At 47.2% G+C, this 57,671-nt stretch carries 43 protein-coding genes and 5 tRNA genes (2 of these 48 cut by a window edge); 30 read left to right on the top strand and 18 right to left on the bottom strand.

Annotated features, from left to right (window positions below; all coding sequences use genetic code 11):
• A tRNA-Phe gene (locus tag ACN5NT_RS16510) sits at window positions 1–8 on the top strand (it extends 68 nt beyond the left edge of the window).
• 633 nt (window positions 9–641) lie between these two features.
• On the opposite strand, the gene ACN5NT_RS16505 is transcribed toward ACN5NT_RS16510, so the two are convergent.
• From ACN5NT_RS16505 to ACN5NT_RS16495, 3 genes are all read right to left on the bottom strand, one after another.
• Window positions 642–1,199, bottom strand: a complete 558-nt coding sequence (locus ACN5NT_RS16505; protein ID WP_136799471.1) for a hypothetical protein — start codon at window positions 1,197–1,199, stop codon at window positions 642–644.
• A gap of 236 nt (window positions 1,200–1,435) precedes the next feature.
• Window positions 1,436–2,131, bottom strand: a complete 696-nt coding sequence (locus ACN5NT_RS16500) for a hypothetical protein (RefSeq protein WP_136799472.1) — start codon at window positions 2,129–2,131, stop codon at window positions 1,436–1,438.
• A 137-nt stretch (window positions 2,132–2,268) separates the two neighbouring features.
• Window positions 2,269–3,066 (bottom strand): IS30 family transposase, encoded by a 798-nt coding sequence (locus ACN5NT_RS16495; protein ID WP_419176149.1) that lies wholly within the window; start codon window positions 3,064–3,066, stop codon window positions 2,269–2,271.
• 1,392 nt (window positions 3,067–4,458) lie between these two features.
• On the opposite strand from ACN5NT_RS16495, the gene ACN5NT_RS16490 reads away from it, so the two are divergent.
• The 4 genes from ACN5NT_RS16490 (at window position 4,459) to ACN5NT_RS16475 (ending at window position 10,463) form a co-directional block, all read left to right on the top strand.
• Window positions 4,459–4,534 (top strand) — tRNA-Phe (locus tag ACN5NT_RS16490).
• A gap of 1,454 nt (window positions 4,535–5,988) precedes the next feature.
• Entirely contained in the window at window positions 5,989–9,378 is a 3,390-nt protein-coding gene (locus tag ACN5NT_RS16485) for a PAS domain S-box protein (protein WP_419176148.1), read from the top strand.
• A gap of 629 nt (window positions 9,379–10,007) precedes the next feature.
• Window positions 10,008–10,088, top strand: a tRNA-Ser gene (locus ACN5NT_RS16480).
• A gap of 299 nt (window positions 10,089–10,387) precedes the next feature.
• Window positions 10,388–10,463: transfer RNA gene (locus ACN5NT_RS16475), tRNA-Phe, on the top strand.
• 208 nt (window positions 10,464–10,671) lie between these two features.
• Here the strand turns inward: ACN5NT_RS16475 and ACN5NT_RS16470 are convergent.
• A complete protein-coding gene (locus ACN5NT_RS16470) occupies window positions 10,672–11,712 on the bottom strand; it encodes a M20/M25/M40 family metallo-hydrolase (protein ID WP_419176147.1) in 1,041 nt (346 codons plus the stop codon).
• A gap of 742 nt (window positions 11,713–12,454) precedes the next feature.
• Window positions 12,455–13,282, bottom strand: a complete 828-nt coding sequence (locus tag ACN5NT_RS16465; RefSeq protein WP_419176222.1) for a glycerophosphodiester phosphodiesterase — start codon at window positions 13,280–13,282, stop codon at window positions 12,455–12,457.
• 473 nt (window positions 13,283–13,755) lie between these two features.
• Between ACN5NT_RS16465 and ACN5NT_RS16460 the strand changes: the two genes are divergently transcribed.
• The 4 genes from ACN5NT_RS16460 to ACN5NT_RS16445 all read left to right on the top strand — a co-directional run bounded on the left by ACN5NT_RS16460 (window position 13,756) and on the right by ACN5NT_RS16445 (window position 16,858).
• Window positions 13,756–14,781 (top strand): fatty acid desaturase, encoded by a 1,026-nt coding sequence (locus ACN5NT_RS16460; RefSeq protein ID WP_419176146.1) that lies wholly within the window; start codon window positions 13,756–13,758, stop codon window positions 14,779–14,781.
• Window positions 14,782–15,114: 333 nt separating this feature from the next.
• Entirely contained in the window at window positions 15,115–15,555 is a 441-nt protein-coding gene (locus ACN5NT_RS16455; RefSeq protein WP_419176145.1) for an SRPBCC family protein, read from the top strand.
• Window positions 15,556–15,702: 147 nt separating this feature from the next.
• Window positions 15,703–16,722, top strand: coding sequence for an IS30 family transposase (locus ACN5NT_RS16450; protein WP_419176144.1), 1,020 nt, complete (start codon window positions 15,703–15,705; stop codon window positions 16,720–16,722).
• Complete coding sequence (locus ACN5NT_RS16445; RefSeq protein WP_419176143.1) at window positions 16,703–16,858, top strand: rubredoxin; 156 nt, start codon at window positions 16,703–16,705, stop codon at window positions 16,856–16,858. Before ACN5NT_RS16450 ends, ACN5NT_RS16445 begins: the two co-directional genes overlap by 20 nt.
• Before the next feature lie 17 nt (window positions 16,859–16,875).
• Here ACN5NT_RS16445 and ACN5NT_RS16440 read toward each other — a convergent pair whose 3' ends face one another.
• The gene (locus ACN5NT_RS16440) at window positions 16,876–17,919 is read right to left on the bottom strand and encodes a sulfite oxidase (RefSeq protein ID WP_419176142.1); all 1,044 of its coding nucleotides are present in this window, start codon (window positions 17,917–17,919) and stop codon (window positions 16,876–16,878) included.
• Window positions 17,920–18,391: 472 nt separating this feature from the next.
• On the opposite strand from ACN5NT_RS16440, the gene ACN5NT_RS16435 reads away from it, so the two are divergent.
• From ACN5NT_RS16435 to ACN5NT_RS16405, 7 genes are all read left to right on the top strand, one after another.
• The gene (locus ACN5NT_RS16435) at window positions 18,392–18,610 is read left to right on the top strand and encodes a hypothetical protein (protein ID WP_419176141.1); all 219 of its coding nucleotides are present in this window, start codon (window positions 18,392–18,394) and stop codon (window positions 18,608–18,610) included.
• 762 nt (window positions 18,611–19,372) lie between these two features.
• Window positions 19,373–21,463, top strand: coding sequence for a sigma 54-interacting transcriptional regulator (locus ACN5NT_RS16430; protein ID WP_419176140.1), 2,091 nt, complete (start codon window positions 19,373–19,375; stop codon window positions 21,461–21,463).
• A 544-nt stretch (window positions 21,464–22,007) separates the two neighbouring features.
• A complete protein-coding gene (locus ACN5NT_RS16425) occupies window positions 22,008–23,444 on the top strand; it encodes a hypothetical protein (protein WP_136799753.1) in 1,437 nt (478 codons plus the stop codon).
• A 4-nt stretch (window positions 23,445–23,448) separates the two neighbouring features.
• A complete protein-coding gene (locus ACN5NT_RS16420) occupies window positions 23,449–24,159 on the top strand; it encodes a hypothetical protein (protein ID WP_419176139.1) in 711 nt (236 codons plus the stop codon).
• Window positions 24,160–24,284: 125 nt separating this feature from the next.
• A complete protein-coding gene (locus tag ACN5NT_RS16415) occupies window positions 24,285–25,442 on the top strand; it encodes an iron-containing alcohol dehydrogenase (protein WP_136799751.1) in 1,158 nt (385 codons plus the stop codon).
• 15 nt (window positions 25,443–25,457) lie between these two features.
• Window positions 25,458–27,233: an aldehyde ferredoxin oxidoreductase family protein gene (locus ACN5NT_RS16410; protein WP_419176138.1), complete on the top strand. Its 1,776-nt coding sequence runs from the start codon at window positions 25,458–25,460 to the stop codon at window positions 27,231–27,233.
• A 497-nt stretch (window positions 27,234–27,730) separates the two neighbouring features.
• A tRNA-Phe gene (locus ACN5NT_RS16405) sits at window positions 27,731–27,806 on the top strand.
• 520 nt (window positions 27,807–28,326) lie between these two features.
• On the opposite strand, the gene ACN5NT_RS16400 is transcribed toward ACN5NT_RS16405, so the two are convergent.
• On the bottom strand, window positions 28,327–30,549 hold the full coding sequence (locus ACN5NT_RS16400; RefSeq protein WP_419176137.1) for a cation:dicarboxylate symporter family transporter: 2,223 nt from the start codon (window positions 30,547–30,549) through the stop codon (window positions 28,327–28,329).
• Between the two features lie 214 nt (window positions 30,550–30,763).
• On the bottom strand, window positions 30,764–31,879 hold the full coding sequence (locus ACN5NT_RS16395; RefSeq protein ID WP_419176136.1) for a calcium:proton antiporter: 1,116 nt from the start codon (window positions 31,877–31,879) through the stop codon (window positions 30,764–30,766).
• A 509-nt stretch (window positions 31,880–32,388) separates the two neighbouring features.
• Here ACN5NT_RS16395 and ACN5NT_RS16390 point away from each other — a divergent pair.
• Window positions 32,389–32,652: a hypothetical protein gene (locus ACN5NT_RS16390; protein ID WP_419176135.1), complete on the top strand. Its 264-nt coding sequence runs from the start codon at window positions 32,389–32,391 to the stop codon at window positions 32,650–32,652.
• Here the strand turns inward: ACN5NT_RS16390 and ACN5NT_RS16385 are convergent.
• Window positions 32,649–33,875: a SpoIIE family protein phosphatase gene (locus ACN5NT_RS16385; protein WP_419176134.1), complete on the bottom strand. Its 1,227-nt coding sequence runs from the start codon at window positions 33,873–33,875 to the stop codon at window positions 32,649–32,651. The genes ACN5NT_RS16390 and ACN5NT_RS16385 overlap by 4 nt on opposite strands.
• A 1,223-nt stretch (window positions 33,876–35,098) precedes the next feature.
• Here ACN5NT_RS16385 and ACN5NT_RS16380 point away from each other — a divergent pair.
• Window positions 35,099–35,686 (top strand): carbonate dehydratase, encoded by a 588-nt coding sequence (locus ACN5NT_RS16380; protein WP_419176133.1) that lies wholly within the window; start codon window positions 35,099–35,101, stop codon window positions 35,684–35,686.
• Between the two features lie 900 nt (window positions 35,687–36,586).
• On the top strand, window positions 36,587–36,937 hold the full coding sequence (locus ACN5NT_RS16375; protein ID WP_136799757.1) for a RidA family protein: 351 nt from the start codon (window positions 36,587–36,589) through the stop codon (window positions 36,935–36,937).
• Window positions 36,938–37,021: 84 nt separating this feature from the next.
• Here the strand turns inward: ACN5NT_RS16375 and ACN5NT_RS16370 are convergent, their stop codons facing one another.
• The gene (locus ACN5NT_RS16370; protein ID WP_217907704.1) at window positions 37,022–38,212 is read right to left on the bottom strand and encodes a patatin-like phospholipase family protein; all 1,191 of its coding nucleotides are present in this window, start codon (window positions 38,210–38,212) and stop codon (window positions 37,022–37,024) included.
• A gap of 436 nt (window positions 38,213–38,648) precedes the next feature.
• On the opposite strand from ACN5NT_RS16370, the gene ACN5NT_RS16365 reads away from it, so the two are divergent.
• A complete protein-coding gene (locus tag ACN5NT_RS16365) occupies window positions 38,649–38,870 on the top strand; it encodes a DUF2817 domain-containing protein (RefSeq protein WP_419176132.1) in 222 nt (73 codons plus the stop codon).
• On the opposite strand, the gene ACN5NT_RS16360 is transcribed toward ACN5NT_RS16365, so the two are convergent.
• Complete coding sequence (locus ACN5NT_RS16360) at window positions 38,854–39,207, bottom strand: hypothetical protein (protein ID WP_419176131.1); 354 nt, start codon at window positions 39,205–39,207, stop codon at window positions 38,854–38,856. The genes ACN5NT_RS16365 and ACN5NT_RS16360 overlap by 17 nt on opposite strands.
• A gap of 169 nt (window positions 39,208–39,376) precedes the next feature.
• On the opposite strand from ACN5NT_RS16360, the gene ACN5NT_RS16355 reads away from it, so the two are divergent.
• Window positions 39,377–40,447: a response regulator gene (locus tag ACN5NT_RS16355; protein ID WP_136799743.1), complete on the top strand. Its 1,071-nt coding sequence runs from the start codon at window positions 39,377–39,379 to the stop codon at window positions 40,445–40,447.
• Between the two features lie 186 nt (window positions 40,448–40,633).
• Here the strand turns inward: ACN5NT_RS16355 and ACN5NT_RS16350 are convergent, their stop codons facing one another.
• The 5 genes from ACN5NT_RS16350 to ACN5NT_RS16330 form a co-directional block, all read right to left on the bottom strand.
• Window positions 40,634–40,996 (bottom strand): DUF5329 family protein, encoded by a 363-nt coding sequence (locus ACN5NT_RS16350; RefSeq protein ID WP_136799742.1) that lies wholly within the window; start codon window positions 40,994–40,996, stop codon window positions 40,634–40,636.
• The gene (locus tag ACN5NT_RS16345; RefSeq protein ID WP_136799741.1) at window positions 40,993–42,039 is read right to left on the bottom strand and encodes an endonuclease/exonuclease/phosphatase family protein; all 1,047 of its coding nucleotides are present in this window, start codon (window positions 42,037–42,039) and stop codon (window positions 40,993–40,995) included. The genes ACN5NT_RS16350 and ACN5NT_RS16345 overlap by 4 nt, the downstream gene beginning before the upstream one ends.
• Window positions 42,040–42,382: 343 nt before the next feature.
• Window positions 42,383–43,075: a DUF554 domain-containing protein gene (locus ACN5NT_RS16340; RefSeq protein ID WP_136799740.1), complete on the bottom strand. Its 693-nt coding sequence runs from the start codon at window positions 43,073–43,075 to the stop codon at window positions 42,383–42,385.
• 775 nt (window positions 43,076–43,850) lie between these two features.
• Window positions 43,851–43,994, bottom strand: a complete 144-nt coding sequence (locus ACN5NT_RS16335) for a hypothetical protein (protein WP_419176130.1) — start codon at window positions 43,992–43,994, stop codon at window positions 43,851–43,853.
• Window positions 43,995–44,180: 186 nt separating this feature from the next.
• Window positions 44,181–46,253, bottom strand: coding sequence for a multicopper oxidase family protein (locus ACN5NT_RS16330; protein WP_419176129.1), 2,073 nt, complete (start codon window positions 46,251–46,253; stop codon window positions 44,181–44,183).
• Window positions 46,254–47,001: 748 nt separating this feature from the next.
• On the opposite strand from ACN5NT_RS16330, the gene ACN5NT_RS16325 reads away from it, so the two are divergent.
• The 3 genes from ACN5NT_RS16325 to ACN5NT_RS16315 all read left to right on the top strand — a co-directional run bounded on the left by ACN5NT_RS16325 (window position 47,002) and on the right by ACN5NT_RS16315 (window position 50,132).
• Window positions 47,002–47,652: an MBL fold metallo-hydrolase gene (locus ACN5NT_RS16325; protein WP_136799738.1), complete on the top strand. Its 651-nt coding sequence runs from the start codon at window positions 47,002–47,004 to the stop codon at window positions 47,650–47,652.
• 63 nt (window positions 47,653–47,715) lie between these two features.
• Window positions 47,716–48,003: a hypothetical protein gene (locus ACN5NT_RS16320; RefSeq protein ID WP_419176128.1), complete on the top strand. Its 288-nt coding sequence runs from the start codon at window positions 47,716–47,718 to the stop codon at window positions 48,001–48,003.
• Between the two features lie 185 nt (window positions 48,004–48,188).
• On the top strand, window positions 48,189–50,132 hold the full coding sequence (locus ACN5NT_RS16315; RefSeq protein WP_136799736.1) for a DUF3604 domain-containing protein: 1,944 nt from the start codon (window positions 48,189–48,191) through the stop codon (window positions 50,130–50,132).
• Window positions 50,133–50,293: 161 nt separating this feature from the next.
• Here the strand turns inward: ACN5NT_RS16315 and ACN5NT_RS16310 are convergent, their stop codons facing one another.
• A complete protein-coding gene (locus tag ACN5NT_RS16310) occupies window positions 50,294–50,461 on the bottom strand; it encodes a hypothetical protein (protein ID WP_419176127.1) in 168 nt (55 codons plus the stop codon).
• A 130-nt stretch (window positions 50,462–50,591) separates the two neighbouring features.
• On the opposite strand from ACN5NT_RS16310, the gene ACN5NT_RS16305 reads away from it, so the two are divergent.
• From ACN5NT_RS16305 to ACN5NT_RS16290, 4 genes are all read left to right on the top strand, one after another.
• Window positions 50,592–51,173 (top strand): transposase, encoded by a 582-nt coding sequence (locus ACN5NT_RS16305; protein ID WP_419176126.1) that lies wholly within the window; start codon window positions 50,592–50,594, stop codon window positions 51,171–51,173.
• Window positions 51,174–51,926: 753 nt separating this feature from the next.
• A complete protein-coding gene (locus ACN5NT_RS16300; RefSeq protein WP_136798895.1) occupies window positions 51,927–52,214 on the top strand; it encodes a DUF1540 domain-containing protein in 288 nt (95 codons plus the stop codon).
• A 179-nt stretch (window positions 52,215–52,393) separates the two neighbouring features.
• The gene (locus tag ACN5NT_RS16295) at window positions 52,394–53,455 is read left to right on the top strand and encodes a M28 family peptidase (RefSeq protein WP_419176125.1); all 1,062 of its coding nucleotides are present in this window, start codon (window positions 52,394–52,396) and stop codon (window positions 53,453–53,455) included.
• 130 nt (window positions 53,456–53,585) lie between these two features.
• Window positions 53,586–53,861 carry a hypothetical protein gene (locus tag ACN5NT_RS16290; protein ID WP_136798894.1) on the top strand — a complete coding sequence of 92 codons (276 nt, stop codon included), beginning with the start codon at window positions 53,586–53,588 and terminating at the stop codon, window positions 53,859–53,861.
• 186 nt (window positions 53,862–54,047) lie between these two features.
• On the opposite strand, the gene ACN5NT_RS16285 is transcribed toward ACN5NT_RS16290, so the two are convergent.
• Window positions 54,048–55,649, bottom strand: coding sequence for an acyl-CoA dehydrogenase family protein (locus ACN5NT_RS16285; protein WP_419176124.1), 1,602 nt, complete (start codon window positions 55,647–55,649; stop codon window positions 54,048–54,050).
• 530 nt (window positions 55,650–56,179) lie between these two features.
• Here ACN5NT_RS16285 and ACN5NT_RS16280 point away from each other — a divergent pair.
• Window positions 56,180–56,812: a tetratricopeptide repeat protein gene (locus ACN5NT_RS16280; RefSeq protein ID WP_419176123.1), complete on the top strand. Its 633-nt coding sequence runs from the start codon at window positions 56,180–56,182 to the stop codon at window positions 56,810–56,812.
• 760 nt (window positions 56,813–57,572) lie between these two features.
• Window positions 57,573–57,671, top strand: partial view of a phosphoglycerate mutase family protein gene (locus ACN5NT_RS16275; RefSeq protein WP_136798891.1) — the start only. Its footprint extends 588 nt past the window's final position; 99 of the gene's 687 nt are visible here — the first part of the coding sequence; its start codon is at window positions 57,573–57,575; its stop codon lies off the right edge, out of view.

The raw sequence follows: 57,671 nt of genomic DNA, 5'->3' as shown, positions 1-57,671 counted from the left end.
CGGCACCATTTAGATAGAAAGCCCTTTCAGCAACATGCTGGAAGGGCTTTTTTCGTTCCTGTCTCTGTCTGGTCGTGTTTGAGACGTTTTTAAATTGCCTGCAGTTATCGTGTGTCGTTCATTAAGTAGGATAATCCTCTGTTCCAATGTTGGTGGAGATTCGTTCACGTGTTGGCGCATCTGCTTTTATTGCGTAAGAGTATATCTCTACTCAGTCCGAGCTTTGAAGATCCTATAACCTACCCCAGTTGAAATGATTTAATATCGGAGGAATGAACGACACTGTCGTGGTATGTTGCAAGCTACCTAACAACCTCGTGGCAAGTTGCAAGCTTTCCCCGGCAAAGGTTTTTAGGAGTAGGGTCAACCTGCCGAAATCCCGGGCAGTACCAACTTTATCAGGAAGAAGGTTCATATTTGTAACGTGAGTTCTGAATGAGGTTAAAAAAAACGGTGGCTATATCCAATTCCACACATTTTGTTGAAGAGCTGGATTTAGTCCAATGCGCTTGTTGAAAACAAAATGGCCAGTTAGTCCTAAGATCAGCCTACTCATTTGAAAGATGTTCAATCTTGTTGAAAAAATTAACGTAATCTAAATTGTGTTAAAGAAAAGGGAGTAGGTCATGATGAGGGAAATTTTATTTAATATAGGTTCTAAACCCAATATCCCAATCGGACTGGGCACCAAACCCTCCCAACCAACTATTATCACTTGTCCCTTCCATGTATCTGGTAAAGGTTCTGCCTCCTGCGTATTGGTTTCCAGTGTTTCCATTAAATTTAGCTCTTGCGTAATGGTCACAGCGTAACACCAAGGCTAAGACATCGCCTTTGGCTACAGGTATTCCATGTTTTCCCAAATCAATCCAAATATAGCCAGATTCGACTGAGGTTAATAAGTTATCCCACGGTATTTTTTTGTGGAACAATACTTTGTCCCAGTCGTTGGTCTCTAGCGGTACACCATTCTCATTAGTTGGCCTTATATCGAATAAGAAAGTACCTGTTCGGTCAAGTAATTGCACATCTATATGCACTTCTTTCAATGATCCATTCATGTTGACTGAAAATGTTTGCGCAAGGTCAATTTTGGGATTTATATCTTCAACCGTCCCACTGGCTAAAGACCCATCATGCTTAGTATTATGAAACTGGTCGAGCTTCAAAGTGTAGTTTTTATCTTTTTCATGTTCCATCGTTTTCCCTCATAGTATTTTGTTAACTTTGCAAATTGATTACTTGTTGATTTATTAGCTGCCAAGGGTGCTGCCTTGACGGCCAAGAGTGCGACAAATTATAAGCAATCTGCGGTGGGAGACCTTTTTTGCCCTGTAAAAATATTTATTTTAGAAGCCGAACACTCCTCGCCTTTAGCCTGAGTTGTTTGCGATGCAGTTCCAACCTTTCTACTTGATTAAAATAAAATTATTTCTCATTTAGAAATTTCGTTCAGTCGAGTAAGGATACGGCACGGATCGTTTAATATCGACCATTTGGATTTCGCTTCTTCCACACTTAGTCCTTTAGCGTCAGGAGAAAAAACTATTGGACAAATCACTGCGTTTATGCCGGGGGCATTTGCTTCTCCAATCCAATAACCTATATAATCCCCTGCCTCGCTTTCTAAAAAAGCAACTCCATCATCATGTAGAATCTTTAAAAAATATTTGTTTTTATTTCCAAATGCTAGATATTCAAAGTCATCTGATTTTTTATCAATTATTAATTCACCAATAATTTTTCCTTCTATACTCATGTTTTCTGTATCAATTGGTTTTTCTGAATATAAAAATCTGCTGGTGTTACACAATTGATGGTTCTGTGCATCAACCGAATACACAAAGTAATTGTATAAGATGCTATCCCTCTTTGAATTGAAAGAAGAGAATGCCGAAGGAGATGATTGTCTTCCTATGTCTACACCAATTGTTTGAGATATAATCCCTATGACACAAAGCACGACCGAAAAGGACATAAAGAAATATATAGATTTTAGAATATCAGGTCTAGGAGTTTCGTGCTTTTGCTCCTTGGTAAGCAAGTGGTATGCAAGGGCAGCAAGAAGGAATCCAAGACCAATAACCCCAATCTGCAAAATCTTCAACACGTCCATATTCGTCCATTCCATTATGGAATCTCCAAGTCTAGTGTTCCATTATATAACATCCCAAAACCTAAGCTGGAGTCACGTAATAAGTGCAACACGTTGACCAGTAAAAGCTTCCTAAGGTGTTAAGCCATCCAATACTTTTCTTGGCGGGAGGTTCAGAAGGAAAACCCTTCCTGAATATCCCCATTAGACAGTGTAGTGAGATCAATTTTCTTTGGCCGCAAACGGCGGAGACGACCGTTTGTGTTTTCATTGGTTCCACGCTGCCAACTTGCATATGGTTTGGCAAAGTACGTAGCCGCTCCAGTCTCCTTTGAAACTCGATCATGGTCGGTAAATTCACCGCCATTATACAGTGTTACTGTCAGTGCTGAGTGCACTTTGCCGAGCATGCTAATTAGTGCATCAGCCACAGCTTCTTTGCTTTTACGAATCACACGTTGAGCTAAGGTAAAGCGACTTATCCGGTCAACCAATGTAACCAGGCTTGCATTGACGGCATGAACAAAATCACCTTCCCAATCCCCAAGGCGCGATCTTTGTTCGACAACATCTGGCCTTGAACTGATGTCTACTCGATTGGGAATAGCTGCTAAATCAGCCTTTCTGTAACGTTTGCCACCCTGCCAGCGCTTTTTCCCATACCGTGGCAAGCGGGTATGGAGCAGGCCACCTTGCAGGCGATCCTCACTGATACGCCTGTAGATTGTCGTGTAACTGGGTCTGTTTGCCCCTGAGCATTCAACATCCATACGGGCACTGATAGCAGCTGGTGACCAGCCAAGGGCCAGGGTCTCTCGTATGATTGTATCTGTTTCAGGATCACGTTTATCTGCTTTGACTGCATACCGTTTACGGTCATCGCTGAATACTTGGGCAACTTGGGGATCATAACCCTCTTCGATACTGTTTCTTTTCAGTTCACGACTGATGGTGCTGCTGCTGACTCCCACTTCTTTGGCTCATGGCAGCTTTACGCAGGCCGTAAATCTGGTATCTTTGCTGTTGGGTGAGTTGGTGATAGTGCTTGTTGTGATTGTTCATGACAGACCGTGGTTAAGTGTGAGAGCTGAAACCATATCGTCAACTCATTCACTTTTCAAACTTCAGTCTGTTGCACTTATTGTATTACTCCAGCGCTCCTCGACGTTTCAAGTGGATTTCAAAATTGAACCTGCCGGGCTGGCAATCAATGGAGCATGTGGTTCTGAAATCATTGGACTAAGAGGAGTATCATCGACCGAAGAATGATCATCATTTCTACGACATTAGGATTCGCAATTCCGGAAATTACCGTGAAACTAGGCAGTTAGAGTTCTACGTACATCTTTCTGTTTTTGCTAAAAGTAAGAAGGGACAATGAAAAAAGAGAAAACAAATAGTATACGATAAGTGTTTCGTAAGGAGAATAATCTGTCAATGCCACAGAGTGGTGTAAAGAGAGGGCATGGCTTTTTGGGGCTCTTTCGAGGCAACTTCGAAAACGAAGTTAGGAACATTGTAATGCGGAATTGCTGGCTACTCTAATTGTCAAAAAAGACAGGATCCTCGACGTTTTGAGTGGAAAGGCGCTAAAACAGTGACATGGCGTCGCCTCATAGCCCAAACATCTCGAATACAGCCAGTTACCAGCACAAAGCACGAATCTTCTTCCAGGCTGGCTAGAACCTTTTAGCGTAAGTTAGTAAATTCGCAACACCCCGTGCCCTCACATGTTTTACTCTCTCAATCAACCCTTTTGCCAGATTGAGAAAGGATTGATTGAGAGAGTAAAACATGCCTTAATCCACAGGAAATGTCGAAGAACCCAAAAACAATATGTTCTAAGTTCAGCAAATGTTTCATTCAGAAAGTTGAATAAGAAAACATTTTGGAATTTTACAGGATAGGTCTAAGTGGCCCCGCTTTTAGGGTCACTTAGATCAGAATAGATAAGGTGGATCATCTACACCACGAATACCATTGACGTGGTGTATTGCCAGTTTCGTATGCTGACCAACCAAGGGCGAGTTCTCGAACTAGGACATCCTGTTCAGGCTCCTGTATCTAGGCATCCAGAACACCCAAAAGAAGTTGACCATGCACATTCGTAACTGGTCGCTGGCCCGTTTTCAATAGGGTATATTCTTTAAGGGGCGATTCGATAAGGAACTAGGGATATAAGAATATGGAGACTTTAAGTATCAGTATTAAGGTGTTGATCCGTTCCACCGCAAAACTGCCTCTCGGAGGAGCATTAGTGAGGGGCCCATTCTCAACCATGGCTTTCACCTCCATGCACTGATGGGGTGGCAATAGGGCCGTTGTGGAAGATGATACAAAATTTTGAATATTACCAACGTGGTGCCGAGATAGCTCAGTCGGTAGAGCAACGGACTGAAAATCCGTGTGTCCCTGGTTCGATTCCTGGTCTCGGCACCATTTAGATAGAAAGCCCCCACAACAAGTTAGTTGTGGGGGCTTTTTTTTTTGCTGTCTTTGTCTGGTCGGCCTTAAAGGTGAAAAGCTAGCCCGGATATTTCACGACTTGAGACGGTCTGCTAGCCGAGGAGACTTGAGATTCACAATAGTTATGCATGTGATTTTCAAAAGCGATGCTGGATAGCGGCCTGTATCGACTTGCCCCGAAAGTGTGAAAATCTCAGTACCTATTCTCGATTGACTGGTTGCAAATTGTATCCTTCAGAACTGCCTACAAAATGCCCTCAACGTATTCATTCTTATAGTTAATTTTCTATCTATCCGCAATTTTCATGAAATATTCGGGCTAGGAGGCGTGGGGGATACAGATGAGATCTTCTGGCTGGCCGGAATACAAGGAGCCGGCGGTTGACGGCAAATCGCTGCAAAGCCGGTTTTGGGGGAGGTTCGTTCGGAAAATGTCAAAAAAACCAGTAATTAGTTGGTAAGTCCACTCCCGCTGCACCTCTACATGGCAACCACGGAGTGGGAAAGAAAAAAGTTGTCTACAGCGATACTGATGGGGAAGGAGAGTAGCTATTGCCTGGGTGCCATGAGTAGGATAGGCTCATTTTTCAGGTTTGCTTGAAAAAGCGATTACGTATCACCTCACCTTCGAAACGCTGTTTTGTCCGGATCGTTGTCATTGCATGAATGGACAATCCCGATTAGCGCCGTTCCAGTTTCCGGTTTGTGCAGAAATACAGATAGAGCTGTCCCCTCTAATATGGCAGGAGAGGTGTTTGATTTCTATTCGGGAAAATCGTGCAGAGTGTCATTTTTTTCGGCAATCAGCCAGGAGGTGTTAGAGAATAATCATTTTTTCTCAGATCAAGGCGTCTTACAAATATAAGCACAGTTGTGAAACAGATATTGCGAGCATTATTTTTCTAAAACAACGAAGAGCTGGAAAAAGGGTATTCTCGGATAGCATGCTCATGATTTTTTCCTATCCATTATGCAAATATGTACCGTGAATTGCAGAAAATTTACATCTCGCGGAAAACTACCTCCAACCGGCAGGTTAGAATATGTTAGGAATAAAGAAGTTCATCAGTTACATTTTATGCTAACAAACGTACTGCGTTCATATGATGATGAAGGTGGAATCACACTGTATGAGGTACGTTGTTTTGCCTATTTCATAAGTTGTTGAATACATGAATGTATTTAATTTTGTTGAGTAATAAATATTAATAACCATCACATTGAACACAGAATATATTCAAATGATATCCCGTCATCGGTTGCACCGCAACAAGAGAAGCCTGCAGGTTGTTTGGTCGGTTTTGTTGCTTTTGTTGTTAGTTGTTTTTGCGTTGCCAGTGCAGGCTCGGACTCAACCTGAGAAGAAGGTGCTTCTCCTGAACTCATACAGCTACAGTCATAAGTGGACACGAAATATTACTGAAGCTGTGAGTAAATCTTGTACCAATGACTCAGGTGTGGATCTGGTGATTGAGTTCATGGATACGAAGCGGTATCAATTCCCTCAACATTTTGAAAGCCTATTTAAGCTATATAAAAGCAAATATAAAGATACTGTATTTGATGTAATCATCACTTCAGACGATAACGCTGTCAATTTTGCTCTGGAATACCGGCAGGCGCTATTTCCTGAGGTTCCGATCATATTTTGCGGCGTCAATAATATCGCACTGCCGGAGAGGCCTGATTTTGTAAATATTACCGGAATGTTGGAAGTAGTAGGTATAGGCGAGACTTTAGAGCTGATCTCCAGGCTTCATCCTGATTTGACAGGATTATACATAGTGAATGAGCCCAATACTGTCTCTGGTAAGGAAGCACATGGAAGTTTTGACCCTCATCTTGCTCGGTTCAGCAACCAATTTACATCGTTCTGGCTTGAAAATTTATCAGATGAGGAACTGAAGCAAACTCTGGTCGATTTAGACCCTAACAGTGCTGTCCTGCTGCTATCATTTTTCCCTGACGAAGAAAATAAGACGTTCACCATCGAAGAGGGCGCTCGCTTCATTTCCGCAGCATCACCAAGGCCCATTTATTCGATGTGGGAGTATTTTCTCGGCGAAGGTATTGTCGGGGGAATGCTTACCTCTGGTACCTATCAAGGCTTTGCGGCCGCAGAAATGGCTATGGATTTGCTTTCCGGCAAGAAAGCGGACACTATCCCTGTTGTTTCATCCTCTGTAAATCAATTCATGTTTGATTATACTCAACTCAAACGTTTCGGCATCAACATCGATGAATTGCCCCAAGAGAGCATAATCATAAACAAACCTTCAACGACCTTGATGAAATATCGATACCAGTTGCTGATTGCAACTGTCATCATCGCGATGCTGGTTTGTATCTGTTTTGTGCTGGTGATGACTATCAAGGCCAGACAAGTGGCGGATGCAAAGCTGAAGAACGTCAATTTACAGCTTCAAAACCTGCTGACTACACGGGAAGAAGAGCTCGATCAGATCAAGCGTACAGAGCAGGCTCTTAAGGATTCCCAGCAGGCGACGGAAGAGGCAAATAAGGCGATGCGGTTGAATATGGCCCATCTGCGCACCCTGGTTGAAACAATACCGGATCTTGTCTGGCTCAAGGACAAGGATGGGGTATTCCTTCTGTGTAATCAGCGATTTGGGCGTTTTTTTGGTGCTTCGGAAGCGGAGATCGTAGGAAAAACAGACTTCGATTTCGTTGACAAGGACCTGGCCCAGTTTTTCAGAGAAAATGACAATGCAGCGATAGCGGCGGGTAGATCTGTCGTCAATGAAGAGACTGTAACGTATAAAGATGACGGTCATATTGAGGAACTTGAGACTATTAAAACACCTATGTACGATGATCAGGGAAACCTTATTGGTGTTTTAGGAGTAGCGCGTGATATTACGAAAAGAAATCGCATTGCTGAAGAGCTGAAGGAAAGTGAAATGAGGTTCAAGGCTCTTCATAATGCATCGTTTAGCGGAATACTTATTCATGACCAAGGAGAGATTATTGACTGCAATCAGGGGTTTGCAGATATTTCAGGATACACGATGCAGGAACTTGTCGGTATGAATCCATTGCGGCTCATTGATATCCCATTCCGGGATACAGTCATCAGTCACATGCAAACAAGTCACGAAAAACCCTATGAAGCTATGGGTATTCGAAAGAATGGCGAAAAATTTCCTATACGGCTGGAAGCGAGAAATATACCCTACCGTGGAAAGACTGCAAGGGTGGTTGAGATACGTGATATTTCACTTCGTAAAAAGGCTGAAGAGCAGCTTCGTGACAGTGAGCTCAGACATAGGGTGATATTTGAAAATTCTCCATTAGCAATGGTTCGTTTCAGTGCTGAAGGAAAGATCCTGGACTGCAATGACCATTTCGTTGAGTTGATGGGGAGTTCCAGAGCGAAGTTGATTGATTTTGATATGGTTGGCAGAACCAACAAAATCATGCGTGATTCCCTGGTAACAGCTCTTCAAGGAACACCGTCTTCCTATGAAGACTACTATACTTCGATCACAGGCAATAAAAAGACCTACCTGCATGTGCAGTTCAATCCAGTGAATATTGGCCAGTCGCCGACAGAGGTCATTGCAACGTTGGAGGATTTCAGTGATCGTAAAGAAGCACAGGACAAGCTGCGCCAGGCCAAAGAACAGGCCGAAGTGGCAAGCCATGCAAAATCCGAGTTTCTGGCGAATATGAGTCATGAAATTCGTACACCACTTAATGGTATCGTCGGCATGTTAAAGCTGCTCCACACCACCGATGTCGATGAGGAACAGCGTGAATATCTCGACAAGGCTGAAAAGTCGTCCAGGCGCTTGACGCAATTACTGTCGAATATTCTCGATCTCTCCCGTATAGAAGCGGAGAAACTTCAAATAGAGGAAAATGAGTTCAGAATTCAGGATCAAAGGGAGGCGGTACTGGAGACTTTCGGGGGGCTGGCCGGCGAGAAGGGACTGAGTTTGAAATTTGAAATTGACGATAATATGCCATCTGTTCTGGTGGGGGATGGCATTCGGTTAGGGCAGATTTTCTTTAATTTAGTGGGAAATGCCTTGAAGTTTACAGAAAGTGGGGGAGTAACGGTTAACGCGTATCAACTGCCTGGTGGAACCGAAGATTCAATTCGTGCCCTGTTTACGATATCTGATACGGGAATAGGGCTTTCCGATGAGAATATCAAGACGATATTTGAGTCATTCGAACAAGTCGAAGGGCAGTATGCGCGGCAGTACCAAGGCGCAGGATTAGGCCTTGCCATCGTCAAGAAGCTGGTAGCTTTGATGCAGGGCACCATTGCGATTAGTGATGTTGAGGGTGGCGGCACTTGTTTTTACGTTTCCTTACCATTTCGCTTGTCTTCAGCCAAAGGGCATGAAATTTCTGAGTCATCATATGATTGGTCATGGGACGTTGACGGAAATCGGAAAATTCTGGTGGCCGAGGATGATGAGATAAGTCTGTTGGTGATGAAGAGCATCCTGGAAAAGATTGGCTATCAGGTGGCAACTGCAAGCAATGGTGAACAAGCCCTCAAGCATCTTAAAGAACATGTAATTGATCTGGTAATCATGGATGTGCAGATGCCGGTCCTGGATGGCATAGAGGCAACCCGGGCTATACGATCCGGCAAGGTGGGGGAGAAAAACAAGAATGTGCCAATAGTCACATTAACCGCCTATGCGATGAACGGAGATGGGCAAAAATTTATGGACGCTGGCATAGACGGATATCTAACCAAACCAGTTGAGGTCGATCAACTCAGTGTGATGCTCAAAAGGCTTATAGACAAAGAAGAGGCGATGGGGATAGGGGGGTAACCCAGATAAACGGGACTCTTTTTAGTCCCCCCTCAAGGGGGTAAGTACCTTGGGTGTATCCCTTAATGTATTGGTTTGAAAAACAATTTCAGTATTTTTTTTGGTTGTGAACATAGATTGCTATCGGAGTTAGAACGCCAATCGAGGATTGGCAGCATCAACCAGAACATGGTGGTGTCGTGGCTGACGCGGAACAAGGATAAGGGGGCCTGCGCGAGCAGTTCATCCACGTGATCGACATTATGCCCACGATTCTTGAGGCAGGCGCCATCGAGGGCACCAGCTTCGCCTACACCTTCACCATGCCGAACATTTGCTCCGGCGCCGTCTCCTTGAAGCGTGACCAGCGCGGATGATCTTGTTTTGGGCCGAAGGTAGGCTCCTCAATCTGGTTCCCGGTTCGGGCGACCTTGGGACCGTGTAGCGTATGCCAGTCAAGGTCCTCTTCCTTCACTTTGCCGTCTAATCTGTAGCGGATGGAAAAGTAACCATCGAAGCCGACACCATGCTCGCAGTGCTATGCAAACGATATCTCGTCCCACATTCTCTGTGTTAAATGAGATGAATTTCAGTGAAGATATATACAGATAGTTATCTATTACTGCTGTGGGATAATGGAGGGTTGATGAGGCGGGATGAAGTATTATGAGAGTAGAAAAAACGGACTGAAAATCCGTGTGTTCCTGTTTCGATTCCTGGTCTCGGCACCAACTATATATAAAGAGGTTAGATCAATTTTGATCTAACCTCTTTATTTGTCCGGGGTATGCTCTTATCCAGGGCACGTGAGGGAGGAGGTCTGCTTTAGAGAGTTTCCGGATTGGCTCAGTATGCTCTGCTGAGATATACATAGGGAGCTTTTTTTGGTAGTAGTGGGAGCACTCAAAAGAACCTCGTTATGCAGATTTATCAAGAACAGCGATTTTATCAGGCTTTTATAGAGGCAAAAGGTGTTGACACCCCTGAAGATTCTTTGTAAATAGTCTCCCACACAACGCGCTAACGCGGTGCCGAGATAGCTCAGTCGGTAGAGCAACGGACTGAAAATCCGTGTGTCCCTGGTTCGATTCCTGGTCTCGGCACCATTTAGATAGAAAGCCCTTTCAGCAACATGCTGGAAGGGCTTTTTTCGTTTCCTGTCCTGTTCTTGTATTGTAGCAAAGCAGAGCTGCAAAATTCAGATCACCAGCGCAGTGGTTTCAGGGTAGATCTCCACTTTCAGGGGACCTATAAGTGTCTTTGTGGTTACCCAACAAGTGTCAAGATCAGGAGACACAATCAATAATCATGCTGCTAGTCCGGTTGATTGTTTCTCTTCTGAATACGAACATATTTTTTACCTTGAGCGACCTTGCCTTTTACAGCCTTAGGCAGTTTTGTTTTGCTGAGCTCAAATACCAGGCTGCCAACAACATCGGCTGTCAATTCAAGCTTTTCGATGCTGGCATAATCAATGTTGTCACGGCAGGTATGCATGATCCACCCAAATTCTTCGGTCTCAACACCACCATCCGGTTCTATATCCCAGTTCATCCATTCAAAATATGCTATGGGGATGCCAAGAAGCCTGAAAGGGACATGATCACTCCAGTCTCCAGTAGTGCCATATTCGAAATAGTCTGAACCTGGACTTGTCCTCAAATCGTAGCCAATTCGATTACCTATGCTGAGGGCCAAATCTCTAACCCAGCCTGGATTATCATCCACCCCTGAGTAAACATAGAAGTAGTCTCCTGAACTCACCGAATCCAGATTGATCATAGCAGCAGTATTCTCGATTTCCTCTTCTGTCATCTGATTTGCATAATATTGTGATCCGTGAAGCCCCATTTCCTCGCCACCAAATGCAATGAATCTGATGGTACCTAGGGTTTGGTACTCCGTAAGGGTCTCGGCAACTTCTAGCATTACACCAACACCTGATGCATTGTCTCCAGCACCGGTAGATATTTCACCGGTATCACAAATCCTCTCAGAAACTGAATCGTAGTGCGCACCAAGAATGACAGCCTGATCGAACTTTCCTTCTCTGGTTGCAACGATATTAGCCGATTCGTAGGTTTCCCCTCCTCGCTCATAAGTGAAAGGTTGAACTTCAACGTCATAGCCCATGCTCTCAAACTCCATAATCACATAGAATCTTGCTTCCAGTTCTGCAGGTGTACCCGTAACCCTGGCTCCAAGCCCTTCAGCGAGGTTCTGGACATGTCTATATGCCGACTCACCTGTAATCTGTACCGGAATTTCAAGGCCGGATTGGTTTGCAGATAATGGTGAGCTAATGCTAAATATTGCTAACGAAACTGCCAGAATTCCCCAAACGGTTTTTCTCATGTTTGCTCTCCTTTCAGATGTAATGGGTTGTAAATTGTGTATTTAGAATGCAATTGGCTGTCTTTTAGAACAAGTGAGTGGCGGCATTCTAAGAGCAAGTGCGAGGTGTTAGGTTGTTAGGATCCAAACATGATTCTTCAATATTGTAAAGAGATACATTGTTACTATCAGATATAACCCATCGGAACTTGATAAAGCAGAGACAGCCGATAGGGTATTGGAGCAAAAATCCGTGTGTCGCTGGTTCGATTCCTGGTCTCGGCACCATTTAGATAGAAAGCCCTTTCAGCAACATGCTGGAAGGGCTTTTTTCGTTTCTGCCTCTGTCTGGTCGTGTTTGCAGACCTTTTTCAATTGCCTGCAGTTATTCTGTGTCGCTCATTAGGTAGGATAATCCTTTGCGCCAATGATGGTGGAGATTCGTTCACATGTTGGCGCATCTGCTTTTATTGGGTAAGAGTATATCTCTACTCAGCCCGAGCTTTGAAGATCCTATAACTCTACCCCTGTTGAGATGATTTACTGTTAGAGGAGGAATGAACAGTAGAAACCTATAATTAGAAAAATGTAAGGAAAACAGAATCTTCGATATAGCAACATTAATAGCTCTACTTGAACTGGATCAAGTTTCTATCAAAAGCATCCTTCAGAAAAACATGGAAGCGAGGTTTTATTATGCTTATTCAATTCTCTTCATAGCTTCTCGGTCCCTCGTCTCCACAACTTCCAAAAACTGCTTACCTCAGCTAGAACAATTTTCTAGCTGTGCTAGCAATTGGGGATAGTCAGTAATGATTTTCCCCACACCTTCTTTTAGAAATCGGACCATGTCTTTTGTATCATTGACTATGTATAGATTTACTCGGCAACCGTGCTGTAGCGCTTTCTCAATCTGTTCTGAATCTATAAAATTTGCATCAGCGTTATAGACCGCAAATTCATAATTTCCCCAATTGTGTATCAGAAGGGGGTATCCGCCAATAAGTGCATTAACCTCTATATCAGGTTGAAGTTCATTGATTTTTTTTAGATAAAGGTGATTGAATGAAGAAATGGAGAACATGCCAGAGGCAATTTGCACCCTATCGAGCAAAGAGAGAACTTTTTCCACAATAGGGAAGTTGGCAATTGCATCGGGCAAGCTCTTTATCTCTATATTGATAAATAACCTTTTTTGTTTAACAAATAATAGTAGTTCTTCAAGTAGCGGTATGGGGGTGTTTATCATAGCTTGCTGCTCCTCCAAAGTAACTTCACCACTTTTGATTGTTGCAAAAGGGTCGATCTCAATGAACCAGGAGCCAGCGTCTAGTGTTTGGACCTCCTTCCAGGTGAAGGTGTGTAGCGGGTCTTCTTTTCTTTTCGGAAAAATCTCACTGATATCTGTAGTTCGCATGAAAGTGTCATCATGGAAGAGAATAAGTTGACCATCTGATGTTACGGAAACATCAGTTTCAACTCCATGAGCGCCCGTTTGCCATGCCTTAACAAAAGCTGGCATGGTGTTTTCTGGAGCGAGGCTGCGAGCCCCACGATGGGCAATATTATAGATATATTTGCAGTTTAGCATAATAATCGATATGGTACTTTTACTGTAACTCATTCATGAATTTAAATACCAGGTTTCTTTACCTCGTAAAGCAGGGAATGATGTCGAAATAGCACTATCGACATTTGCTTCCCAAATCTGCACCCAAGATTGGTGAAGAGGCTGAGTCCACAACTCAGGATGTCGTTCGTCGTCGACTGTGGAAGAGTCGGCGCTTTTATTTTTGAATGGTAGTCCAGATGTAGATGGTGCTGGGTTGCTTGCATAGATCCTGATTCGGTCAAAGCAGTGGCAGTCAAGAAAAAACGATCAGACGAATTTTTTCCGTGTGAACCAGAGCTTCAAACCAGGTTGATGTGAGCTAGTCTAAGGAGCTTCGAACATGGGCTGAGTCCAGTTTATTGATTTGTTCAATTTGTACTAATTTATGTTGTATAATATTTTCTTCAAAAACAGCTAAATGAAAAATATAATCATTGAGGCGAGATTTCAGTATGACCATTGATAACTCGAGCAACGTCAATTTCAGCGAGACAAAGATAAATACGGGTCAGATATGGCCCGATTGGTATCAAAGCTTGAGAAAATTTCGGACCTCTAATAACCTGAAAGCTACCTGGCAAGTAATTAACACGATAATCCCTTATGTCTGTTTATGGTATCTATCGATCCGATCGATACAACTTGACTATCCGTCGATATTGATAATATTTATTATCATGACAACAGCTGCCTTTCTAGTCCGGATATTTATTTTGTTTCATGACTGTGTTCATTATTCGTTATTTAAATCCAAGAACACCAATAGATTTTTCGGCTACTTCTTCAGTGTTTTTTTGTTTATTTCATTTGCAGATTGGCGTTTTACGCACCTCAGACACCATGGGAAATACGCTAATCTCGATTCTAGAGGTTATGGAGACGTATGGACCATGACAAAAAAGGAGTATGAAAACACAACAACGTTGCAACGTTTAAGATACAGACTCTTCCGTAACCCTCTGGTGATGTTCGGACTCGGAGTATTCTTGCTTAGCAAGCGGCCCTCATATTTCATGGTAAAACCCAGAGAGCGTATAGACATTCTTTTTACCTATCTAGTCATCTTTACTATAGCATTTGCTGTCTCAAGGATTACAGGATGGTCTACATACTTTCTCATTCAGCTGCCGGTGCTGTGGCTTGCTGGTGGTTTTGGAATCTGGTTGTTTTATGTCAACCATCAGTTCGAGGGGGGATACTGGGCACGCAAAGGCGAATGGAATCCATTTTTCGCCGCTATGAAGGGTAGCTCTTTTTATAAATTGCCAGCTATATTGAACTGGTTTTCCAGTAACATCGGTTACCACCACGTTCATCATTTAGATCCAAGAATCCCCAACTACCACCTTAGATGGTGTTACGATAGTATTTCGGAATTACAAGATATTACACCAACTACTATTACCAAAAGCTTGGATTGCTTCCGATTGAAATTGTGGGATGAGGATTTACGAAAAATGGTGGCATTCCCTGGATAAGTGAATTTCAAATTGAGACACTAAGAGGCTGTCCGAGGATAGACAGCTCGTCTCAAATCGAGGATATTTGACAATAACAAGCGGAGACATATGTTTGATATTTCGAGCATTGTTATTATCTAAATGACGAAGAGTTGGGGAGAAAGGGAATTTTCGGACAGGCTCCCAGGGGCCAGCCAATTTAAAGCCGAACATACCTTGGGAGAGGCTAAAGTATTTTTTTTCTTATCCAATTGCTTCGCTATTTTAGCCGATGTAGCAATGTAAGCGACACAGAATAGCTCCTTTAACTCACTATTTCTAAATCCTAATAACAACGGAGAGAGAATACCAATGGGAGATTGTTACAATAAAATCGAAATTCATTCTCCAATCTCAGATGTTTGGAACACCATTAGCAATTTCCATGACATGACATGGGCCACTGGTGTAATTATTAATGTCAGCAAGATCGGAGACAAAAAGGGAACTGAAATCGGTGCAAAAAGGGTTATTAATGGTGTGATTCATGAGACATTAACCAACTTTGACCCTAACACATTTACTTTTTCATACAGTATTGATCACGGGTCAGGGCCCATTTCCAATTTTGTGAGAAATTATTTTGTAGTAGTCAAGCTCACTTCTACTGAGAGCGGTACTCTCGTACAATGGCATTCAAGTTTTGAGTCTGATAATGACAATGATGTTAAGGGCTTTCTTTATCCCATGTATTCTACACTGCTTTCAGCTCTCAAAAAAACACTTTCAGATAATCAACGATGCGAAAATTAGGTGAGGCAATGTGGAGGAAAATAGACCACTGCGCTGCGGCAGTAATACAATGAGCGAATAGCTTGAAGTTTCATATCCGGCCAGCAGAGCTGGATTAGTACAATAAGTGCAACAGACTGAAGATGGAAAAGTGAGTGAGTTGACGGTATGGTGTCAGCTCCTATACTTAACCAAGGTCTGCACTGTATGAAACAACACAAACACTGCCGACAACTCACTCAGGAACAAAGATACCAGATTTCAGGGCTACGTAAAGCCAGGATGAGCATGAGAACCATTGCAGAAGAAGTTGGAGTCAGCTTCAGCACGATAAGCCGAGAGCTTAAACGAAACTCCGGTCCTGCCGGATATGATCCTTACATTGCACAAAATCTGAATGAAGCAAGAAGAGCTGAAGCTCAGAAAAATCACAAGAGGTCTACAGAGATAAACCGCATCATCAGTGAATCCCTGCTGTTGGGATGGTCACCTGAAGCGATTAGCCACAGAATGCAAATAGAACTGCCTCCTGAACTGGCCTTATGTCACAGCACAGTATATGCGAGGATCAATGAGGATAAGGCTCGTAGTGGTACTTTATTCAAGCGGCTGCCGAGGTTTGGCAAGAGACGTTGGAAAGGAGGAAAGAGAAGAAACCAGGCAGGAGCCTCGTTGATTCCGAATCGTAGGGATATATCTGAAAGGCCGCCAATAGTGGATGAGCGCAACCGTGTCGGTGACTGGGAAGGTGACACAGTACATGGCCGCAATGGGTATCTGGTAACGCTCGTTGACAGGATGAGTAGGTTTACTCTTGTTAAACGTATTGCCAGAAAAACCAAGGAGCAAGTCGCTTCAGTGATGACAAGGTTGCTCAGTAAAGTGCCATTGGTAAGGACAGTTACCCTGGATAACGGTTTGGAATTCGCTGCTCATGCCGAGGTTGCAGCGGCAACAAATGCTGACATCTGTTTTGCGAAACCACATGCCAGTTGGCAGCGAGGCACCAACGAAAATACAAATGGCAGGATTCGACGTTTCTGGCCGAAAGGGTTTGATATTTCGGTTCTGTCTGAGCAGGAAATAGAGGATAGGATTTTATTGCTAAACCTAATACCGAGAAAAGTACTCGGAGGACTAACTCCTCTGGAAGCCTTTGTAGGTAAGAGTGTTGCACTTATTACTTGAATCTAGCGACCCCGATAAAGGCGTAGATCCCGGCACAGTTTGGGAAGATGTGCCGAATGACTGGATATGCCCGATTTGTGGGCCTCCAAGGGCGATTTTGAAAAATAATAAAGATTGTGACTACGGTAATTATTAGTGTTGCGACATAAAGGGCTATTGAACCCGAAATGTTATGCCGTGCTCTCTTATACCGTTATTACCGTAACCCAACTTATTCCAGGTAGCCTGCATTGGCTGTTTTTCACCATTGCGATCTGTTGCTCGGGACAAAACCGTATAGCTTCCCGGTCGGGAAATGCTATAGACATATTGCCATTGCCTCCATGCGAATGGCTCATCTGGACCTATGAAAGTTGCAAGTTGCCAGGTATTTCCGTTGTCCGTTGAAATCTCCACTTTATCTACGTCTGTTTCACCTGCATAAGCAGCACCCAAAATCGTGACTGTACCAATTGGTAAAATTTCATCTATTTCCGGCTGAGTAATTATGGATTTTATGGTGATTGCGTCTACGGTGCTCCCGGTTTTCTGGTTTTGTCCCTTGTCATGTATGCGGTAGACATCATCCATGTAGAACCCCCTGAAAGGTTCGCTCAGAAGAGTTATTCTTCTCAACCATTTGACGCAGTTGGCACCAGTCCATCCAAGAGCCAACGCGCGAAGAGGAAAGCCATGTTTAAGTGGAAGTGGATCTCCATTCATTTCGTATGCAAGTAATGTGGAGGACATAGCTTTTTTCAGTGGAATGCTGCGGATAAACTTGATCTGAGCTTTGCCCAATGGCTTATCGAATCCTTCGAATGCGACATGATGGGCATTTGACGCGACACCTGCTTTTTCTAAAAGATCTTTCAACCAGACACCACCCCATACAGCGTTCCCTACACCGCCTATTGTCCATGGATTGCCTGAAGCTTTTTGCGTAAGCAGGGATCGGCTGTTGCCCGAACATTCCATCGTATTTGCTGCAATTGCTTTTGGCATACGCAACAGAGTTTCGAAATCGATAGTCAGAGGCGCTTCAACATCCCCATCAATGGTGAGTCTCCATTCAGACAGTTCAATTGCCTTTTCAGGTATTTGGCCCTGATTTCTGTCAAAGAACACATTATTTGCGGTTATCCAAGATTTCAAATAATGTCTAGGTGTCTCAGCATTTAAAGGTCTTTCACTCATTACACGCATTGATTTGTTCATCTTAGAACCTCCGCTGAGTTTGACAAATGAAGACTGTTTCAAATTATCTGTTTTTTAGAGGATATGTTGTTCTCGTATCGCAATCAAGGGGTGTCAACCTAAAGACCACAGGACTGGTTCTCAAAATTTCCGATAAATCACCAGTGAAAAGATAATTCGAGATTATCAATCGAGAGGAATGCTCTATTCTTCCAGCATCGAACTGCTGATAGTACTTTCGTATCAGCCACCCTGATCAAGCCTAAACAGCCCCTTTGTCGGAGAAGCTATACCTGAGAATGTTCCAGCCTGTCAGGAGCATCCTCACCGCATGGATTGCAGTTTTTTCAAATAGCCGAGGGGATAGATTGTTTCTCTGCTTGGAGAATGTTACGGTTATAGAACTGACTCAAGAAAACGGTTGGGCAACCTATGCTATTGCAGATGTGTGGAAGATCTGCAGAAATATAATTGGTGAGAAGAGGGGTGGGCTATGAAAATTCTTGATACTGGCGGAATTAAGGAGCTTATGTTAGGCAGTTTCGTTGCTGCAGTATGTTTTGGCGCTCCCGTATTAATGAAATATACGTTTCCTGAACCTACGGCAATACACGAGGTGGTTAATGAAATGCCGTTTCTCGGTTGTCTGATTGTTGGTTTAACGTTTATCAGACTGTTGCAGCGCAAGAAGAATCTCGAAAAAGATACATAAAACTAATTAGTATGATTACGTTTTTGGCGACCCCACATTGAGTGAGAATAACCAGCACTCTTTAAAGGATAGAAGAGACTACTTTACTGTCAGGCATTACAACAGTGTTGCCTCCCAAGTAAGATACCGGAATGTTTTCCCCAAATTATGTAATGTTCCTGTAAGAACATACATTCATCAAAACAAAATAGCAGTACAGTTATAACAAACAGAAGTGGGTGCGGTAAATTGGACCATTAGCTAAGGTGGAGTCAAAAGATCAAAAAGGACTTCACTCATGACCAAGAGAAGGAAATTTCAGCCGAATTTAAAGCAAAGGTTACCCTCGAAGCCCTGGTGTATCGCTTCTTTTTCATTGAAATCTCCTGTGTCCAAGTATGTTAACTCGTACTCCGGAAATTTCCAATTCACGCTGAGCCTATATATACCCAAGCCGTAAATTCGGCATCTTTGCTCTTGAGTGAGTTGGTGATATTGTTTGTTGTGATTGTTCATGAAATACCGTGGTTAGGTGTGAGAGCTGGAACCATATCGTCAACTCACTCACTTTTCACCCTTCAGTCTGTTGCACTTATTGTATTACCCCAGCAATGAGCATAACAACAGTCGATCTGTTCTATTTGCCTCTCTTTCTCTGTCCGTGTTTCCGAGCGTAGAATCGATATTTGACCTTTTTCTTAAATTGGTGTTACTTAGCCGGAAAGGGCGTGGGGAAACAGTTTGGGAACTGACCTGCCGGTTCGCTTAGTGAAGGAGGGAGGGATGGATGTTCTTGATATTATGCATGACAGGATAGTGTTCCTGTCTGCTGATGCAACACTTCGGGATGCTGCGAAAAAGTGTGACCCAAACCGGGATAGGGAGATTGTTGTCAAAACGAGCGATGGCATCCCGGTAGGAGTTGTCACGCGCGATGATGTTGTCGCGGCGCTGGCGGCTGGGGCCATGCCTGACGCTAATGTCGGCAGCATGACCCGAAGTTCTGTCGGCAGTACTCTCTCGAATGTACCGATCGACTCACTTGTCAATGAACCATTTGATCGCTGGGTGGTGTATGATGAAGACCAAATTGCCGGCCTGCTGAGGCGTTCTGACTTCGATGTATTTCTCCTCAATACTCCCGATCATATTTTTGCTCTGCTCGACCCGCTGCTAGACTGTGTCGATGAGCCAATCGTCATAATCAACAATCAGTGCCGGGTGGTTGTTGTTAACGCTGCGGCCTGCAAAGAGTTCAAGGCCAAAAGAGAAGACATTCTCGGGCAAGCAATAACAAACATGTTTGGGCCGACCTCGCCCAAAACCCTCCTTAAGAACAATGATTTCAAGCTGATTCAGAAGTTCAGGCAAAGCGACACCATCTATGTAGCAAATTGGACCTCCATTCGTCATGACGGGAGAATGATCGGAGGTTTTGCTATATTGCGTGACATAACCGACTACGAGTCGATGTCCACAGAGTTGGATCGAATAACTGATATTTCCAAGGAACTCAAGGCGATCATTGATTCTTCCTTTGATGGCATTTTTGTGACCGACGGGGAGAGTACAACTCTGAAAGTCAATACGGCCTATGAGCGCATAACAGGTGTCACCAGAGAAGAAGTCGTTGGCAGGACCATGAGTAGCCTGGTTGAGGAGGGCATTTATGATGAATCTGTCACCTTAAGGGTTCTTCGGGAAAAAATGCCTGTCACAATCGTACAGCATATCATGAAGACTGGCAAGACGGTCGTGGTGACAGGAAATCCGGTCTTTGACTGTGATGGCAACATCTTTCGGGTGGTGACCAACGTACGAGATGTAACCGAGTTGAATCAGTTGCAGAAAAAGATTAGCAAGATGGAACAGCTGCAGTCGCAATATGAGATAGAAATCCAGCAGCTGCGTATGCACGCTGATGATCAGAAGGATTTTGTCATAAAGTCGAAGAAAATGAAGGAGGTGTATACACTCGCTTTAAAGCTTGCCGAGGTGGACTCCACCGTTTTGATCCAAGGGGATTCCGGTGTTGGCAAAGAGGTCGTTTCCGAGATTATTCACCGCCACGGAGCGCGGCGGAATAGGCCTTTTGTCAAGCTCAGTTGTGCGGCAATCCCAGAAAATCTCTTGGAGTCGGAGCTGTTTGGGTATGCGCCGGGAGCCTTCACCGGAGCGAGCAAGGAGGGCAGGGCTGGTGTTTTTGAACTCGCTCACGGAGGAACCATCTTTCTTGATGAAATAGGGGAGATGCCGATGGGGCTGCAGGTAAAATTGTTACGCGTGCTGCAGGAGAGGGAGGTCGTCCGTATAGGTGGAGCCAAGCCCAAGAAAGTTGATATTCGCATCATGGCAGCAACGAACCGGGATCTGGAGCAGATGGTCCGTGAGAAGCTCTTTAGAAAAGATCTCTTCTACAGGCTCAATGTGGTGCCGGTTGTTATTCCTCCCCTCTGTGAAAGGAAAGAGGCCATTAGTCACTTTGTCTATTTCTTTCTCCGCAAGCACAACAAAAAACAGGGGTTGAGCAAGCAGATCACCACGGAGGCGCTGGAGGTTCTGGTCGGTTACGATTGGCCGGGAAATGTGCGGGAACTTGAAAATATGGTGGAGCAGCTGCTTATTATGGCCCAGGGAGAGGTGATAACGGTCGAAGCCCTGCCAACCCGGCTGAGAACTCTGCTTTCACCAGTTGCCTCCGTGGCCCACGGGGAGAAACCATTCAAGGTGGCGCTTGAGGAGTTTGAGTGCAGGCTGCTTAAAGGTGCCATAGACAAGCACGGCAGTTCCCGTAAGGTAGCGAAAGCGCTGGGTATCAACCAGTCGACGGTGGTCCGCAAGGCCAACCGTTTCGGGATACAGTTTTGCGGGTGATCACCTGATGCTGGTCGGCATCAGGCGATGCGGATAAGCATCGGTGTCTTGGCATTCCTTTCGATAGAAGGGAAAACCAAATTGTTTGATAGCTGTTTAGAGTGAAAAATGAGTGTGGTTGATGCGAAACAGCATCAATTTTGTGGTGAATTGCTATGGTTGTCGAATATTCTTCCTCTGTTGAAATCCATATCCTTTCGATATTTCACTGTTCCCTTTCACCTCCTCCTGACAAAACATGTTTCCCATCGAAAACGGTGGGGTGGAACGTGGATGATGTCACTTTTATCCAGTTATGGCAAATGATTGCCAATCTGCTGGATATTCCCTTTCTGAATGACCATTCAAGGGATCCGTGTATCAGGGTGGTTGGACCAAATCCAGTCTCATTTTCAAGGAATGACTGAAAATGACAAAAATGTACACTCCGGGCGCGCTTCTTGCTTTACTTGTAACCACCGGCACGATAGCCGGGTTCTCTGCGCGGAGAATTGATGAAATTCAAGCAGGACAATTATTCACGTTTAACCAGGAGTGATTGTACATGAAAGCAAAGAGAGAATATGGTGCATGCCAACCGGGCATACGTATGGGGTCGTTAACCTTCCGTTTGCCTTTCATCCACTACCGATTCGAAATAGCCGATTATCTGCAGGGGCTGCTGATGTGCACGGTTTGCCTTGCGATTATACCGGTACTGACGGGTAAACTGGGGATGTCCTTCGAGGTTGCACTGGCAATCGTCATTATCAACGGAACGCTGTATCTGGCTCATGTAACTTTCGGTGATCCCGTGATTCCGGGCTGGATAACCCCCGCAATCCCACTGCTGATTGCCTACGTTGAAACCTTCGCACCCGGGGCTGCGCGGATGCAGGCACTTATTGCCTTTCAGCTCACCTTCGGAGTGTTTTGTGTCTTTCTCGGGGTGACCGGTCTGGCGAAGCGTTTTGTCTCCCTTATTCCCAATGCCGTGCAGTCAGCCATCTTGCTGGGGGCCGGCTTTTCCGCGGTCATGCTGGTCTTTAAGCCGGGCGAGGGCTTGAAGAGTTTTGACTCCAATCCATGGACCATTACCATCTGCATAGGTATCGCCTTTTATCTGTTGTTTTCAGAGCATTTCAAGAAGCTCAGGCGTAAGAACAAGTTCATGTATTACCTTGGTAACCTCGGCATGATGCCTGCGCTTGCCCTGGCAATTTTCGTCGGACCACTGCTTGGCGAGCTACCGTGGCCGACTTACGACGGCAGCATCATCACCCACCCTGATTTTGCAGGCCTGTTCAGGGACTTCACCGTATTTGGCAATATCCCGTTTCCCCCACTGGAGATGTTCATTACCGGTCTGCCCATGGTGATCAGCTGCTATATAGTTGTTTTCGGTGATGTAATTCAGTCACAGGCTCTGCTCGATGACGCCCAGAAATATCGTCCCGATGAGAATGTCGACTACAATCCCAACAGGTCCCACATCATTTTTGGTGTCCGTAACAGCATTATGAGTTTCCTCGGACCGGATATTTCCATGTGTGGCCCTCTCTGGGCGGCAATGCAGGTTGTGGTGTGTGAGCGGTACAAGCATGGTCCGAGAGCGATGGACTCCATCAATGGCGGCGCCGGTTCCTTCCGCATGGGAACCTGGACCGGTTATTTTCTTGCCCCGATCGTCTCCACAGTGAAACCGATCCTCGGAGTCGGTCTGGCCTCCACCATGCTGATTCAAGGCTATGTGAGTGTACGGGTTGGTGTGCTGAAGTCGCGGGGATTCAACGACCTCGGCATTGCCGGCGTCGCTGGCGCAATCCTTGCCACCCGAGGCGCCGCCTGGGGATTGGGCTCAGCAATTCTTCTTACTTTCTTGATTTACCTCAGCAGTTTTCCCAAGGCGTACGAGAAGGAAGATCCGATCTTTCCCTGCGATTCACCTGAGAATATTGAAAAGCAAGTCGCTGAAGCATTGAAAGGAAACATGAGGAACTGATCGAATGGCACAAATTGTCGGGTATCAACAGGGCAAGGAGCAGAAGGTTCCGCTCACCCAGGTAGCCCTGATAGTCATAGTTGGGTTTTCCCTCATCGGTTTCATGCTGGTGTCTGATCAGAAGTGGCAGGAGCATATGGTCTCTTTGGTATGCGCCGTACTGGTGATTCTGGTCCTGGTCTATTTCGCATTCAACAGGAAAAACCCAAACTGGTGGAAGCGGTATTTCAAGAAAGCCGACCACGCGCGTCACTTGCAGGGAGAAAAAAAGATTGTCGAGGCTCTCAGCAAACTGGGTGACGATTACACCATCCTCTGTGGCTTCACCCTGGAGTTGATCCATGTGAGTTTTTTGGTCCTGTCACCGAAAGGGATCTTTGTCATTGGCAAGGCTACGTTACCCGGAGCGATTCGGGTAGAGCAGGAGACTCTTATGGCCGGTGATGAATCCCTTGCCAAGTGTACCGGCAATTTGTGGCGAGTAAGTCATCTGGTGAATCTATTGATAAAGAAAGGTTATAGCACTGAAATCATGCCCAAGCCAATCCTGGTTCCAACCCATAGCGATTCATTGCAAGAGGCGCTGTTTGACGGCATATCCATCGTCAAGCCAGAAGGGTTGGCATTGCTGGTTGAAACACTCGCAACAGAGGAAATTCGACCAGACCTGATACACGGTTTCACGGCTTATCTGTATCAAAGGTATTTCAAATAATTTGGGCATATGTGAGCACTTCTCAATGCGGGCAGCTTATGCTGTCTGCCAGAGGTGCTTGAATATGGCCCCTTACGACATGCACATCGCGCCAATCTCCGGGCGGTGTGTCAGGAGATGCTGTTATGTCAAATATAAAGATGTTTCGTACCACCGAGCGCCTGGTCATGGGAGCCGGTGCAATCAATAATATCGTTCAGGAAATAGCCGCTCTGGGGGGCAGCAAACCGATGATCGTCACTGATCCCGGCCTGGTGGCCACAGGCATCATCGAGCGCCTGGAGGAACTCCTGAGTGAAGGAGGGTTGCAATGTGCCAGATTCGACAAGGTCGAGGCTGATCCCCGTTATGAACTGGTCAATGAAGTCGTGCAGCTGGTACAGGCAGAAGGTGTTGACTGCATTATCGGTATCGGTGGCGGCTCTTCCCTGGATATCGCCAAAATCGTTGCGGTAATGGTCAACAACCCAGGCAGCGTGGCAGAATATTTCGGTATCGATCTGGTGAAAAAGCCTGGTCTGCCCATGGTGCTGATTCCGACCACTGCCGGCACCGGCAGCGAGGTTACCCCGATCGTCATTTTGTCCGATCATCAAGAAAAACTGAAGAAAGGAGTGGTCAGCTCACATCTCTTTCCTGATTGCGCGCTGCTCGATGCGGAGTTGACGGTCGGTCTGCCGCCTGCGGTGACCGCTGCCACCGGCATGGATGCGCTTATTCACGCCATGGAAGCCTATACCTCGATCAACGCCAACTCAACCACGGATATGCTGGCAGTCAAGGCGATGGAGCTGATTTTCGATAATATCAGGACAGCTTACGCCAACGGGCAGGACATCGAGGCGCGAGAGAAGATGCTCGAGGGCAGCATGCTTGCCGGCATGGCCTTTGCCAATGCCGGGGTGACCGCCGTTCATGCCTTTGCCTATCCGATAGGTGCAGAGTTCCATATTCCCCATGGTATCGCCAACACCATCATGCTGACACCGGTGATGGAGTTCAATCTCATAGGAAATATAGAGAAATTTGCTGAAATTGCGAAAATTTTCGGGGAAGGCGAAAAGGGCATGAGCCAGCGAAAGCTGGCAGAACTCGGAGTGGCTGCAGTCAAACAGCTGGCGGATGACCTCAATGTACCCCAAAACCTTACTGCGTATGGGGTGAAGGACGAGGATATACCGGGTTTGGCGGAAGGAGTGATGAAGGTTACACGCCTTTTAGCCAATAATCCGAGGACGCTTCAGCAGGAAGATGCTGAAAACATCTATCGGCGTGTTCTTTAGCGGGGGGGAGGGCTTGTGTACGGATTCTATAATAAACTTTTGAAAATAGATGTTACTGATAACAGCTTTGAGTCAATTGAAATCACAGATGAACTGCTGCGTGAGCACATGGGTGGCAAGGGTTTGGCCAGTCACCTGTTGATGCAGTTCAACCCCCCGGGGGTGGATCCTCTGGGGCCTGATAACCACCTTATTTTCTCTGTCGGGCCTGTGGCGGCGACACGGGTCTGGGGTTCCTGCCGGTACGGGGTGTTCACCAAATCCCCCCAGACCGGTTTCTATGCAGAGTCCTACTCGGGTGGAACCGTGGCCGAATACATCGACGCGACCGGCTACGACGCCATTGTTTTCCATGGGCGCTCAGAAGAGCTGGTGTGGGTGGAAGTATCGGATGACACCGTGCGGTTCCATTCGGCGGAGCAGCTGCGTGGCCTGGACACCTATGCCACCGAGGACCGAATCAAACAGTGGATTTCCGCTAACAGACCGGAGACATCAAAATGCGGGGTGTCGGTGGTGGGTCCGGCCGCCGAGAACGGGGTGACGTTTGCCTTGATCGAAAACGACTACTGGCGATCTGCCGGACGAACCGGCGCCGGCGCCGTGCTGGGTGCCAAAAACATCAAAGCCATCGCTTTTCACGGCAGGCAGAAAGCCGAGGTGGCTGATCCTGAACTGGTGGCCGCATTTGCCCGGGAGTTGTCGGAAAGAAGCAAGACCGACAATGGGGTGAAGGCGTATAAAAAGCTCGGCACCCCAATGATGGTCGACGTGCTCAATGAGGCCCGGGCATTTCCGACCAGGTACTGGTCGAAAGGGCAGAGCGAACATCGGGAAAATATCAACGCCACCGCCTTGCATGAGCGGTGCGAGGTCAGACCCAATGCCTGCAGAAAATGTTTCATGGCCTGCGGGCGCCTGTCGACGGTCAAGAGCGGGAAACATCAAGGCCTGACCGTCGAAGGACCGGAGTACGAGACCATTTACGCCTTTGGTGGACTCTGCGAAGTGGATAACATTGAGGATATCCTCTATCTCAACGACCTCTGCGACCGGTTGGGTATGGACACCATCACCGCAGGTAATTTGGTGGGGTTGGCCATTGAAGCCGTGCTTCAGGGTCGTATCGAGCTGGATCTGAGCTATGGAGATACCGAGGCAATTGCCCGACTCTTGCAGGACATTGCCTATCGGCAGGGCTATGGCGATGTGTTGGCCGATGGCATCAAGGTGGCTGCGGAGCAGTGGGACATGGTGGATCAGGCAATCCACGTCAAGGGACTGGAACCGGCCGGGTACGACCCGAGGGTTCTGAAAGGTATGGGGCTTGCCTACGGCACCTCCGCCCGTGGCGCCTGTCATCTGCGGGCGACCTTCTATAAACCGGAAATTACCGGAATGAGCGACCCCGAGAAAATTCAGGGCAAGTCTGAGATGTTCGTTGAATGGGAAGACCGGCTCACCTTTTTTGATACGCTGATTCTCTGTCGATTCTACCGCGACATGTACCAGTGGCAGGAGTTGGCCACCATGGTAAAAGGAGTAACCGGTCTTGATCTCAGTGAACAAGCCATGGTAGCTATTTCAAGACGTATCACTGATAACACCAGGTTGTTCAATATCCGTGAGGGATTGACCGTTGAGGATGATAGACTGCCCAAGCGGTTTGCCAGAGAGGTCTTGCCTGAATCTGGCCGGGTGATCTCTGAGGAAAATATGACCATTCTTCTGAGGAATTACTACAAAACCAGGGGCTGGGACGAGGAAGGTATACCGGTGCCTAAAGGCTAGACCGAAATCGAGATACAGAGTGACTCGTGGAGTTGTGGTGGTGCCCTGTTTTGGGCGCCACCTGGCTCGGGGGTACATAACCGCTGGAGTGAGAATGTTTGTTGTATCACCGGAAGCACTGGAATACGTAAAAAAGAAAGGAAGCGATATAACTGTTTGGCTTGAATTTACTCATTCGGCAGGTGGCTGATGTGGTGGAAGGCAGGTTATTGCCTGCACCCCGGCGGTTCGCTTGGGGAAACCTTCATGCCCGGAGAAGTATCAAAGTACGGTTCTTGAGGATGTTACTATATGGTTTGGTGACAATATTAAACCCGAGAAGGAATATGCAGTTATATCTCTGAAAAAGTTATGGTTCCTAAAAGAGCTGGTAGTCGATGGCGTACAATCGTTTGTCCGGCATGACTGATACCTGTTGCCGGGGCCAATTTATAACCACCCTCGCAGATGTTTTGTAAATGGCATACCCACCCAACGCGTTACACACTATACGCGGTGCCGGGATAGCTCAGTCGGTAGGGCAACGGCTTGAAAATCCGTGTGTCCCTGGTTCGATTCCTGGTCTCGGCACCATTTAGATAGAAAGCCCTTTCAGCAACATGTTGGAAGGGCTTTTTTCGTTTCCTGAATTTGTCCGGTCGTGTTTGCGGACGTTTTTCAATTGCCTGCAGTTATCGTGTGTCGCTCATTGGGTAGGATAATCCTTGGCGGCAATGATGGGGGAGATTCGTTCACGTGTTTGCGCATCTGCTTTTATTGCGTCAGAGTATATCTCTATTCAGTCCGAGCTTTGAAGATCCTATAACCTACCCCAGCCGAAATTATTTAATATCAGAGGAATGACCTACACTGTCGTGAATCTTATACATTGCCTAACGCCTTGTTGTTCTTGATCGCTAACGGCGCTGCCGAAGATAAGCAGGAAACACGTTAACTTCAAGAGGAAGACAACATGGATAACCTTCGGTTTGGCAATAAAAAATTCAATGCTCACAATCCAGCGTTACGGTTGAGGTTACCAAATAATTCACGTATGTCGTATCTGGCAGAAACATACCTCGACAATAGCCCATAAAAATCATCGTACATCGCGTCACCACTTCAAAACATCCCGAAGAATAGACCACCGGGGTAATTTATCACGCTTCATCGCATCACCCAACATCCAGTGGTTATATAGTGCATCAACCACTCCGTACGATTTCTCGTTGAGCAGCCAGGCGTTTATTGCCAGAAGCAACTGTTTATTGTCACGGGCAACAGCATAAACAACGGGTTCTCTGATTACAGGTTTAGGTACTACAAGAGTAAAGGCCGGGTAAAGCAATGTCACAGCAGCACCTTCCTCAGCTAAATCCAGTATTGCATCAACACTATCGAGATTGTTTTCAAGCATCCTCACCTGTTCTTCTCTATTCTGAATGGGCACAATTGTTGCCTTTGGCAGGGCCATTGAAAGCTTGGATAAGTTGCTGATGTTATTTTCAACAGCCACAGTGAAAGACTCTTTTTTAAGTAATATCTCTTGCCAGTTCAGGTAATCATTTCTGTTATGATCTCGTACAATCAGGCCCAAAGATGAGACATAAACTGTCGATGTCAATGAAAATTGATTTGTTTTTTGCCAGGAAACGGACACACTCCGTGTATATACGTCACATGCACTATTATTAAGGAACTGTGCTGCTTCTTGTTCTGATTCGGTTGCTATAAACTCGAGAGGCAAGCCAAATTTCTTTGCAAGCCTGTGCGCCATCTCAATATCAAAACCTACGAGTTGAGAGCGATTCTCATTCGTGAAAAACGATGAAGGATATTCGTCAGGTTGAAAACACACTCTCAACACCCCTCTTTCAACTATCTGCTCAGAATTTGCTGGTTTTGCATCTGTTTCAGTGACACCACCGTCATGGTCGTATCTGATAGTGAACGGTTGAGGAGTACCCCAAAATTGCATACTCTGCAGGGCTTTGTCTTTGGTATAATGAACAACAATAAAGGTAGAATATAACCAGCGAACTCCGAGTAAGATTGCAGTGATGAGCAAGATACTTATGACAGTCACCTGTACAAGCTGGCGCCAGTTGAAATAGGTTCTTCGTAACAACAGCATGGTACCGATCAAACCAATTGTTGCATATTGCATCGCAGATAACAGCGTTCCAAAACGTGAGGTTATTACATCAACAGAGACGAAGACCTGAAAAAGATCTGCGGGGAGATGCATGAGGTCCAGTAAAAACGGTATAGTCTTTATTGTGCCAGCAAACAAAGCGGGTATTCCGGCAGCAAAGAGCAGAGGATAGGAAGATGCAGAAACCTCCGAACCGATATACCACCCACCGAAAAGAAGAAATGATAGTGAGAGTACCCCCATGACACTGGGGAAAGTATAAAAGGTCGGGATTAAGACTTCGACCGATGAATCAGCATCATCCGGCGAAACTGATGGTAATTCGGCCGCATTGATAATTTTTTTACACTGCTCTATGAGCTGAGGTAACACAATTAGAGAACTCCCGGTTGCAAAAGCAGTGATTAAAGGAGTTCGCAGTTCGGAGATGATTCGTCGATAACGAAAGGGTGTAAAAACTGTAATCAGTCCAGGTAAAACAAAGAGGGCCAGAATGAGGCAAATTGCTGAGTAAATAACAACATACACCTGCAGTCGAGCAAAGTCCGCTACATCCGTTGTTCCTGCCATATCTGCCATAAGTGCAAATACGCCTATCGGACTGAGTTTTGAAATAATGGAGGTGATCTTCATGGTAGCCTGTTGAATCAACGTCAGGGGCTCCAGTACCTTTATTTTCTGTGAAAGTCCAATAAGAGCAATACCAAGCAAAATACTAAAGATAACAATGGCAGGAACAGCACCTTCGGCATAGGAGCTAAAAGGGTTTGAGGGAATGAAAAGTCGCTGGAAATCAAATGGAACTGGCTCAGTAATTTGACTTGTACTGAAAAACGACGATGTAATCCAGGAAGGAAATGCTATTGGAATGAGTATCACCAATGAAACCGCTATCGCCCAGATAACGAGCAGGATGCTTCCACCCTTGATAGCCAGAGATTTCACCTCCTCATAGTGGAGAGATCCTATTCCGGTGATCAATGCCAGAGAAATGTAAGGGATTACTGTGATCTGTAATAATTGAATAAAAACTTCACCTACAATTTTCAACCACCCCACTTGTTCACCAAAAAATAGACCAGTGATAATACCCAAAAAGACGCTGAGTAAAACCTGTTCGGGCAGACCAAAGCGAAGGGTGGCAGAGGGGGGGGGAGTTGGCGGCATATTGGAATTACTCATGGGTGTATTTTCCCTTGACTTGTTGAACCGACATTCTGTGATACAGGGTGAGCTAGTAAATTAAATAGTCGTGGGTGATCAGAAGAGATCAGACTTTACTAGCATACGTAATTGACGACTCTAATTTCGATCGAAGAATTTGACACCATGAAATGTTGAACAAAAAACTTTACAGTAAATCGATTTATTTTTTATCATCCTCTCGTTTGCAAACCTAGTCGAAGATCATGACTAAATACGTAACAAAAAGAATCAGATGAACCACTCCATGAATTATATTTGTCTTGTTACTGGAAAAGGTCACGATAGAAACAACCAATGTTGTGATTAGTAAAACCATGTCCACCTGACCAAGACCAAGAACCACTTTGCTGCCGGTCGCAAGACCAATCAGCAAAATTGCCGGTACAGTCAAGCCTATAGTGGCAAGGGCCGAGCCAAGGCAAATATTGACTGAACGCTGGAGTTTATCAGAGGTGGCTGATTTAATGGCCGCAACACCTTCAGGTGCAAGAACCAGCACCGCAATCAAAACACCTCCAAGGGCCATTGGAGCATTGTATGCTACAATCTTGTAATCGATAATCTTTGCCATGTTTTTTGAAAGTAAAACGATAGGCAGCATATTGAGAAGCAGCAGACACGCGTGATATGGCACTGGGCGAATAACCAGGTTGCCATGGTCATGCTCACCTTCCGGGTCACCACCTGGTATCATAAAGAACCCTTGATGACGCATGGTCTGTATTGCCAGGAAGGTACCATAGAGTGAAACAGAGGCAAGAATACCAAAAATCATCTGAGTAGTAGAATATGTCCCCCGTTCAGTGGCAAGGGTAAAATCTGGCAGGATGAGGCTCAGAACCGATAGTGGAATGAGAACAGTGAGGAAGGTATTGGCACCCTGAAGATTATGGACTTGTTCTAAATGGCGTAAACCTCCACAAAGTAATGAAATGCCGATCAACCCATTGAGTACTATCATCAATACAGCAAACATCATGTCGCGACCGAGGGTCGGGTTTTGATCCCCTGTTAGCATAACTGCTGAGATCATCACAACCTCGATACTGATTACTGAAAGTGTAAGAATGAGTGTGCCATAGGGCTCACCAAGCTTAATTGCCAGGCAGTCAGCATGTTTGACCACACCAAAAGACAACCACAGCATGATAAGGAAAAGCCAGAAGAAAAAGGCTGTTGGTAAAACCGCACCTGACATGTTGGTCAGCCAGGCCTTGCCCAAAAGTAGAAAACAGGCAAGAGTTATCAAACCAGCCAGTAGACCAACTTCTTCCTTTACGAACTTACCTAACGTATCTCTGTTCATCCTACTCCTAACTTGCTTTTGAATTATATTTAAATAAGTAAAAGCTTGAAGCACCCGTAGAGATATAGACCTACATGAAGTCTTTGATAGATAACCAACAGCAATACACTTTATCGTAATGATAGAGGTTATTATTTGTAATGTAAACTATTTAAGCAAATCTGAAAATTCACTCGAGTTCCTGTTACGGTTCACTTAATGCGTATTGGAACAGTTGTTCCATCAACGGCAAAGGGCTGTGGACAATTCCGCTTTGGTGTCAACCACCCTGATCAAGCCTAAACAGCCCCTCTGTAGGAGAAGATCTATCTGAGCATATGCCAGCCTGTCAGGAGAATCCTCACCGCCTGGATTGCAGTTTTTTAAAAGAGCCGAGGGGATAGATTGTTTCTCTGCTTATAGAATGTTACGGTTATAGAACCGACTCAAGCAAACGGTTGGGCAACCTGAGCTATTGCAGATGCGTAGAAGATCTACAGAAATATAAATGGTGAGAAGAGGGGTGGGCTATGAGAATTCTTGATACCGGCGGAATTAAGGAACTGATGTTAGGTAGTTTCGTGGCTGCAGTATGTTTTGGTGCTCCCGCATTGAGTGAGAATAACCGGCACTCTTTAAAGGATAGAAGAGACTACTTGCAAATCAGGCATTACAACAGTGTTGCGCCCCAAGTAAGGTACCGGAATGTTTCCCCCAAATTATGTAATGTTCCTGTAAGAACATACATTCATCAAAGCAAAACAGGCAAAACAGGAACATCAATTGATTGCTAAATAATTTTCACGATAACTATGGTAATATCATCCGCTTGAGCGACTCCTGAGGTAAAACTGTTATGCTCCTGAATGATCTGGTCAAGAATGTTCTTCGCTGTTTGAGTTGAATGTTGTCGGACTATATTTTGCATGCGTTCTTTACCAAACATTTCATTATCTTGGTTGCAGGCTTCATAGATACCATCTGTTGTCAACAGAAGAACTTGATGAGGTGCCAGGCTCTCGAATTGCTGCTGATGGTAGTCATAATCCTTATCAATACCGAGTGCGAGACCGGGGCCTTTCAACTCCGTAAAGAGATCGGTAACCGGGTCGTACAGAACTGCGGGGTCGTGCCCGGCGCGAACCCACTCCATGCTCGTATGACACCGATCCAAAGTAAGATAAAACAATGTCATGAACCTGCCGTTTTTTTCCATATCTTCGGTCAAATGTCGATTCATGGCCATCACTATATCCTTCACTGCTCCTTGCTGTGACGCCCGCATCCTAAGAAATGCTCGAGCACTTGCCATCAGAAGAGCGGCATCAACGCCATGTCCGCTAATATCGCCTATGATTATCGATAAAGATCCATTCCCCGTTGTAGATTCGGGTAAATAATCGAAATAATCACCACCCACCTCATCACAGGGGAATGTTTTTCCTGCGATATCGAGGCCGTCAATAATGGGATCATCCTCAGGCAAGAGGCTCTTCTGCACTTCTGCCGCAAGTTGAAGAGCTTTTTTCTTCTCATGAATATCGATCACAATACCCTGGTGGTAACGGGTTCCTGTAGAGGGGTCTTCGAAAATTGAGGTGCGATCCTCGATCCAGCGAATATCACCATCGCCGGTGATAATACGATATGTCTGAGAGTAGCTCTCTATCCCTTGTTCTACAAAATCCTGTATTTCCTTTAGAGTTCTCGCTGAATCTTCATGATAGACAATATCCCTGAACATGATTTTTCCCACCAGAAAGTCTTCTGCATGATAACCAAAGCACGAGATGTTTCGAGATACATAGACCATTTTACGCTTTTTGGGATCATCGGCTGCCAAACGACGAAAGAGGATGGCGTTACTGTTTTCAAGTATAATTTCAGTCAGTGATAACGCGCCCAAGTTTTCGACTTCCTGCTCTTTGGATTTCAGTCGATGAGTCAACTCCGCAATCTCTTCTCGCAGGGAGCGATTTATGGATTCAAGGGTGCTGCATTCTTTATCCGAGGTCATTATCAGTTGCTCCAGAAGACTGTATTGTCAATTTCCGTTTCATTAGAAGGGGGCTAGCCGCCTGCTATAAATAGCTTAGAGTACCTTCTGGCCCAGATCAAGTCCTGTATTTCACTAAGTTTACTGCTAAACCAGGTTCTATTTTTGCGAAAAATGAGACACTCAATCATGTAATTAGTTATTAACCAGGAGCCTGTCGGAGAAAAACCTTTTCCCCAAGTCGGCATTATAAATGGAAAATTAATGCTGGTAATATCAGCCATATGGTTCGGCATGATCTGCCACCCCCCTCGATGTCTCGATCTCTGCAATAATTGCAATTCTCCGACAGGCTTCGAGTAAAGTGAACAGGGAGAGACCAGAGGAATTCACTCAATATCCTCCAGAGGCTTTTTTTTGAACTTGTGGTGTCTGAGCCTGAGAGAGAAATCAAAGATGATGCATCGTTTGAAAATGCTTTTCTTGATAAACGGGAAAGCCGATTTTGCTGTGGTCGATAGCAGTAGTAGTTTTGCAGTATCAATGTAATCAGGAATTTTTGTGCAGGATTAGGATTCTCAGGTCCCACTCCGGTCGTCTGGAGGTTGAAGGACAACTTCTGCAAATAGCATTTGAATTGTCATCGTGCGGAGCAGACACTGCAACTGTGGCGCAAAGAAGCTGTAAAACTGGTGCTGGAGCCGGGTAAAGGCGGCTGACATAATGAATGATTCAGTCAGGCAGGGAGCAAAGAGACGGGAAGGAGGCAAACCTTACCAAGATCTCTGGGGAGAGGCGTTACACCAAGACAAAAATTGTGTTGGGTGAAAATCAGCTTGGCGCGGTGCGGATGCATGAGGAAAAATCAGGACTGTAATGCACTACAAGGCCTACGCAGTCTAACCAATTGCTGGCCTTTTCCCATGTGGTTTATACCGCTCCGGCATGGGAAAAGATATTTCTCCATCTAACTGAAAAATTGGTGTTATTTTTTAAAAGGGGTTGGTTATATATTGATCATAAAGACATGGATGAGACAAAAGTCAAAGGGGTTTAGTATCCTGTATGTTCTCTGGTCCAGCTTCAGCGTATCCATTGAGATTTTGATCCTGCGAGGAATGCGGGGACGTGGGCCCATGTTCTGTGTGTGGCACAGTTTCACGTAACCTTGATTTTGACCTGTTAGTTGTGACGTTGGGGATGTCGAGTATTTTGGAGGAAGCTAACCAAGAGGAGAAGAAAAAATGATCAGTGCGTGCAATAATATCCGGCCAAATCTTGTTGGAGATTATCCAGAAATTGATCCCACGGCTCTCATAGATCCATCAGCACAGATAATAGGGAACGTAAAAGTGGGCAAAAATGTATTTGTTGCTCCTTTAGCTGTAATCCGATCTGATGAACCGGGGCCTGACGGTAAAGTTAGCCCAATCATTCTGGGGGAGGAATGCAATATTCAGGATGGTGTCATTATCCACAGTCACGGTGGCGATATTGTCAGTATAGGGGAACGTTCTACCGTGGCCCATGGCGCGGCTATTCACGGGCCTTGTGAGGTGGGGGCAGGGTGCTTTATTGCCATGCGCAGCACAGTGTACAGCGCAAGCCTGGAAGCAGGTGTGTGGGTGGGGATGAACGCGACCATAATGAAAACGACCCTTGAGGCATACACCTATGTACCTGCCGGTGCGGTAATTCGATCAAACCGTGACGCTCTTGATCTCCGCCTGGTCTCTGAAAAGGAAAAGACGTATATGGACAATGTCTTGCTGGCAACGAATCGGTTGCGGGAGGATTACCGACGGATGCTGGCAGCCAGGTCTGCTGGCTAATTATAACCTGGATGGTCCGGGCCGTTACTCCTGTCTGGAGAGGCCTCCTGAGTGTATAACAGTGAATGAGTATCGGGGGCCCGCTTCATTGTGGCACAACTCTAAGGGGTGGGGATTTGGCACTGTTTCTGGAGGAAAATGTGTCGTACTAGTGACGTACTTTTTAATAATAAGGTTGTACTCGTCCTCGCCCGCGGATTTTGTGTGGAAGAGCCTCTCCAAATTGCTCAATGCGGTACCTACAGAGCGAAATTGGTAGGGTAACGGTGAGAAATGCCGTGTGTTCCCGGTTCTGTTTCTGTCCCGGATCCATTTAGATAGAAAGCCCTAGCAACCGCTCTGCTGCTTGGGCTTTTTTCGTTCCTGTCTTTGTCTGGTGTCTTTCTGGGCGTGTTGCCCGTTTGGAATTCAAATAGGAACGGCAATCCTCGGTGCCAATGTTGGTTGAAGATTCGTTCACGTGTTGGCTCATCTGCTTTTATTGCGTCAGAGCACATCTCTATTCAGTCCGAACTTTGACGACCCTATACTCACTTCTGTTGAGATGATTTACTGTAAGAGAGGGAATGAACGATACTGTGGTGGTATATCTCATCAGACTGATAACTTCACAGCCAGATTGCAGGGTGCGCCCGACAGACGACTACTGTTAATGTTCTTATATCGCAAGACATAAGCTTGAACTTGTGTTCCTCTGGCTAACCTGAGATGTTAGCCAGGTGTACAGAGCAGACAAGATGGCTGCGCGAAGAGAGAACTGAAAGAATTGAACGGGAAAAACTTTATCTTGAACAGGAGTCTCCCTGGATCATATCTGAGTCGATCCTCCCAGTTATTTTGAATATGTACATCTCAACAATAAAAACATTCGACAGCAAACAAATAGAGAACAGGAAAATGATAATTACACGAATGGAAACTAAACAGCGGATGAGTAGGATCGTTATCCATAACGGTACAATCTATCTCTGCGGTCAGGTGGCGGAAGACGCGAGCATGGGTATCAAGGAACAGACTGAAACGATGCTTGCCAAAGTTGATTTTCTCCTTGAACAGGCTGGAAGCGACAGAAAACATATCCTCTCTGCCACCATCTATATAAAATCCATGGAAGATTTTGCCGAGATGAACGAGGTTTGGGATAACTGGGTCCCTGAGGGGCACGCACCGGCACGTGCCTGTGTGGAGGCGTCTATGGCAAGAGACGCGTTGCTGGTTGAAATCTCCGTTGTAGCGGCTGTTGCAAAATAGCAGTTTTAAAGGTTAGGATCTTACCTGGCAGTTAGAGTTGAGCAATAGTGTCCTACCCCGGCCCGAACGATTTTGATCATCATATCAAAGATCCTTGAGGGTTGGCGGTGTTGGAAGCCAGGGCTCACCAGATTCTGCCATCTGGTAGCCGAGATCGAATAATTGACGCATATAGTTGGGGTCAAATATTTCACTTGGTTTCTCATTAAAATCAGCAGGTATGAAAGCCAGATTGTAATTCAGTCCATCCCTCACCGCGCCATAATATAATCTGTACATGTCGCCGATACCTTGGGTGCGGATGAGTGAGGTAATTGCGCTACCTGCAATTGGAATGATTTTGGGATCAATGGGTTGCATTTGGGGGTACAGGCGGGCATTACGTATCAGATATAGATTGGGGGTGCCTTTGATTTCAAGCTTCCCAATCACTGTTGACCACTTAACGCCCACCGGATAGAGGAATATCTGGGTTGTTGTACCACCATCGACATGAATTTCGTCATAGCGCTGCCCGTTTGCTTCGACCTCGATAAAAATGGGTGGGAAGGCCGCTGGTATTGACGCAGATGCCAGCAACACTTTATGGATCAATTCTGATGCCTGTGGATGGCCGCTGGCCGCAATTTCGGTAATGTTCCAGATAACCGGCCTTCCCGCCTCCAGATTGGTTGTTCCGATAAACAGCTTGCGCCCTTTGGTATTCTCTGTCGCAATTGCGTCTACGACTTTTTGATCTATGTATTTCTTGATTTGAGCGTAAATCGGTTCGTTCCCCATCGCGGCGTCCCCCGATATGATCGAGAGGATTGAACGTCTTCTCAAGAGATCTTTCGTTGACAGGGTGGTGTAAATTTCTTCGAGTTGCGCATCGTATTCCGGACCCAGAAATGCAAAAGGTGCGGTGAGAGCTCCTGTACTCACACCGGTCACGATGGTGAATTCTGGGCGTGTACCGGTGGCTGACCAGCCCACGAGCAGTCCTGCTCCAAAAGCTCCCTCGGCTCCTCCACCAGAGATTGCCAGATAATTGTGTTCTCTCCCCATTATGCCGCTGAAGTCATCTGCCAGTTCTTCCTTGGAGAGTGTTTGCCACCTGTCAGCCCAGGGCGGTGGCAAATCGCCCCAGAACCTACCTTTGAGGGGTATTCCTGGGATCTGGGCCAGTCCTTTGAAATCAGATGGCAACGGTTGGTGAGGTGTTACTGAAGCACAACCGGCAACAATACTCATGGTCACTACAATGAGTATCAGGAGGTTTCCTTGTATTTTCATAATCTGATCTTTAAATAATAATTCATCTATCGAATTGTTATGGTTTGATTTTCTAGGGAATGTCTTTCTGCTTCTTGCGTTTGGCTGGGGCGCTGTCAACTCCCAATACAGGACTGTGATTTCGGCGGGTAGTTTCCACGGACAGGGTTGGTATCATGTGATCATTGCCGTTTGCGAGAACATCTATGTGGCGTTTTTTCCTTGATTGTTGTTTATGCACCGGGCCCACGTCGGGGTAAGAGTTGAACTCATACCAACCACGAAACCACGCTTTATGTACTCACGATAGATGCAATGAGCACACAAAGTCTAATAAAAAAATCTGAGGAGACTCTGGCGGAAGTTGAATAAAACGGACATCAGGGGAAAAAATGCCAACGGTAATGGAGGTGTCGCTAAACGCTGACCATCAGACCTTTCTGTTCAACGATTCCAGGTGGTCGTGTTCACAGAGCTACCACCAGGCAAAAAGGGATTTACCCAACCTGCCGCAGTTGCAGGAGCTGAAACCATGAGGCTGCCAGTTACGGCTCACAGCAATAATGACATGTCATTGCGTATTGATATCGCCAGATTCGCTTACAAGCAGTCTCGCAAGGCCCTCGCTCATACATTCGGACTGCATGGTGTGGAGGGCCTCATTAGCCAGGCATTTTAATCACCTGTCTGCCTCGTTTGCTACTGACTTTTGGTATCTCAGACTCGCCTATAACTCTCTTCGTCTGAGATTGGATACCTTTTAACAGGCGGTGGCTACCGGCCAGTATGATTTTCATCGCGGAAAGGGTGATGGTGTTGCCTGCGTATGGAAAATAAGCAGGCCGCAACCCATATTCGAATTGTCTTCTCTCGATGGCATTGACATTGGACACGGAATGGAAATTTATAGAATTCTGTTTAGTTACCGACTTACGTCGAAGAGTTTTACGGGCAACTGTGGAAAACTGGCGCTGAATTGAGCCGGCTTTTAGAGGCAGAAAATGTGGAATATGCATATCATTTAATGCATACTCTCAAGGGAATAACAGGTAATCTGGTTATAAGCCGGGCGGCAACTGTTGCCTCCAGCATCAATACCGCTATCAAGAAACAGCAAGGAGCCTGATTGTGACGGAGCAAAGGGGAAAGCATTTAAACTGGCATTGAAATTACAGATGGATATGGATGAATAGTTTGAACAGCAACCGGTACAAAATACTGCTGGTAGATGATACACCTGTCAATTTGAAGTTGTTGGGGCAGATTCTGGACCCTGAGTATGAGGTGTTTTTTGCCGAGGATGGGGAGACGGCCATTGAACTTGCCGGCACGGTCAGGCCGGATCTGATACTGCTGGATGTCATAATGCCAGGATTGAACGGCTATGACGTATGCCGACACCTGAAGGCACAACATGACACAGCCAATATTCCCGTCCTTTTTGTCACCTCCATGGGGGAGTTGGAAGATGAACGCCGAGGTTTTGAGGCTGGCGGGGTGGATTATATCACGAAACCGATTTCCCCGTCGATTGTTCTGGCAAGAGTGCAAACGCATCTGGCTCTCTACAACCAGTCTCGATTGCTTGAGGATATGGTCGAGCAGCGAACGAAACAGTTGAAGCAAGCCCTCGAGACAATAAAAAATGCCACCTTGGAAACCATTCATAGGCTATCCATGGCAGCCGAGTACAAGGATAAGAATACCGGCGCACATATTCAGCGCATGAGCCATTATTCTGCTGCGTTGGCCCGGCAAATGGGATTAACGGATGGGGAGGTTGAAAATATTTTTCACAGTGCTCCCATGCACGATGTGGGCAAAATTGGTATCCCCGATCGTATCTTGCTTAAGCCGGGAAAGCTTGACGCCGATGAGTGGAAGATTATGAAGCAGCATACGACTCTCGGTGGCAAACTTTTAAAGTCGTCTACCTCCAAATTTTTTAAGACCGCTGAAATCATAGCCTTAACCCATCATGAGAAATGGGAGGGCAGCGGCTATCCCAAGGGATTGAAGGGAAGAGAGATCCCATTGGTGGGGCGCATTGTTGCCATTGCAGACGTATTTGACGCCTTGACCGTGCGTCGGCCATATAAAGATCCTTTTTCTTTGAAAAAATCTTATGCCATTATCCAGGACAAAAAGGGAAAGCATTTTGACCCGGATGTGGTGGATGCCTTTTTTGCGATCAAGGACGAACTGATCAGCATTAAGGGCAAGTTCCAGAATAAGGGAATCAGTTCAATATTTTAGTTAAACTGATCTGGTTGCGTACCCTATGTGTTTCCATCATCAGGACATCGGGGTAATGAAATAAACTTTTCCGCCGGTGGGTGCGGACGCACATGTGCGGTTTACCACTCAGTGAGATGCGTCGGGTGGGTGAGGAGAGTGCCGTCCCGATATTCTTTATATCCAGGGGGGACGCGGCTAGTTGATTTATGAATGGCGGCTTTCCAACCTGAAAGACTCCAGCGCATCCTTGAGCCATTTACCTGAAGGCAACCGCTCATCACCACATTGGACTTCATACTGCTTTCTGGTGATGGAACTGGCTGAAGCGATTTTAGCGATGAAGGTATCGGCGTCGGGGATACGGTTTTTTACCTTGCCGTATTTGTATTGAAGGTGTTCCGCGGCTTTGGTGGAGGGGTACTCCTTGCCGTTGCGAATGAAGGTGCAGCCGCTCTCGCTGATATAGTTCAGCAGGTAGTCAATTTCTTCATTTGCCCGGTTCTCAGAAGCGGCAAGGTTTGTTGTGGTGGTGGCGAAAAATATAAGGGATAGCAGAAATACTTTCATGGGTGGTTGGTTCTGTACTGGCTGAGAAGCGGATTTGCCAAGCGAAAAACAGCGGTTATCGGGTTGTGATCAGAAGAGTCCACCAGATGCACATCATTAGAGACAACTTCAAGTCCGCGGTAGAGAATATGGTCGATAGGGGCATTGAAGACAGTTGTTCTCTCATCATCCTCAAAAGAGAGTGCGGTCAGGCCGAGGCTTCCGGCCAGTTCATCAATCACTGCCGATCGTTTGTCGCTCCAGTTATTGAAATCCCCGGCCAGGATGATCGGGCCGTTATGATCATCCATTAACTGCTTCAGGGTTTGAAATTGCTTTTTGTAGGTGGCGGTGCCCAGAGTGAAATTCACCCCGTGAATATTGGCAACCATCAGCGTCTTCGTTGAACCGGCGACAGGATAGAGGCTGATCAGGGCAGTTTTGGGCAGCCTGAGCAGCGGTTCCATCTCCTGAACTCCGCAACTCTCTTCCGGTGATATCCATGAGGCGATCATGACCCCCGAAGCCACTCCCTTGTAGCTGAAGGCACTGTTGAAGTTCCAATACAGGCCTTTTGCCGAAAGACTATCCAGATTGTTTTGAAACTCGTTGTCGAGATAGGCCTCCTGCAGCAGGATCAGGTCTTTGCCTGCACCGAAAGTGCGCAGATCCTCCCGCCAGCCATTCTTGTTCTTTTTATAGATATTCCAGGTAAGAACAGAGATATGTTCAGGGGTAAGACCGGTGATATTTAAAACCGGATTCAGACGCTGGTTTTTGCCCGCTATCTGATCGCAGGTACCGGGGCTCACGGAAACGGGCGACTCATCTTTGGCTGAAACCATCCGCTCACTTTCAGGCGTGGGCGCGCAACCGTTCAGCAGAGCCAGCGTTGTGGCAATGAGAAGCAGGGCTGATGATTGGGGGATAAATCGTTTTATGAATCGGGCGATATGGGTTGCAGGGTGTCGAGTCATTGTATGACAATTGTGATTCGAAGGTGGAAAAGCAAGGATAACTTTAAGAAGAAAGCATAAGGGTGAATAATTATCACCTTGCTTCATACCATGTTCCAGGTCTGCTTATGAAGAATAATTTGTGCATGGTGCAGGCAAATGAGCAGTGTACTGGCGATTTATTGAAAATAAATTGATCAATAAATATCTGGTAACTATTTAAAATCAGATGGTTGCGGAGATTCGGTTGACTCAGATAACAGCAACAGAGGCCAGGGAATTTTTTTAGCGAGCGGGAGAGCCAAGGTGCTTGAAAAGACGTAGCTGATCAATGGCACCGGTGATTCGGCGCCAACGTATGCGTGGCAAGCATGGAATCTGAAATGGGCATGTCGATGCGGGAATGAGCGTGATTTTCTGGTGAGAAGTTCACGCGACACGTTTCGAAGATTCAGATAATCGACTTCACCATGAAATAGAGCAGTGGCAGAAAAATAGCCGGCAACATATTACCAATCTTGATTGTGGTGATTTTCAGCATATTGAGACCGATAGACACGATAAGCAACCCGCCCACCGAGGTCATCTGGGCGATGGTTTCGGGTATCAGATAGCTTTTGAGGAAACCGGCCGAGATTGTGATCAGCCCCTGGTAGGCAAAGACGGCGATGCTGGAGAAAATGACACCGATGCCCATGGTTGAGGCAAAGATAATGGATGTTACCCCGTCCAGTACAGATTTGGCCATTAAGGTCTGGTGATTGCCGGTAAGGCCGCTCTCCAGTGAGCCAACAATCGCCATGGAGCCGACACAGAAGACCAGGCTGGCGGTGACAAAACCACGGCCGATGGCGCTGGTGTCTCCCGATGCGGAGGCCATTTTCTTTTCCAGAAACTTGCCGAATCCCTCGAGTTTATTTTCAATAGCCAGTGCCTCTCCAAGCAGCGAACCGATGATCATGGAGAAGATGACGACCATGAGGTCATCCGTAACCAGTGCACTTTTCAGGCCGATCAATACCACCGACAGGCCTATGGCACTCATCAGGATCTCTTTGTACCTTTCTGAAATCCCTTTGTTAAAGAGCAGCCCGATAAGACTGCCGCCGATTATGGCCAGACTGTTGACGATGGTTCCGAGCATGATATGAGCCGTTCCTTGCCGCTGTTACGCGATGTAAAAATATAAAACTATCAATTTGTTCCAGCAATACTATCTACATGGTTCAGGTTGTTTTAACCATTGTATATTTTGGTTTTCTTCTATTTTCTGGCTGGCAAAATTGATAAACGGCCTCGCTTTTTCAGACTGCAGATGAGTGGCTTGAGCAGCCAGGGGAACAGGGAAATAGAGAACAGGGCAAGAGTGAAGTCGAGCCCAGGCCAGATAAGGAGGTGCTGATGAGGGCACGGCGAGTGGCAATCCGATATTTCGTTGGGAAACCCTAATGCCCATGGTGTGTGCATTGAGTTTAATGGGGCGGATAAAAATCACTAATTTCCCAAATACCACCAAAAATTAAGGCACTCTATGAGATTCTTTCTAATAGAAAAAAAGTAGGTAACGACTGATATCGTCAATGTTGCCGGCTTTTTTACTTGGTGGAAACGGCGTCCACCGAATTAACATTCTAAATGTCTATTTTATGGCAATTCACAACAGTTTCCATAACAAGGAATTTCACAATACACACGCCGATACACACAAATGAGAAATGCCCTAAATTTATCCCACCACCTAATCTGTCCCAACAATTTGACCTGATGCATGATTGAATGACCTGTGTAGCAGCTACACCGGATAGTCAATATTCAAGACCTGATCCCGATCTTTACTCGTCTTTGCCCTTCTTCGTCATGGCTTTTTGTTTTTATTGTAGCTGATTTTTTGTTTCCAGGCAGGGAATGGAAAGAGACTGTCAGTCCGCTCCTGGCAAGGTGTCGGCATGGGAAAAGTGCAGCATCAGGAAGGTGTCAGTTCGCCAGGTTGGCAGCTGTGGGTGGGTATCGGGAGCCGATATCTGCTCCACCGAGAATACATGCGGAATGACAGCCCGACTCATGACGGCTCTACCGGACCACGCGGCCACAATCAATAGGGTAGAATCGGCAGTATAGAAAACACATCAGGACAATAATCTGATTAGCGGGTCAAGGATCGGCTCAACTCTTTCTCATCCAATAGGGTCGCCGATGGCGACCCTATTCCGATGAAGGTTACCGATGAGGGTTACATATGCTCAGACACCTCAATCTTCTTCTACTACTTGCAGCACGCGCATCATCTCGTGGTCCTCATGCGAGAGGATGTGGCAGTGCCAGACATATCGACCCGGCTTATTGAAGTGCGCTTTAATCCGCACCAATTGGCCGGTTGGGGGGTCTCCATCAGGATCGCCTGGCAAAGAGGTCACCATGTCTTTCGGCGCAGCCTCGAAGTATTCCGAACCCACAGATACGGCTGAAAAATTTCGAATATTGGAAATCTCCGGAGCCTCTCCAGTTTTGCCATTGTGCTGAGCGATTGTCTGGGTACCGGTTATATCGTATTCGAAATCCTCCCGATCCAGGATATCAAAGTTCACCAGATGCAGATGGACGGGGTGCGCATCCGCCGTGAAGTTGTAGATCTCCCAGATCTCCGTGCTGCCTAAGGCCGGGGTTTCAGTGGTCGGCTGGAACCAGGTGTAGGCGGTCGCAACATTAGTACCGGTTAAATCACCATCAGCCACCGTACCCAGCAAGGGCTGCAATCGTCCGAAATCGTCCTTACCCTCGAAAAGCGCCACCCGCCGGGTTGTTGGCTCTGTCCCGCCGGTGGTCACGAGATTATATCCAGGAAGACTGGCAGGGGTGAAGGTATCCTCTACACCGGACAGTGGCATGACCACATCAAACGCCATGATACGGTCGGTTTGTCGATCAGGGAACAGGTCTTCAAGGTCAAGATCGTCACCGAAAGCACCACCGAAAGGCGCATCCCCGCCGAGGTTTTTCATAATAACTCGGCTACCGGACGGGACCTGCGAGAAGTCAACGACTACATCGTAGCGGCCGCCGGGCTCAAACACCAGCGTGTCGGTCTGTTGCGGAGTGCCGAGCCCCTGATCGCTGCCGATAACCCAGAACGGGATGGGATCGCCCGCGGTGTTAAAATTGGTTTCTCCGGCGTTGACAGCCACGAACTGAACAACCATGAAGCGACTGTCACAACCGTTGAGCAAGCGAAGGCGGTAATTTCGCGGCTCGACGTTTTCCTTGGGCCAGATCTTGCCGTTGACCACCATGTGATCGCCAAAGAACTCGGCCAGCGCTGTAGGTCCGCCACCAGGGAACAGGTCTGGCGGCAATTCGGCTCCTTCTCCGGTGATGAAATCATCATAGAACGGATCGCCCGGAAAAGCCGGGTAAAAAAGCGCCCCCCGGTCGGTAAACATGCGATCCTGGACAGCATAGGCCAGCTCGTACGGAAAGGCCGGCAGACCGAGAGGATTGCCCGTCTGACCGGTATCGAACTCATCACGGACAAAGTAGAAACCGGCCATCCCCGCATAGACATTCAAGCGGGTGAGGCCCAGGGCATGATCGTGATACCAGAGGTTGGCGGCCGGCACACCGTTGTTGTAGCGGAAGGTGTTGGTGAATCCACCCTCCACGAAATCCCACTGCGGCCCTTTAACCGTTCCATCGGGGCTGTAGAAGAACTCCGGATTCCCGTCGAACTGAAAGTCGGTATTGCCGCCGTGAAGGTGGGTGATAATCGGCACCCCGTTCTTTTTGATGCTGTACTGTCTGTAATCAACGTCATTTGAAGAGCTTGCACCATGCAGGGAATAGCACCAGTGAAGATTGGTGTCCACGGGAAGCAAATGTTTCTTGCCTTGAAGCTCATTCTCCCAGCGGACCACCGTTTCATCCGCACCACCAGCTGATGTGCTCATTACCTGAAAGGTCTGCCCGGGCCAGGAGACGGTGTCCGCGCCATAACCCCAGATTTTCGTGCTCAGCCTACGGCCATTTCTCGGATTGATGAGCCCGGTCTGCTGTACGGCCTCTTTGACGCGAAGACTGAAGTTCGGACGTTGAGCTGGCCCACCATCCTGATTGAGATCCTTAAACAGGAAACCCGGATCCAGTGCGTTCGGCGCCAGTTCGACAAATTTGGGCTGGCGAGCTGGATCGCTCAACCCAGCCAGTAACTCTATACCGAATGCATTTCGTGGCAGAAACCTCAACGGTAGCATCATTCCCGCACCACTGACCATGCCAGCCTTCAAAACCTGTCGTCGGGTTATCTTAAAGTTCGATGTATGACTTTTCATGGTATTACCTCCTCATCGAAAGGGTAATAAGTGAACGTATGTTTTTTTCAGCAACCGCATTCGTTATCTCCAATTCAGGAGCACCTCCTTTTCCAGTGAATCTCTAGTCGGCTGGTCTGGAAACACTCCTCAACAACTGAATCAATTCAGCTTGTTGGATTTTGGTCAGGGCAACGAAATTCAAGCCGCGAATGCGTCTTTATCCTCCTCTGAAGGAACGACCTTCCACCCGGGTGGGTATGCCATAAACGGTCCTCCCCGGAATATTCTGCAGGGAACCGCAAACCGTCGCTTTCCACCCCAGCCTCACGGCTAGGGTGGCTTTGTCTTGAGCATCCCCACATCGAAAACACACTGTCTCCTAAAGTACGTTTAGGAGTGAGTTAAATTATGACAGAGTGGTACTTTGAGTCAAGGGGCAAATCTGTAAATTCGACGCACATCCAGCCACATAAGCAAAGTCAGGCAATACAGTCATTGGACAACACTCACGTTTTTGTAATTCTCTTTGTAGTACAATTTCTCATCAGTCCTTTTCTGGTCGTATCATCTTCATCCAGGAAATAGCGTTTGGCAATTTGCCGATACTGCCGGGCGGCAAAACCATTCCTGACGCACCCATACCCTTTTCACCTGCAGGAAACGGTCATATAATCATTGAATACGTACCCTATTCATCAGCCAGGCAACCTGCACTTACAGGCTCAACAGCCAACCCGGCAGCTTACTCTCCGCAAAGGGGGCTACCATGAAAAAATCGTCTCTATACTCAACTGTTTTCAGTGCAGTAGCGTTTTTGGTCCTCTGTACCTGCTCCGCCCAGGCAGCAGGTGGCGGTGCGGTTGAGAGTGATTGGTCGCCGACCAGGCCATGCCCCCGGCATGAGGTCTATTTTCCGGGAACAGAAGAGCTTAAGCCAGATGAGATGCGCGTCATTACCATTGGCTCCGGTATGCCCATGCCGCGCCTCAAACAGGCCGCCGCAGGATTTCTGATAGAACTGGGCAACGGCGACAAGTTTATCTTCGATGTGGGGACCGGTTCGTTCACCACCCTCTATTCGCTTGGTATTCCACTGGACTATATGACTAAGATCTTTATCAGCCACCAGCATGCGGACCACATGGGTGACTTGCCCACCTTCTGGATCTACGGCATGCAGAATGGACGGTCCCAGCCCCTGGTGAGCTGGGGGCCGGGTGGCGGCGGCATGCCCGACAGCTGGGGGATGAAGGCTGCTATGGATGGGATTCTGCAGTTCTACAACTGGATGCTGGAGACCAGCAAGGGCGGCCTCGATACAAGATCATTGGCCATGCAGGTGACTTTTTCCGGCGACACCCTCGCCAACCAGTGGTGGGTCGGGCACACCGGGAGGGGTGGATCTGTCGATCCATGAATGCTTTTGCCCAACGAGTACTTTGTCATCAAATACAAATTTCAGCCAGCAGAGGCAATTTACGTGAGCACTCTGGTGCATACTGCAGCACCTGTATTCGGCAAGATCATGGCCATGACAGAACCGAAACGGGCGGTGGCCTATCATTTCCAGAACGACCCGGACACCATTGCCGATGTGGTTACGGCGGTGCGCCAGTATTATGACGGTCCTGTTGATTTTGCGGTGGACGGCATGACCTGGAACATCACCCTGGATGAGATCGTAACCCGGGTGGAGGTGATGAACTCCCAGCCTTTTCCTCCTCCTTCGGTGACTCCCCGGCAGCGTGAAAATGAGCACAAGGAGTGATGGATTAGAGAGGATGTACTTCCACAACCATAGGGGGAGCCCACTCTTGTCTGTTCCAACTTCAGTGAAGAAGCATCAGACCTCTTGAGACTGAAAGGCAAGTAGCAACCTCGGAGAAGACTTCAGAACCATCAAGCACGTCATCGGCAGCGGCTAGTCCCTGACAACATTAGAGAGGATACACAATGAATTTCACAACTGCTTTGCCCAAGACACTTGCGTTAGCTACAGCTGTTTTGACTCTGCCACTAGCTGTCCTGGCATACGACATCGGAAGCACTGACCCCGAGGTTCTTAAGGAACTTTACCCAGGTGCAACCTATTCGCCGTATGCACAGCGTACGTTCCCAAGTACGGTCTACTGGGGAGAGACCCACTTACACACGGGATTATCGCTCGATGCAGGACTGTTCGGCAACATCCTAGGTCATGAGGATGCATACCGATTCGCACGGGGTGAAGAGATTACCTCATCTACCGGCTTACCGGTAAAACTCAGCCGGCCTCTTGACTGGATCGCTATCACTGACCACTCCGACATGATGGGCATTGCCACGGATATTCAAAACGGGGCGCCGAACATCGTCGCGGATCCAAAAGGCAGGGAGTGGGCTGAGGGCTTCCAAAAAGGAGGTGAGGCCGCCGCTAAGGCCGCCTTCGACCTGATTACCAATTTCTCCCAGATGACAATTCCTGAGAAACTTGTTGCCGACTACTCCCCCGGTTCCGGAGTGTATAATAAACTGTGGGACAAAATTATCAGCACTGCCGATGATTTTTACGAACCGGGCCGCTTTACCACCTTAATCGGCTTTGAATGGACTTCAGTTCCCAAAGGTTACAACTTGCATCGCAATGTCATTTTACGTGATGATAGCCGCCGGGCAGGAATGGTCATTCCTCTTACGACGCAACCTCCCTTGGGCACCCAGGACCCTCTTGATCTCTATAAATGGCTGGAGACCTACGAAAACAAGACCGGAGGCCAGGCCTTTGCACTGGCCCATAACGGTAATCTTTCTAACGGCTGGATGTTTCCTCTGGTGGAAACCTATGCAGGAGGCAAGGTTGACGAAAATTACCTCACTCTGCGGGCCAAATGGGAACCACTCTACGAAGTCACCCAGATCAAGGGTGATGGGGAAGCACATCCGTTTCTTTCGCCCGATGATGAGTTCGCAGACTATGAAACCCTGGACAAGGGCAACCTTGACCTCACCGATCTCAAAAAAGATGATATGCTGCAGCGTGAGTATGCCCGAGAGGCTCTGAAAAACGGCCTCCTACTGGAGCAACAACTGGGCATCAATCCGTACAAGTTCGGCATGGTCGGGGCGACAGACAGCCACACAAGCTTATCCACAGCCGAAGAAGAAAACTTCTTCGGGAAATCAACCAGTGCTGAACCTTCAAAAACACGAGTAGCGCACCCATTTGTCAAATCAGAACTGGGGGCTATTGAAGGTTATGAACTATCTGCGTCCGGCTATCAGGCTGTTTGGGCATCAGAGAATACCCGTGAGGCTATTTTTGATGCCATGGAGCGCAAAGAGACCTATGCCACAACTGGTCCCCGTATCATAGTCAGGTTTTTTGGCGGATGGGAATTCGTTGAAGATGATATCAGAAATCGAGCTCCTGCCTTTATTGGATACCAAAAGGGCGTTCCCATGGGCGGAGATCTGACAACTGCGCCTGAAGACAAAGTACCAAGTTTCATGGTGGTCGCACTCCGTGATCCTATAGGTGCGAATCTGGATAGAGTCCAGATCATCAAGGGCTGGCTTGACGAGCAGGGCAAGACCCATGAACGCATCTATGATGTCGCCGTCTCTGACGATCGTTCGATAGATGCAAATGGCCGCTGCCTGGAAGCTATTGGCAACACCGTCGACATTGACAAGGCCACATGGAGCAATAGCATCGGAGAATCAGAACTCACTGCCGTTTGGACCGACCCCGAGTTCGATCCAACCCAAAAAGCTTTTTATTACGCAAGAATACTTGAGATTCCAACACCCAGGTGGGTGCTCTATGATAAACTCCGCTTTGGCGCTGAGATACCTGATGAAGCACAACTCACCCATCAGGAGCGGGCATATACGAGCCCTATCTGGTACACGCCGTAGCAACGGTAAACGAAACAGAGACCATGGCAGAAGTGGCCTCATTGCCCAATGCTCATTGCAGGCAAGTGCATATGTTCCGTATCCGGTTTCTGGCTGGCCTCATCATTCGTGTAATGATGAGTGCTGGCTATGCATAAGCCAAACCAATTTTACCTTGGTATTTAAAGATATTTTCGGTTGGAGTGGCACTTTACCTGAGCACCCTGGTGCATGCTACGGTGCCCGTTTTCGGCAGCAAGATCATGGCCATGACAGAACCACGACTGGCCGTGGCCCATCACTTCCAGAACCACCCGGAATGATCCGTGGTCTGTCCCCAGATTCTTCATGACCAAACTCGGAATCCTCCCACAAGGATACATTTACCCCAAAGAAGTGCGACCTATACGAGATCTCTTAAGAAAACGAGGACATTTGGTCAGTTTGCGGACCTCATTAATCAACAGCCTACAGGGGAGATTGTCAAGAAACTGTGGCCACAGCCTTAATGGCAACAAGATCAAACAGACAACAGAGAATCACCTAGCACCCCTCCTTTGTGACAATGATGACTTGGCGCTCAGCGGCGAAGTTTCCAAACAGAGCATCGATTATCTGAGCAGGCAAATAACCAGGATAGAAAGAACCTGCCATGAAAGGATGAAAATTGAAGATCAATATAGAAATTTACTCACCATCCCAGGTGTAGGCAAAATTCTGGCCTTAACCATTTCCCTGGAAACAGGATCTATCGCTAGGTTTAAAACGGTCGGAGACTATGCGTCCTATTGTCGAAAGGTGCCGAAAAAATGGCTAAGCAACAAAAAACGCAAAGGGAAAGGCAACAGCAAAAACGGTAACAAGTACCTCTCCTGGGCATTCGCCGAGGCTGCGGAATATGCCCGGAGATATAACGATCAGGCAAGGACCATTTACAACCGGAAATCGTCTAAAGCTACAGCATCTGTCGCCTATGCAGCATTAGCACATAAACTGGCACGCGCTGCCTACTATATCATGAGGGATAATGTTGAGTTTGATGGCAACAAACTCTTTGCCTGAAAAATCGGCCGGAACGGGGAACCTGAAGAGGGGATGGAACAACCACCAGATCTGATTGGTATCCGTTTCGCCTGTGCCGAATATCAGTTTCTTTGGCGCCCATGCTGTGAGCCACTAAAGGGTTGGGTTTAAGCCACGAGATCTGTGCAAACAATTGGACACAACATGGCACCGATAATTTTCTGGGTCCGCGAGTATGCGGACAGGGCGTAGGTTGAAGGTTACATTGCTCCACTGCGAGATGTTGTGCGGGTCTCTCCGTTCTGTAATGTAACCTTCAACCTATGCCTCGATCCTGATGGGTGACTGGTGCGGGAAAGTATTTCCCGACACGCTACTCTGAAAAGACGGGCGCGAAAAAGATCGGTATTCTGCACGCCAGGTGTTTTATTGCAAGCACAAAACCTTAAAAAGGAAAGACGTTCGTTTCCTCACAGGGGAGTATTATCCATTGACAAGGGGCCTTTTAATGGGTGCCCCCGATCTTTATCACAGAACCTGATTGACCGGTTGAGCGCTTGAATAAAACACCTGCATACGATAGGCTTTCAGGTAATCAGCTAACGAGTGACAGGTACGGTGAGTTCAAAAGTTAGCAACACCTGCGGCAATATTCAATGACTATAAGGAGACCCATCACCTGAGTTTTCATCTACCTCTGAAAGGCCATGAAGAGACGGAATAGAATGGCTTTCTCCAGATGCAACCAACATGAGGTTTCTGTAAGAGGGGTGCTTCAGGAGGACAACGACCATGAAAATGCCAAAAGTAATGGATTGCACTGTTTCCGGCTGCGCTTACAACACCAGCAAGGCCTGTCATGCCATGGCAATCACTATCGGTGGTAATCCCGATCAACCAATTTGCGATACATTTTTCCAATCTTCAACCCACGGCGGTGTCAAAGATTCAACCGCCGGTGTCGGAGCTTGCAAGACCTCTGATTGCAATTTCAACGAGGAATACGAGTGCGTAGCACCCAATATTAATGTCGGCATGCGCAACGGAGAACCCGACTGTCTGACATTCAGGAATAAATAGCAAACGCATTACACCCCTCAAGACAGAAACCTCTGTAATTTTAAATTGATATCGACGGGTCGAGCAAAAAGAGCTTTGCCCGATAGGCTCCTGGCCACCTTCAAGGAGATGGACAATCCTGGTGGGATGCAGGGCGATTGAGGATGCAGGCCATCTGAAAAAATGGGGAGGAGTCAGAGGTGAGATTGAGGTTTGCGCCTCAGGGGATACTGCAATGGCTGGCAACACTGGGTTGTCTTCTGCTTCTGATGGTAGGAATTATGAGCAGTTTCCTTGCCCTTATACGGATGCCGGGCTCTTCTTATACCGGTCCCCTGCAGAAATTAAGTGCTGCCGAGAGCCACAGCACCGCGAGACTGGCCGGTCATGTCCGGGCTCTGGCCCAGGACATCGGCCCGCGTAATATCTGGACGACCGGCTCCATGGCTGATTCGGTTCGCTATATCCACGATGAACTCGCCGCCCTGGGCTATCAGGTCGAGGCTCAGGAGGTACCAAGCGTCAAGGGGATGGTTGTCAATCTGGAAATCGGGATCCCTGGCCGGAAGCTGGCCTCGGAGATTGTGGTGGTGGGAGCCCATTATGATACCGTGCCCGACTGCCCCGGTGCCAATGATAATGCATCTGGCCTCGCCGTCTTATTGGAACTGGCCCGCCTTTTGGCGGACTGTGAGCCGCAACGCACCATCCGCCTGGTGGCCTTTGCCAACGAGGAGGCCCCTTTCTTTGCCACTAAGTCCATGGGCAGCCGGGTCTATGCCATGCAGGCGCGAATGCGACAGGAGAAGATCACGGCCATGCTGTCCCTGGAGACCATGGGCTACTATAGCGATGAACGGGAGAGCCAATTCTATCCTTTTCCCTTAAGTTATTTCTATCCCGATCAGGCCAACTTCATAGCCTTTGTCAGTAATATCAAGTCGCGCCGACTGGTTCGAAGAGCCATCAGCGCCTTTCGCCGCCATGGCCATTTCCCCTCAGAGGGGCTTGCCGCCCCCGTTTGTATCAGGGGGGCGAGCTGGTCTGATCACCAGTCTTTTTGGGCAGAGGGCTATCCGGCCATCATGGTAACGGATACCGCATTTTATCGTTATGCGGCCTACCACACCCCTTATGACACCCCGGAGAAGCTCGACTATGAACGTCTGGCCCGTGTGGTTAGTGGTCTCGCAGCCACCATTCAGGAACTGGCCTCTACAAACCAGGAAAATATGAAAAGAATCGAGAATGGCGTTAGGTGAGTTTCCATCCGAAAACGGTGCTTTTCCTCTGCTGTATCTCCCCTATCATATCTTGATTCCGATACATGTATGCCTACAGTATAGTAACAAGGCGGTTCCCGCTTTGTAATGTAAAAGGAGCAGGTACGTCATGGCATCAAAAGAAGATATCTGTAGAAAAATAGAGCAGGTTATACCCGAAGCCGGGAAGTGCGGAATCGATTATAAGGTCGAATATGATGACACAAACCACTGCTGGGCTGTAGATATGCAGGAAAGTGGTCATCACTTGAAAACCTTTATTGAGAAGTTCGAGGCTGAGGAGTGTATCGGGAACGAGAAGTGTATCCCGGTCGGAGTGCAGATCGGTCAGCTGAAGGAAAACCTGAAGCTTTACCACAAATGCGCAACCTCGAAGGTTCTGTAACACGCATTTCCCACGAACGGCTCTTACCGGCAGCTCACGAGGCGCCGGGCAAAGTGCGAGGATAATCTATCGCGATTGGCGGGCAAACCAAGCCAATCAATCAGTTGTGGGCATCATTGGATGACAGGCAAGGGGGAGGTCGCATCAGGTGACCTCCCCTTTTATTGTATTGGCTGAGCGTGTATTTCAAAACTCAACCTGATTCACTTCCGCAAGCGCCAGGTCCTGATACGCATGAAACAGGCGATGGCAAAGGTTATCCCACTCCCTGCAGGCCGTACGCATCGCAGGGTTCTCTTCCGTAAGGCTGGGAAGGGTGGCAATTTTCTCAACCTCCGCAGCCAGATCCGTCACAAGCGCAGTGTCCGCTCCGGCAAGGAGGTTGTGGACAAACTCCGCCGGCTCATACCACGGTTTCGCCCTGTGCAGATCGCGGTGAATTTGATCCAGCAGGACATTTCGCGGTCCCTCCCAGAGCTCATTCACCACCCCATCCCGATATAACCTGGGCAGAGAGGAGAAGTCTTCCATTACGCCATGCCCTCCGAAGATCGACATGGCCAACCGCAGCTGATCCACTGCATCCCTGGAGGCCGTTATTTTCTGTAGCATTACCAGTTCGCGGGCATTGAACCGCTGTTGCTGAACCGGGGGGCGTTCCTCCGGATTAATACTCAGCTTGTTTTTGCCGTCGAGCTGCAGGAATTGACTATAGAGCTTGAACGCTCCGGCAGTCGATCTTTTGGCACTGTGCTCCAGGTCGGCAAGTTGGCCGGCCACCATTGGAAACTGGTGTATGGGGCGGCCGAAGGCGCTTCGGAATTCAGCATATCTCAGAGCTTCCCTGGCTGCCCTCGTCATGCTTGCGGCTGCGGACAGACCTACTGTCAGACGGGAATAGGTCAGGACAATGCCGACAACATGGGCCATTCCGCGATCGAGTGGGCCTATCGGATAAGCAACTGCACCCCTGAAGGTCATTTCTCCGGTGGTCAATTCAGTGGTACCCATCTTCCATTTAAGGCGATCGATGGTATGCCCGTTGCGAATCTCCCGTGCTTTGTTGCCCGGCAGCCAGGCAGGTACGACGAACGTGGCGATGCTCTGGGAACCGCGGGGCTTGGCGGTTACCAGGGCATAGTCGGCATGGGTTGCGGAACAAAAGAACTTGGTGCCGTACAGCCTCCAGGTGGTTCCTTCCTGAACGGCCTCCAGCAGGTTGGCGGGGACATCAGATCCGCCCTGTATCTCGGAAAGATACTGGGCCCCGATAGCGAAATCGCCGTCTATCCCTTCCCGACAGTGGGCAAGGATCTGCTTTGTCTCGTCCGTGTCGGCAAATGCCTCCAGAATTGCCACCAGCCCTTCCGTGCAGGTAAGCGGACAAGCAATACAGGCCTCACCGTTCTGATAGATCAGAAACATCTTGACCAACCGCTCCCAAGGCGAGGTCTTCCGGGAAAACAAAGCCTCAGCGAAAACCTCCTCTTCCATGAGAACCGTTTCCAGCGGCCGGACAATCCGGTCGATACGATGATTGTGACCGTCATACTGCAGCAGATAAGGGCTGTTTTCCGGCCTTGCCGCACGATCGGCAAGATCGCGCCAGCGAAAGGAGGCTTGGCGTGAGAGTTTTCGGGCTGCCGTATCAACGTTTGGCCAGTCGTCACCTGCAAAGTGTCGCACCAGTTTTTGCAAAAACGGGTCATCCGCGTAGTAGTCGACGTTATTTCGCCAGCCGATGAATGCATCGAAGTTGTACGGATTGTCTCTGTTGGGAAAGGACATGTCTATCCTCCGTCAGGGTTGCTGTCTTTTTATGGCCACCTGGAAAAATCTCTTTTTCAGGGTGTCCTCATGCTATTCCCGATGCTTCAGGCGACAATAGTCCGGGAGCCATTTGCAACAGTGCTCAAAAGCTAAACCTGGTGTTGCCTCCTGCAGATAAGTATACCATGGTATGCATTGTATTATATGGCCTTCGAAAGAAGAAACGCTCGCTCAGAACCCACATCTGCTGGCCTTAAAGTACTATATTAACGTGGATGTATGGCGAACTGCAGCAATAGGTCCTTGATAAATTTTCTGCCCCAACTTTCAGGGAGAGCATGGGTGCGCAGTTGCTCGGGACGCACGATCGATGCCGGTGCTAAAATTTGAATTCACCTGTACCCAATTCAACTCGAAGATAGTTTTTTATGTAATGACAGTTCATTACTCTCATTGCTATTATGTTTGCTGCTATCGGTGGACAACTCGTGCCGTGCTCAAGGTTACAGCAACTATCTGAAACTTATTAATCAAGCAGTGGGGAGAGCATGAAGAGAGAACAGGAAATCGCTGATGCTTTCAGGGTCGACGAGGCTGTTGAGGCAATCAAAGCCCGGGACTGTACGACGGCAAAGGAGATTTTGCAGGATGTTGCGGCAGGCGCTCCCATGCAATATGAGAATATGATAGAGGTCGAAGGAGCGATCTTTATTAAATGCTGGGATCTTGATGCCTTTCTCCATTATCTGAACTACCAGGCAGAACATGGCGACCCGAGCCTTGATATTCACTGGTCTCCTGGCGCCTACCCCAGAGCGTACTATTATCTTGGTTATCTGGCAGTGCAGGACAGCGACTTTGATAGCGCAATAGAATATTTAAATAAAGGTTTACTGCTGGAGCCCGAACATCCCAAACTCCGGCTTGAAAAAGCACAGGCACTGATAGGTAAGCATGAATTTCAGGCAGCGCTGGCAACGCTTTTGCCAATTACCAGTACCACCTCGCTGGTAACCGAAGCCGATCTTGCTGCGGTGTTGCGTTGCCGTGCCTTTATTCTTATCGAGATGGGCGATCTGAATACCGCCAGGGGATTGTTGCATGCTTCATTACGACTTGCCCCCGATAATGACATGGCTCGCGATGAACTGGCCTATATCGATAACCAGGAAAAAGTCTGAGCCGACATTCGTCATTGCAGAAAGGTATGCCTGAACTGAATCTGATGATCTTTCTATTATTTTTTCTTTGAACTATCAAAATTTTATGGGGCTCTTTTCATTGCAATTCAGATAGCCATCAAATGTAATCAGGTGAACAGGGTGATACGCTGATACCCCCTGATATTCTGCTTACAGATTGGCACGTGCCCACTGCCTGAAATCATAACGCAATCCCTTTGTAGAGAACAGCTCTTAGCTTTAAGTTGTTTGCCCTGTCGCCGCTCTCTTCCGTCCTCCCGCCTAAAAACTCCCTTACTTTTATATGCTCTGTGCAACTATTTGACAGCGACTTCAGTTTGTGATGCTATTGGGATATTACAGGCTGTCATTTGCTGGAGGGCTTGAAATTACAGCTTCTTTGCGATGGTGCGCAGGGGTTCAAACCATTTTCAGCTAACAACTTCAATTTAATGACGAAAGCCGTGTGGAGTGTTTCCGGTTGAAGAACTCTTTGTTGGCAATGTTGCTACAAATGGCCCATGAACAGTTCTGGGGTGATGGGAAAGTATTTTAAAGCAAGGTAGCGCCAGGTTTTGGGGCTGTAGTGGAAATGTTGCCGGAAACAGCAGGGGCTGGTGGACGGCATGGTGAGAAGATGCTCCTTGAAAAGCCTAGCTATATATAGGTTCATTCTCTGTCTGGCTGTTGGCTTGCTGCCTGGTTCAGTCAACTTTCGTCAATAGGGAACCGGGCAGAACATGATTCGCCTGGAGGTGTTATGTACGAGTTACCTGGGATAGCAAAAGATATCGTACTTATCAGATGTGGCCAGAGCAGTGACTTGCCGGGTGAACCGAATGATGCCGGGAATCCCGGG

It is taken from the genome of Desulfosediminicola sp. (genome assembly GCF_048381775.1).
Lineage (GTDB): Bacteria > Desulfobacterota > Desulfobulbia > Desulfobulbales > Desulfocapsaceae > Desulfopila > Desulfopila ganghwensis.
This window is presented reverse-complemented; position numbering and strand designations above follow the sequence as displayed.

What these genes read in the sequence shown, in the direction of transcription:
- ACN5NT_RS16505 (WP_136799471.1), bottom strand. Translation starts at nt 1,199, where the DNA reads ATGGAACATGAAAAAGATAAAAACTACACTTTGAAGCTCGACCAGTTT.
- ACN5NT_RS16500 (WP_136799472.1), bottom strand. Translation starts at nt 2,131, where the DNA reads ATGGAATGGACGAATATGGACGTGTTGAAGATTTTGCAGATTGGGGTT.
- ACN5NT_RS16470 (WP_419176147.1), bottom strand. Translation starts at nt 11,712, where the DNA reads ATGAGAAAAACCGTTTGGGGAATTCTGGCAGTTTCGTTAGCAATATTT.
- ACN5NT_RS16465 (WP_419176222.1), bottom strand. Translation starts at nt 13,282, where the DNA reads ATGCTAAACTGCAAATATATCTATAATATTGCCCATCGTGGGGCTCGC.
- ACN5NT_RS16460 (WP_419176146.1), top strand. Translation starts at nt 13,756, where the DNA reads ATGACCATTGATAACTCGAGCAACGTCAATTTCAGCGAGACAAAGATA.
- ACN5NT_RS16455 (WP_419176145.1), top strand. Translation starts at nt 15,115, where the DNA reads ATGGGAGATTGTTACAATAAAATCGAAATTCATTCTCCAATCTCAGAT.
- ACN5NT_RS16450 (WP_419176144.1), top strand. Translation starts at nt 15,703, where the DNA reads ATGGTGTCAGCTCCTATACTTAACCAAGGTCTGCACTGTATGAAACAA.
- ACN5NT_RS16440 (WP_419176142.1), bottom strand. Translation starts at nt 17,919, where the DNA reads ATGAACAAATCAATGCGTGTAATGAGTGAAAGACCTTTAAATGCTGAG.
- ACN5NT_RS16435 (WP_419176141.1), top strand. Translation starts at nt 18,392, where the DNA reads ATGAAAATTCTTGATACTGGCGGAATTAAGGAGCTTATGTTAGGCAGT.
- ACN5NT_RS16430 (WP_419176140.1), top strand. Translation starts at nt 19,373, where the DNA reads ATGGATGTTCTTGATATTATGCATGACAGGATAGTGTTCCTGTCTGCT.
- ACN5NT_RS16425 (WP_136799753.1), top strand. Translation starts at nt 22,008, where the DNA reads ATGAAAGCAAAGAGAGAATATGGTGCATGCCAACCGGGCATACGTATG.
- ACN5NT_RS16420 (WP_419176139.1), top strand. Translation starts at nt 23,449, where the DNA reads ATGGCACAAATTGTCGGGTATCAACAGGGCAAGGAGCAGAAGGTTCCG.
- ACN5NT_RS16415 (WP_136799751.1), top strand. Translation starts at nt 24,285, where the DNA reads ATGTCAAATATAAAGATGTTTCGTACCACCGAGCGCCTGGTCATGGGA.
- ACN5NT_RS16400 (WP_419176137.1), bottom strand. Translation starts at nt 30,549, where the DNA reads ATGAGTAATTCCAATATGCCGCCAACTCCCCCCCCCTCTGCCACCCTT.
- ACN5NT_RS16395 (WP_419176136.1), bottom strand. Translation starts at nt 31,879, where the DNA reads ATGAACAGAGATACGTTAGGTAAGTTCGTAAAGGAAGAAGTTGGTCTA.
- ACN5NT_RS16390 (WP_419176135.1), top strand. Translation starts at nt 32,389, where the DNA reads ATGAGAATTCTTGATACCGGCGGAATTAAGGAACTGATGTTAGGTAGT.
- ACN5NT_RS16385 (WP_419176134.1), bottom strand. Translation starts at nt 33,875, where the DNA reads ATGACCTCGGATAAAGAATGCAGCACCCTTGAATCCATAAATCGCTCC.
- ACN5NT_RS16380 (WP_419176133.1), top strand. Translation starts at nt 35,099, where the DNA reads ATGATCAGTGCGTGCAATAATATCCGGCCAAATCTTGTTGGAGATTAT.
- ACN5NT_RS16370 (WP_217907704.1), bottom strand. Translation starts at nt 38,212, where the DNA reads ATGAAAATACAAGGAAACCTCCTGATACTCATTGTAGTGACCATGAGT.
- ACN5NT_RS16360 (WP_419176131.1), bottom strand. Translation starts at nt 39,207, where the DNA reads ATGCATATTCCACATTTTCTGCCTCTAAAAGCCGGCTCAATTCAGCGC.
- ACN5NT_RS16355 (WP_136799743.1), top strand. Translation starts at nt 39,377, where the DNA reads ATGAATAGTTTGAACAGCAACCGGTACAAAATACTGCTGGTAGATGAT.
- ACN5NT_RS16350 (WP_136799742.1), bottom strand. Translation starts at nt 40,996, where the DNA reads ATGAAAGTATTTCTGCTATCCCTTATATTTTTCGCCACCACCACAACA.
- ACN5NT_RS16345 (WP_136799741.1), bottom strand. Translation starts at nt 42,039, where the DNA reads ATGAAGCAAGGTGATAATTATTCACCCTTATGCTTTCTTCTTAAAGTT.
- ACN5NT_RS16340 (WP_136799740.1), bottom strand. Translation starts at nt 43,075, where the DNA reads ATGCTCGGAACCATCGTCAACAGTCTGGCCATAATCGGCGGCAGTCTT.
- ACN5NT_RS16335 (WP_419176130.1), bottom strand. Translation starts at nt 43,994, where the DNA reads ATGAGTCGGGCTGTCATTCCGCATGTATTCTCGGTGGAGCAGATATCG.
- ACN5NT_RS16330 (WP_419176129.1), bottom strand. Translation starts at nt 46,253, where the DNA reads ATGAAAAGTCATACATCGAACTTTAAGATAACCCGACGACAGGTTTTG.
- ACN5NT_RS16325 (WP_136799738.1), top strand. Translation starts at nt 47,002, where the DNA reads ATGAAAAAATCGTCTCTATACTCAACTGTTTTCAGTGCAGTAGCGTTT.
- ACN5NT_RS16315 (WP_136799736.1), top strand. Translation starts at nt 48,189, where the DNA reads ATGAATTTCACAACTGCTTTGCCCAAGACACTTGCGTTAGCTACAGCT.
- ACN5NT_RS16310 (WP_419176127.1), bottom strand. Translation starts at nt 50,461, where the DNA reads ATGAAGAATCTGGGGACAGACCACGGATCATTCCGGGTGGTTCTGGAA.
- ACN5NT_RS16300 (WP_136798895.1), top strand. Translation starts at nt 51,927, where the DNA reads ATGAAAATGCCAAAAGTAATGGATTGCACTGTTTCCGGCTGCGCTTAC.
- ACN5NT_RS16290 (WP_136798894.1), top strand. Translation starts at nt 53,586, where the DNA reads ATGGCATCAAAAGAAGATATCTGTAGAAAAATAGAGCAGGTTATACCC.
- ACN5NT_RS16285 (WP_419176124.1), bottom strand. Translation starts at nt 55,649, where the DNA reads ATGTCCTTTCCCAACAGAGACAATCCGTACAACTTCGATGCATTCATC.
- ACN5NT_RS16280 (WP_419176123.1), top strand. Translation starts at nt 56,180, where the DNA reads ATGAAGAGAGAACAGGAAATCGCTGATGCTTTCAGGGTCGACGAGGCT.